The sequence below is a fragment of the Pseudomonas sp. Yb2C2 genome (genome assembly GCF_052112325.1).
Lineage (GTDB): Bacteria > Pseudomonadota > Gammaproteobacteria > Pseudomonadales > Pseudomonadaceae > Aquipseudomonas > Aquipseudomonas marginalis.
In genome coordinates this window covers 57,181-114,381 of the sequence record NZ_JAVAJK010000010.1, presented here as the reverse complement: position 1 = coordinate 114,381, position 57,201 = coordinate 57,181, and the positions used below count along the sequence as shown (strand labels likewise).

Annotated in this window: 50 protein-coding genes and 1 tRNA gene (2 of these 51 cut by a window edge); 27 read left to right on the top strand and 24 right to left on the bottom strand. The window is 63.2% G+C overall.

Annotation, left to right across the window (positions count from 1 at the left end; translation table 11 throughout):
- The 5 genes in view from Q8X51_RS15930 to Q8X51_RS15910 are tightly spaced (at most 30 nt apart) and all read left to right on the top strand, a layout consistent with a single transcriptional unit that may run on beyond the window.
- Positions 1-561, top strand: the 3' portion of a protein-coding gene (locus Q8X51_RS15930) for a metal ABC transporter ATP-binding protein (RefSeq protein ID WP_323146084.1). Its footprint begins 120 nt before the window's first position; only the last 561 of its 681 coding nucleotides appear in the window; its start codon lies off the left edge, out of view; the stop codon is at positions 559-561.
- Positions 558-1,463, top strand: coding sequence for a metal ABC transporter permease (locus tag Q8X51_RS15925; RefSeq protein ID WP_065927408.1), 906 nt, complete (start codon positions 558-560; stop codon positions 1,461-1,463). The genes Q8X51_RS15930 and Q8X51_RS15925 overlap by 4 nt, the downstream gene beginning before the upstream one ends.
- Positions 1,460-2,434 carry a metal ABC transporter solute-binding protein, Zn/Mn family gene (locus Q8X51_RS15920; protein WP_407694432.1) on the top strand — a complete coding sequence of 325 codons (975 nt, stop codon included), beginning with the start codon at positions 1,460-1,462 and terminating at the stop codon, positions 2,432-2,434. Before Q8X51_RS15925 ends, Q8X51_RS15920 begins: the two co-directional genes overlap by 4 nt.
- Before the next feature lie 30 nt (positions 2,435-2,464).
- Positions 2,465-2,788, top strand: a complete 324-nt coding sequence (locus Q8X51_RS15915) for a hypothetical protein (protein WP_407694433.1) — start codon at positions 2,465-2,467, stop codon at positions 2,786-2,788.
- 8 nt (positions 2,789-2,796) lie between these two features.
- Positions 2,797-3,621: a DUF4198 domain-containing protein gene (locus Q8X51_RS15910; RefSeq protein ID WP_407694434.1), complete on the top strand. Its 825-nt coding sequence runs from the start codon at positions 2,797-2,799 to the stop codon at positions 3,619-3,621.
- A 32-nt stretch (positions 3,622-3,653) separates the two neighbouring features.
- Here the strand turns inward: Q8X51_RS15910 and Q8X51_RS15905 are convergent, their stop codons facing one another.
- The 6 genes from Q8X51_RS15905 to Q8X51_RS15880 form a co-directional block, all read right to left on the bottom strand.
- Positions 3,654-4,589 (bottom strand): FecR family protein, encoded by a 936-nt coding sequence (locus Q8X51_RS15905; protein ID WP_065927405.1) that lies wholly within the window; start codon positions 4,587-4,589, stop codon positions 3,654-3,656.
- Positions 4,586-5,095, bottom strand: a complete 510-nt coding sequence (locus tag Q8X51_RS15900) for a sigma-70 family RNA polymerase sigma factor (protein ID WP_065927404.1) — start codon at positions 5,093-5,095, stop codon at positions 4,586-4,588. Before Q8X51_RS15900 ends, Q8X51_RS15905 begins: the two co-directional genes overlap by 4 nt.
- Before the next feature lie 228 nt (positions 5,096-5,323).
- Positions 5,324-6,871, bottom strand: a complete 1,548-nt coding sequence (locus Q8X51_RS15895) for an MFS transporter (RefSeq protein WP_065946933.1) — start codon at positions 6,869-6,871, stop codon at positions 5,324-5,326.
- Between the two features lie 14 nt (positions 6,872-6,885).
- The gene (locus Q8X51_RS15890) at positions 6,886-8,103 is read right to left on the bottom strand and encodes a cytochrome P450 (protein WP_407694435.1); all 1,218 of its coding nucleotides are present in this window, start codon (positions 8,101-8,103) and stop codon (positions 6,886-6,888) included.
- Positions 8,103-8,780, bottom strand: coding sequence for an HAD family hydrolase (locus tag Q8X51_RS15885; protein WP_065946932.1), 678 nt, complete (start codon positions 8,778-8,780; stop codon positions 8,103-8,105). The genes Q8X51_RS15890 and Q8X51_RS15885 overlap by 1 nt, the downstream gene beginning before the upstream one ends.
- Positions 8,777-9,787 carry a ScbA/BarX family gamma-butyrolactone biosynthesis protein gene (locus tag Q8X51_RS15880; RefSeq protein WP_027606696.1) on the bottom strand — a complete coding sequence of 337 codons (1,011 nt, stop codon included), beginning with the start codon at positions 9,785-9,787 and terminating at the stop codon, positions 8,777-8,779. The genes Q8X51_RS15885 and Q8X51_RS15880 overlap by 4 nt, the downstream gene beginning before the upstream one ends.
- A 400-nt stretch (positions 9,788-10,187) precedes the next feature.
- Between Q8X51_RS15880 and Q8X51_RS15875 the strand changes: the two genes are divergently transcribed.
- From Q8X51_RS15875 to Q8X51_RS15830, 10 genes are all read left to right on the top strand, one after another.
- A complete protein-coding gene (locus Q8X51_RS15875) occupies positions 10,188-12,872 on the top strand; it encodes a TonB-dependent receptor domain-containing protein (protein WP_407694436.1) in 2,685 nt (894 codons plus the stop codon).
- Between the two features lie 18 nt (positions 12,873-12,890).
- Positions 12,891-13,550 carry a class II aldolase/adducin family protein gene (locus tag Q8X51_RS15870; protein ID WP_065927401.1) on the top strand — a complete coding sequence of 220 codons (660 nt, stop codon included), beginning with the start codon at positions 12,891-12,893 and terminating at the stop codon, positions 13,548-13,550.
- A complete protein-coding gene (locus Q8X51_RS15865; protein WP_407694437.1) occupies positions 13,547-14,446 on the top strand; it encodes a transporter substrate-binding domain-containing protein in 900 nt (299 codons plus the stop codon). The genes Q8X51_RS15870 and Q8X51_RS15865 overlap by 4 nt, the downstream gene beginning before the upstream one ends.
- The gene (locus Q8X51_RS15860) at positions 14,439-15,182 is read left to right on the top strand and encodes an amino acid ABC transporter permease (RefSeq protein WP_407694438.1); all 744 of its coding nucleotides are present in this window, start codon (positions 14,439-14,441) and stop codon (positions 15,180-15,182) included. The genes Q8X51_RS15865 and Q8X51_RS15860 overlap by 8 nt, the downstream gene beginning before the upstream one ends.
- The gene (locus tag Q8X51_RS15855) at positions 15,172-15,849 is read left to right on the top strand and encodes an amino acid ABC transporter permease (protein ID WP_315872473.1); all 678 of its coding nucleotides are present in this window, start codon (positions 15,172-15,174) and stop codon (positions 15,847-15,849) included. Before Q8X51_RS15860 ends, Q8X51_RS15855 begins: the two co-directional genes overlap by 11 nt.
- Entirely contained in the window at positions 15,846-17,048 is a 1,203-nt protein-coding gene (gene metC, locus Q8X51_RS15850) for a cystathionine beta-lyase (protein ID WP_407694439.1), read from the top strand. Before Q8X51_RS15855 ends, metC begins: the two co-directional genes overlap by 4 nt.
- Positions 17,045-18,079 (top strand): ABC transporter substrate-binding protein, encoded by a 1,035-nt coding sequence (locus Q8X51_RS15845; RefSeq protein ID WP_407694440.1) that lies wholly within the window; start codon positions 17,045-17,047, stop codon positions 18,077-18,079. The genes metC and Q8X51_RS15845 overlap by 4 nt, the downstream gene beginning before the upstream one ends.
- 26 nt (positions 18,080-18,105) lie before the next feature.
- Positions 18,106-20,394: a TonB-dependent receptor gene (locus Q8X51_RS15840; RefSeq protein ID WP_065927396.1), complete on the top strand. Its 2,289-nt coding sequence runs from the start codon at positions 18,106-18,108 to the stop codon at positions 20,392-20,394.
- A gap of 2 nt (positions 20,395-20,396) precedes the next feature.
- The gene (locus Q8X51_RS15835; protein WP_065927395.1) at positions 20,397-21,599 is read left to right on the top strand and encodes a dipeptidase; all 1,203 of its coding nucleotides are present in this window, start codon (positions 20,397-20,399) and stop codon (positions 21,597-21,599) included.
- 158 nt (positions 21,600-21,757) lie between these two features.
- Positions 21,758-25,081 (top strand): SMEK domain-containing protein, encoded by a 3,324-nt coding sequence (locus tag Q8X51_RS15830; protein WP_065927394.1) that lies wholly within the window; start codon positions 21,758-21,760, stop codon positions 25,079-25,081.
- Positions 25,082-25,102: 21 nt separating this feature from the next.
- Here Q8X51_RS15830 and Q8X51_RS15825 read toward each other — a convergent pair whose 3' ends face one another.
- From Q8X51_RS15825 to Q8X51_RS15815, 3 genes are read right to left on the bottom strand one after another with little or no spacing between them, the layout of a single operon-like run.
- Positions 25,103-26,488 (bottom strand): efflux transporter outer membrane subunit, encoded by a 1,386-nt coding sequence (locus Q8X51_RS15825; protein WP_407694441.1) that lies wholly within the window; start codon positions 26,486-26,488, stop codon positions 25,103-25,105.
- Entirely contained in the window at positions 26,485-29,598 is a 3,114-nt protein-coding gene (locus Q8X51_RS15820) for an efflux RND transporter permease subunit (protein ID WP_407694442.1), read from the bottom strand. The genes Q8X51_RS15825 and Q8X51_RS15820 overlap by 4 nt, the downstream gene beginning before the upstream one ends.
- Positions 29,599-29,600: 2 nt before the next feature.
- The gene (locus tag Q8X51_RS15815) at positions 29,601-30,770 is read right to left on the bottom strand and encodes an efflux RND transporter periplasmic adaptor subunit (protein ID WP_065927391.1); all 1,170 of its coding nucleotides are present in this window, start codon (positions 30,768-30,770) and stop codon (positions 29,601-29,603) included.
- A 114-nt stretch (positions 30,771-30,884) separates the two neighbouring features.
- Here Q8X51_RS15815 and Q8X51_RS15810 point away from each other — a divergent pair, with 114 nt between their 5' ends.
- Together Q8X51_RS15810 and Q8X51_RS15805 are read left to right on the top strand one after the other, a co-directional pair.
- A complete protein-coding gene (locus tag Q8X51_RS15810; RefSeq protein WP_065927390.1) occupies positions 30,885-32,303 on the top strand; it encodes an ATP-binding protein in 1,419 nt (472 codons plus the stop codon).
- A gap of 3 nt (positions 32,304-32,306) precedes the next feature.
- Positions 32,307-33,002, top strand: a complete 696-nt coding sequence (locus Q8X51_RS15805; RefSeq protein WP_065946925.1) for a response regulator — start codon at positions 32,307-32,309, stop codon at positions 33,000-33,002.
- A 47-nt stretch (positions 33,003-33,049) separates the two neighbouring features.
- Here Q8X51_RS15805 and treS read toward each other — a convergent pair whose 3' ends face one another.
- Positions 33,050-35,113, bottom strand: a complete 2,064-nt coding sequence (gene treS, locus Q8X51_RS15800; protein WP_074846860.1) for a maltose alpha-D-glucosyltransferase — start codon at positions 35,111-35,113, stop codon at positions 33,050-33,052.
- A 105-nt stretch (positions 35,114-35,218) separates the two neighbouring features.
- A complete protein-coding gene (locus Q8X51_RS15795) occupies positions 35,219-35,980 on the bottom strand; it encodes an AraC family transcriptional regulator (protein ID WP_407694443.1) in 762 nt (253 codons plus the stop codon).
- A gap of 211 nt (positions 35,981-36,191) precedes the next feature.
- Between Q8X51_RS15795 and Q8X51_RS15790 the strand changes: the two genes are divergently transcribed.
- The 3 genes from Q8X51_RS15790 to Q8X51_RS15780 are packed head-to-tail and all read left to right on the top strand — an operon-like array spanning position 36,192 to position 39,360.
- Positions 36,192-37,118: a 4-hydroxyproline epimerase gene (locus tag Q8X51_RS15790; RefSeq protein WP_065927387.1), complete on the top strand. Its 927-nt coding sequence runs from the start codon at positions 36,192-36,194 to the stop codon at positions 37,116-37,118.
- Positions 37,119-37,158: 40 nt separating this feature from the next.
- Positions 37,159-38,097: a dihydrodipicolinate synthase family protein gene (locus Q8X51_RS15785; RefSeq protein WP_065946923.1), complete on the top strand. Its 939-nt coding sequence runs from the start codon at positions 37,159-37,161 to the stop codon at positions 38,095-38,097.
- 3 nt (positions 38,098-38,100) lie between these two features.
- Positions 38,101-39,360 (top strand): FAD-dependent oxidoreductase, encoded by a 1,260-nt coding sequence (locus tag Q8X51_RS15780; protein ID WP_407694444.1) that lies wholly within the window; start codon positions 38,101-38,103, stop codon positions 39,358-39,360.
- 236 nt (positions 39,361-39,596) lie between these two features.
- On the opposite strand, the gene Q8X51_RS15775 is transcribed toward Q8X51_RS15780, so the two are convergent.
- Both Q8X51_RS15775 and Q8X51_RS15770 read right to left on the bottom strand, forming a co-directional pair.
- Positions 39,597-40,517: an ADP-ribosylglycohydrolase family protein gene (locus Q8X51_RS15775; protein WP_407694445.1), complete on the bottom strand. Its 921-nt coding sequence runs from the start codon at positions 40,515-40,517 to the stop codon at positions 39,597-39,599.
- 48 nt (positions 40,518-40,565) lie between these two features.
- Entirely contained in the window at positions 40,566-41,573 is a 1,008-nt protein-coding gene (locus Q8X51_RS15770; protein ID WP_074846863.1) for a GlxA family transcriptional regulator, read from the bottom strand.
- Positions 41,574-41,653: 80 nt separating this feature from the next.
- Here Q8X51_RS15770 and Q8X51_RS15765 point away from each other — a divergent pair, with 80 nt between their 5' ends.
- Complete coding sequence (locus Q8X51_RS15765; RefSeq protein ID WP_141690759.1) at positions 41,654-41,884, top strand: hypothetical protein; 231 nt, start codon at positions 41,654-41,656, stop codon at positions 41,882-41,884.
- Positions 41,885-41,887: 3 nt separating this feature from the next.
- On the opposite strand, the gene Q8X51_RS15760 is transcribed toward Q8X51_RS15765, so the two are convergent.
- Both Q8X51_RS15760 and Q8X51_RS15755 read right to left on the bottom strand, forming a co-directional pair.
- Positions 41,888-42,496: a LysE family translocator gene (locus Q8X51_RS15760; RefSeq protein WP_065927383.1), complete on the bottom strand. Its 609-nt coding sequence runs from the start codon at positions 42,494-42,496 to the stop codon at positions 41,888-41,890.
- Between the two features lie 281 nt (positions 42,497-42,777).
- Positions 42,778-42,936 (bottom strand): hypothetical protein, encoded by a 159-nt coding sequence (locus Q8X51_RS15755; protein ID WP_162844265.1) that lies wholly within the window; start codon positions 42,934-42,936, stop codon positions 42,778-42,780.
- A 177-nt stretch (positions 42,937-43,113) separates the two neighbouring features.
- Between Q8X51_RS15755 and Q8X51_RS15750 the strand changes: the two genes are divergently transcribed.
- Entirely contained in the window at positions 43,114-43,398 is a 285-nt protein-coding gene (locus Q8X51_RS15750; protein ID WP_065927382.1) for a hypothetical protein, read from the top strand.
- Positions 43,399-43,986: 588 nt separating this feature from the next.
- Here the strand turns inward: Q8X51_RS15750 and Q8X51_RS15745 are convergent.
- Positions 43,987-44,060 (bottom strand) — tRNA-Cys (locus Q8X51_RS15745).
- A 212-nt stretch (positions 44,061-44,272) separates the two neighbouring features.
- Positions 44,273-46,561, bottom strand: a complete 2,289-nt coding sequence (gene pvdQ, locus Q8X51_RS15740; RefSeq protein WP_407694446.1) for a bifunctional acylase PvdQ — start codon at positions 46,559-46,561, stop codon at positions 44,273-44,275.
- Between the two features lie 236 nt (positions 46,562-46,797).
- Between pvdQ and Q8X51_RS15735 the strand changes: the two genes are divergently transcribed.
- On the top strand, positions 46,798-47,178 hold the full coding sequence (locus Q8X51_RS15735) for a fe2+ zn2+ uptake regulation protein (protein ID WP_074846870.1): 381 nt from the start codon (positions 46,798-46,800) through the stop codon (positions 47,176-47,178).
- Positions 47,179-47,186: 8 nt separating this feature from the next.
- Here the strand turns inward: Q8X51_RS15735 and Q8X51_RS15730 are convergent, their stop codons facing one another.
- The 6 genes from Q8X51_RS15730 to Q8X51_RS15705 all read right to left on the bottom strand — a co-directional run bounded on the left by Q8X51_RS15730 (position 47,187) and on the right by Q8X51_RS15705 (position 51,968).
- Complete coding sequence (locus tag Q8X51_RS15730) at positions 47,187-47,375, bottom strand: hypothetical protein (protein ID WP_330216166.1); 189 nt, start codon at positions 47,373-47,375, stop codon at positions 47,187-47,189.
- A 180-nt stretch (positions 47,376-47,555) separates the two neighbouring features.
- Positions 47,556-48,323 carry an ABC transporter permease gene (locus Q8X51_RS15725; protein ID WP_065927338.1) on the bottom strand — a complete coding sequence of 256 codons (768 nt, stop codon included), beginning with the start codon at positions 48,321-48,323 and terminating at the stop codon, positions 47,556-47,558.
- The gene (locus Q8X51_RS15720; RefSeq protein ID WP_065927337.1) at positions 48,320-49,519 is read right to left on the bottom strand and encodes an ABC transporter substrate-binding protein; all 1,200 of its coding nucleotides are present in this window, start codon (positions 49,517-49,519) and stop codon (positions 48,320-48,322) included. The genes Q8X51_RS15725 and Q8X51_RS15720 overlap by 4 nt, the downstream gene beginning before the upstream one ends.
- Positions 49,506-50,309 (bottom strand): ABC transporter ATP-binding protein, encoded by an 804-nt coding sequence (locus Q8X51_RS15715; RefSeq protein WP_407694447.1) that lies wholly within the window; start codon positions 50,307-50,309, stop codon positions 49,506-49,508. The genes Q8X51_RS15720 and Q8X51_RS15715 overlap by 14 nt, the downstream gene beginning before the upstream one ends.
- Positions 50,306-51,367 carry an acyl-CoA dehydrogenase family protein gene (locus Q8X51_RS15710; RefSeq protein ID WP_407694448.1) on the bottom strand — a complete coding sequence of 354 codons (1,062 nt, stop codon included), beginning with the start codon at positions 51,365-51,367 and terminating at the stop codon, positions 50,306-50,308. The genes Q8X51_RS15715 and Q8X51_RS15710 overlap by 4 nt, the downstream gene beginning before the upstream one ends.
- A 40-nt stretch (positions 51,368-51,407) precedes the next feature.
- Positions 51,408-51,968, bottom strand: coding sequence for a carboxymuconolactone decarboxylase family protein (locus Q8X51_RS15705; protein WP_065927334.1), 561 nt, complete (start codon positions 51,966-51,968; stop codon positions 51,408-51,410).
- 101 nt (positions 51,969-52,069) lie between these two features.
- Here Q8X51_RS15705 and Q8X51_RS15700 point away from each other — a divergent pair, with 101 nt between their 5' ends.
- On the top strand, positions 52,070-52,975 hold the full coding sequence (locus tag Q8X51_RS15700; protein ID WP_065927333.1) for an AraC family transcriptional regulator: 906 nt from the start codon (positions 52,070-52,072) through the stop codon (positions 52,973-52,975).
- Here the strand turns inward: Q8X51_RS15700 and Q8X51_RS15695 are convergent.
- The gene (locus Q8X51_RS15695) at positions 52,972-53,883 is read right to left on the bottom strand and encodes a LysR family transcriptional regulator (RefSeq protein WP_065927332.1); all 912 of its coding nucleotides are present in this window, start codon (positions 53,881-53,883) and stop codon (positions 52,972-52,974) included. The genes Q8X51_RS15700 and Q8X51_RS15695 overlap by 4 nt on opposite strands.
- A 116-nt stretch (positions 53,884-53,999) precedes the next feature.
- On the opposite strand from Q8X51_RS15695, the gene Q8X51_RS15690 reads away from it, so the two are divergent.
- From Q8X51_RS15690 to Q8X51_RS15680, 3 genes are all read left to right on the top strand, one after another.
- Positions 54,000-54,995, top strand: coding sequence for an aldo/keto reductase (locus Q8X51_RS15690; RefSeq protein WP_323146097.1), 996 nt, complete (start codon positions 54,000-54,002; stop codon positions 54,993-54,995).
- Between the two features lie 159 nt (positions 54,996-55,154).
- Positions 55,155-56,702 (top strand): M91 family zinc metallopeptidase, encoded by a 1,548-nt coding sequence (locus tag Q8X51_RS15685; RefSeq protein WP_407694449.1) that lies wholly within the window; start codon positions 55,155-55,157, stop codon positions 56,700-56,702.
- A 156-nt stretch (positions 56,703-56,858) separates the two neighbouring features.
- On the top strand, positions 56,859-57,201 hold the start of the coding sequence (locus Q8X51_RS15680) for a methyl-accepting chemotaxis protein (protein WP_065948309.1). It continues 1,652 nt past the right edge of the window; 343 of the gene's 1,995 nt are visible here — the first part of the coding sequence; the start codon lies at positions 56,859-56,861; its stop codon lies off the right edge, out of view.

Sequence of the window (57,201 nt, the reverse complement as noted above, 5' to 3'; positions counted from 1 at the left end):
GGCGGCGGCAAGACCTCACTGGTGCGTGCGCTGCTGGGGCAGATGCCGCATACGGGGGCGATCCGCTTCGAGGGTGAGGTCACCACGCCCATGGGCTATGTCCCGCAATTGCCGGACTTCGACCGCAACGTGCCGATGACGGTCAACGACCTCATGGCCATGCTCGGTCAACGCCGGCCGGCCTTTCTCGGCGCAGGCCGCGCCGCCAGGGCGGCCAACGCCCAGGCCCTGGCGCGGACCGGCATGGCGGGGATGGGTAAAAAGCCGTTTGGCAGCCTGTCCGGCGGCCAGCGCCAGCGCGTGCTGCTGGCCCAGGCAATCAGCCCGGCGCCGTGGCTGCTGATCCTCGATGAACCGACCGCCGGGATCGACGAAGCCGGTGTGCGCCTGGTGGAGGCGCTGGTGGCCGAACTGAACGGCCGTGGAGTGACGATCCTGTGGATCAACCACGACCTGGAACAGGTCAAGCGAATCGCGCAGTCCGTGACCGTTATCAACCAACGGGTGCTGTTTCACGGCCCCGCCGATCAGATCGACAACCGCCTGGAGGCCATTCGATGAATGCCTTGTACGACTTTATCCGCGACCACCTGCAGGCGCTCGCCGCGAGTCACCTGCTGCCGCAACCGTTCGAGTACGAGTTCGTGATCAACGCGCTGATGTGCTCAGTGCTGATCGGACCGTTGCTGGGTGTGCTGGGGTCGATGGTGATGATCAAGCGGATGGCGTTCTTCAGCCAATCCGTGGGCAATGCGGCGATGACCGGCGTGGCGATTGGCGTGCTGGTCGGCGAATCCTACACCTCGCCGTACTTTTCGATGTTCGGCTTCTGCCTGCTGTTTGCCCTGACCCTCAAGTACACGCAGCATCGCACCACCCTGGCCAATGACACGCTGATCGGCGTGTTCCTGTCCATCTCGCTGGCGGTGGGTGCTTCGTTGCTGCTGTTCGTGTCGGCAAAAATCAACACACACGTCATGGAAGGTGTGCTGTTCGGCTCGATCCTGGCGGTGGACCATACCGACATGAACGTGCTGCTGGGCGTGACGGTGATGTGTGCGCTGATCGGGCTGCCCCTCTACAACGGCATGCTGCTCTCCAGCCTCAATCCGAGCCTGGCCCATGCCCGTGGCGTGAAGGTGCGCAGCGTCGAGTACCTGTTCGTGGTGCTGGTCACCCTGGTCACGGTCGCCTGCCTGAAGATCATCGGCGCCGTGCTGGTGGAGGCCCTGTTGCTGATACCGGCAGCGGCGGCCCGCAACATCAGCCACTCACTGCCGGGCCTGGTCACGTGGGCCGTGGTGATTGCGAGCTTTTCCTGTGTGGTCGGCATTCTGGCGCCGATGCAGTTCCATATTCCCGTGCCCACGGGCGGCGCCATCGTGATCGTCGCAGCCTTGGTGTTTGCGTTCACCATCCTTATCCGCAGTACCGCGCCGCAGTTCAGGGGGGCCAGCGTATGACCGGGTTCAATCGATCCATGCGGCCCTGGCTGGCATTGCTGGCGGTGCTGCTGGGCGGCCTGCCGTCGGCCTTTGCGCAGGTCGGCCAGCAACAGGTACTGGTCGCCCTGCCGGCGCTGTATGCGCTGACTTCGACACTCGGCGAAGGCACCCGGATCGAAGTGGTACGTGTGCCACTGGACGCCGCCGTGCCCATGGAAAGCCAGGCCAACGCGCTGTCACGCCTGGAGCCGGCCGTGTTCCAGAACGCCGTGGCGGTGGTCACCCTGAGCAGCCTGTGGCGCGCTGACCCGCTGTATGCAACGGCTCGACGCCACAACCTGCGCCTCGTCGAGATCGATGCGTCGCGCTCATGGGACAGCCTCAAACCGGGCGTCGCCGTGACCCGCACGCCCTCGAACGATGTGCCCTGGGCCGGCAACCGCAACGGCGATGGCGGCCCGTCACCCTACGCCTGGCTCGGCCCGGTCAATGCCATGCGCATGTCGGCGCTGATCGCGGCCGACCTGGCGCGCCTGTCACCCGCCGATGCGCCGCGGATCGAGCGCAACCTCGCCGCACTCGACGGCCGCTTGCGCCAACTGAAGGCCGACTACGGTGCCCGGCTGCTGCAGGTGCCGGACCTGCGCGTGCTGTCGCTGGCCAGCGAGCCGGTCTACCTGTTCGGCGAGTTCGGCGTGTATGTGGACGGTTGGTTCGTGCGCCAGGACATCGACTGGACTGACGCCGACCTTGCCGCCCTGACCCTCTACCTGCGCGAGCGCGAGATCCGCGCGGTGGTGCACAAGTGGGCGCCCGACGCCAGGATTGCCCAGGCCATCGAGGACGGCGGCGCCCACCTGCTGATCCTGGACATCGGCAACCCCGGCCTGCTCGCCAACACGGCCAACGGCTACGAGGCGCTGCTGGGTACGAACCTGGATGCCTTGCTGGCGGCCTTCGCGACCGTTCAAGCCGCGACGCCCCAGTGATCAACGTTGACCATGGAGACTGAAAACCTTATGAAAACGCGAGATGTGCTCCACCCGATCCTGCTGGCCGGCGCACTGCTGTTCTGCCAGGCCGCCGCAGCCCATGGCCCCGTGTTCGACTGCTATATCGAGCACGACAACTGGGTGAAGTGTGAGGCGGGTTACACCGATGGCAGCTCCGCCGTGGGTCGCAAAATCCATGTCCAGGACACCCGCAACAGGGTGTTGCTCGAAGGCACCGTGGACCAGGACAACAGCTTCACATTCCAGGCCCCGGCCGGAGCCTACTCCGTGGAGTTCCTCGGTGGCGAGAACCATGGCGCCACGATCCAATCCTCCGACATTACACAGTGAAATCGACCATGACCATCAAACGACGACTGCTCCAAGCCTTTGCCGCCACGGCCTTCGGTTGCATGACCTGCGCCGCGCAGGCGCATTTCCAGATGCTCTACGTGGAGGACACGGCGCTGCCCCGCGCGGACAACCTGGAATTCGCCATCGTGTTCACCCACCCGTTCTCCGCCGGACCGACCATGGTCATGGGCGAACCCCTCGCCTTCAACCACACCAGCGCCCACGGCGCAGAAAAAATCGACCTGCGCAAATACCTGCGACCGGTGCAGTGGCAGAGTCGCGACAACCAGGCCACCGCCTACCGTGCATCGATCCCACGGGAGCTGGTGCGTTCCCTGGGTGACCATGTGTTCGTACTCGAACCCGAACCCTACCTGGAAACCGCCGAAGGCGTGTACATCCAGCAGTTCACCAAACTGATCGTGAACGTCGGCGGCGTCCCCGGCAACTGGTCGGAACCCCAGGGGCTACCGGTTGAGATCCAACCGCTGAACAAGCCCTATGCCAACTGGACCGGCGGCGTGTTCCGTGCCGTGGTGCTGGCCGACGGCAAGCCGGTGCCGTTCGCCGAGGTTGAAATCGAATACCTCAACCACTCCGTCGACATCAAAAACAACGCCTTCGGCCAGCAGGACCATGTCACGGCCCCCCAAGCCTCGTTCAAATCCCTGAGTACGTATGCGGATGCCCAGGGGGTCGTCACCCTCGGCCTGCCCCGTGCCGGCTGGTGGGGCATTGCGGCACTGAACATAGGGGCAACGAAAACCTATAAGGGCAAACCTTTGTCCCAGGACGCCGTGTTGTGGGTGCAGGCAAGGGACATGAAATAACCCCGGCAGCCATCCATGCGCCTGACCGGCCCCTAGGCCCGCGCCCCGATCAACACCAGCACCCCACCCCACTGCGTCACCCTGATCGGCAAGCTTTGCTCCAAGGCCTCCAGGGTCTGGCGCGCATCATCCAGCGGGAACCGGCCACTCACGCGCAGCTGCGCCACCGCGGCATCCAGGCGCACGATGCCCTTGCGGTAGGGCCGGATCGCTTCCACCACGCTGGCCAGTGTCTGGTTGCGCACCACCAGCCAGCCGTCGAGCCAGGCGGTTTCGGTGGCGGCCATGGGCACTTGGGTGAGGATGCGCTGGTGGTCGAACAGCGTGCTCTGGTGCATGGCCACCCGTTGCTGTGCACCGCCGTCGAAGTGCAGCACCGCATCGGCATCCAGGGTGACCAGGCGCATCGCGCCGTCCTGTTCACTCAGCATCAGGCGGCCCGTGGTGGCACTGATATGGGCGGCGCGGGTCTTGACCTGCAGCGGACGCAGCAGGTTCACCAGCATTTCGCCGGTGCGCAGTTCAAGGCTGTGCGCGTCCCCGGCCAACGTCGAGACCACCTCGCTGCGGGCATTGAGCTTGAGGGTGCTGCCATCGGCCAGTTGCCAGGTGCGACGCTCGGCGGTGCCGGTGGCGTAGGTCTGCCCCGCGTCTTCAAAACGCCAGCCCCACCCCGCGCCGGCCGCCAGTCCCAGCGCACACAGACTGGTACGCAGAAATGCGCGACGGCTGTTGGGTTGCTCCAGGCTGCGCAGCAACTGCGCGCTGGAGCGCCCGCGCCAGGGTGAGGCCTTGAGCTGATCGAGGCCGGCGAGCAGTTGCGCGTATACCTGGCGATGATGGGCCGAGGTGCCCCGCCATTCATCCAGCGCCTGCTGCTGGGCGGGGCTGAAGTCGCCGGACTGGATCTGCACCAGCCAGCCGATGGCTTCCTCGGCCACCGGGTCGTTCAAAGGCTGTTTGCTCACTCGCTCAACCCCAGGTAACAGGCGCGCAGGGCCTGGGTCATCAATTGGTGGATGCGCCCCAGGGACAGGCCCAGGCGTTCACTGATCTGCGTGTAGGTCATGCCGTCCAACTGGCTGTGCACGAACACCGCCTTGGCTTGCCCCGACAGGCCGTCCAGCAGCCGGTCGATGGCCAACAGGCTCTCGATCAGAATCAGTTGTTCCTGGGGTGATGGGTGCACGTGTTCGGGCACGTCGGCCAGGATCTGCAAGTAGGCTTTTTCCAGGTCGCGTCGGCGCCAGCTCTCGTACATCAGGCGCTGGGCGATGGTGGTCAGCAGCGCGCGCGGTTCGCGAATGGCCGTGGGGTCGGGCAGCATCCACACCTTGAGGAAGGTCTCGGCGGCGATGTCCTCGGCGCTGTGGCTGCAACCGGTGCGGTACGACAAACGCGCACACAACCAGCTGTAGTGCTGCTGGAAAATCTGGCCGATAAGGCGGGTCTTGAGCAAAGCATTCGGGTCCATAGGTCCATAATCTTCATGGACTGCACACGCCAGCGGACAAGTGGTGGTGGGCCTGTCGGTTTGAGGTAGACCTGCGTCCGGGCAGGTGAGTCCAGTTTGCCCCAGGGGGCATCACCAGATAAAAGAATAAAAAAAGCCATCGAACTGCATTTTTTGCATAACCTTCGGCGCCTTTACCGGCACGCCAAAGCACCGCCTGCGGGCATCGCAGGCGGTGCGGCGCCTGGCTCAGTGGGCGGCCAGTTGCGCCTCGCTGCGTTCCTGTTCGCGCAATGGGCGTACCAGCCAGGTGACCACCACGGTCAGCACCAGCAGGATCACCGCCAGCGCCCAGAGCACGCCATGGAAGGCACTGTCATAGCCGCCGATAAACAGGCTGTGCACCGCCCCCGCCTGCTCCGCGCCCAGGGTTTGCAGGGACCCGGTGAGATTGCCGGCGGCGACGTCGTCGATCCAGCGTTGCAGGGTCGCCGGGTCGGGCGCCAGGCGGCTCAACGTGCCGCGCAACTGGCTGTCGAGCAAAGTCGCCAGCAGCGAGCCATACAAGGCCACCGCAATCGCCTCACTGCCCAGGCGGAAGGTGTTGAGCAGGCCCGCCGCCATCCCGGCCTTCTGCTCCGGCACGGTCTTGAGCGCCAGGCCATCCACCAGCCCGGCCGACAGGCCCATGCCGATGCCCACCAGCAACAGCGGCACTGCCAGTTGCCACAGCGCCACACCGACCTGGCTGACCAGCGCCAACGCCACCACACCGACCAACAACGCAATCAGGCTGGCCTTGAGAATGCCGATCGCCGACACCCCGCGTGCCGCCCACTTGCCCGCCAGGATCGGGCAAAACAGCATCGGCACCGTCAGCAGCAACATCGCCAGGCCCGCATGGGTCGCGCTCAATTGCAGCACGCCGAACAGGTAGCTCGGCAGGTACGTGAGCAAGGTCACAAAGCCGAACGACGCCGCCACGGTGACCAGCGCCAGGCCGACAAAGGGCCCGCGCGCCAGCAGCGACAGGTCGAGCATCGGCTGCAGGTGGCGACGCTCCTGCCAGGTAAACACCGCCAACAGCACCACGGCGACCGCCACCAGGCCGAGTACACCGCGGCTGCTCCAGCCCCATTGCGAGCCCTGCACAATCGCCACCATCAGCGCCAACAATGCCAGCACAAACAGCGTCGCACCCGGCACATCGAAGCGCGCGGTGTGTTCAGCCAGCACGCCATCGCGGGTAATCAACGGGCTGCCCAGCAGCACGATCACCAGGGTCACCCCATGGGCCCAGAAAATCGCGCGCCAGCCGACGCTGTCCAGCAGCAGGCCGGACAAGGTCGGGCCCAGGCTCACGCCCAGGCCGGCAACGGTGCCGAACAGGGCAAACGCGCGCAGCCGCGCCGGGCCGCTGAAGTGGGTGGACAAAATCGCGATGCCGCAGGAAAAGATCGCCGCCGCCCCGATGCCCGCCAGCCCCCGCGCCGCATCCAGCAGCCAGGCACTCTCGGCCACGGCGGACAGCACCGAGGCCACCACGTACAGCGAAGCGCCGGCGACAAAACAGCGTTTGCGCCCGAGCCGATCCGCCAGCGCGCCCCACGCCAGGGTGAAGCAGGCAAACGCCAGGTTGAACGCATTGACCACCCATTGCAGGCTGGTCAACGGCGCCTGGATGTCGGCGCCGATGGCCGGCAACGCGAGCGCCGTACCCGAGATGGAACTGGGCACGACGAAGATCGCCAGCAGGATGATGGTCAGTAGAGCCGTATCGGCAAAGGTCGTTTTCATGGGTCCTTCCAAGGTCAGGTTGAAGTGAAGCCGTGCACCGGCAAGCGGGCAGGACGGCGCAGGATGATGCCGTCGACCCAGGGCACCTGGTCCGCCGGCACCGCCAGGCGCAGGTTCGGGAAGCGCTGCACGAGGATTTGCAACACCGTGGTGATTTCCAGGCGCGCCAGGGCGGCACCCATGCAGTTATGCATGCCGTAGCCGAACTGCAAATGCCGCGCACCCTTGCGGTCCAGGCGGATCGCCAGGGGCTCGGGGAACGCCGCCGGATCACGGTTGGCGGCAAACGCATCGGCGTAAATGATGCTGCCTGCGGGAATCAGCCCCCACGGCCCTTCCAGGTCGACGCTGGCCAGGCGCGGGAAGGTCGAGATGGTGCCCAGGGGAATCAGGCGCAGCAGTTCTTCGACCGCCTCCGGGATCAGCGCCGGATCGTCGACCAATTGCTGCCACAGCTCAGGGGCCGCCAACAGGGTGTACACCGATTTGGTCAGCACCGTGAGGATGTTCTGGTCGCCGCCGATCAATACCCCCAGGAGGATGCCCACCAGCTCCTTGTCGTTGAGCGGCGGCTCGCTGTCGGCACGGGTCGCGACGAAGCGCTGGATCAGCCCATCGGGATCGGTGGGCCGCGCACCGGTCACCAGGTCCGTCAGGTAGTTGTACACGCCCCAGAACTGGTTCAGCAGCTCCGGTACATCCGCATCCGACGCCACCTGCACGGTGTGGCTGAGGGGCCGGTAATACTCACGGTCACTCAAGGGGATGCCGAGCAACTGGCAATCCACGGTGGCGGGGATGTGGTCAAGCACCTGGGCAAACAGATCGGCACCGGGCGCCTGGCGCTGCAATACATCGAGGCGTTCATGGGTGGCGTGTTCCACCTTGTCGCGCAGCAACGCCACGCCACTGGGGCTGAAGTCCCGGGCCACCACCTTGCGCAGGCGACCATGGTCGGGGATGTCATTGTTGAGCAGCAGTTCAGGCGGCGTGATGGTCGGCAAAAAGCTCGCGCCGTCTTCTTCGTTGCACGGCGCGCGTATCGCACGGTTATCCAGCAGCAACGCCTGCACGTGTTCGTAACGGGTCAGGTGAAAGGCCAGGTGGCCGCTGGGCAGCAGAATCCTCGGCAGGCCATTGGCGGGGCTGGCGGGTTGATAGGCCGGCGGTGCATCCAACTGCGGGATGCGTGCCACGGTGACCTCGGGTCTGGCGATCACGGCGATATTCATCAGGCAGGCTCCACGGCAGGTTGCAACAGGCTGACAGCGGTGAGGCGCTGCAGCTGGGCGAGCGCCTGGTGGTTGTCGATGAAGTGCAGCACTTGCCAGCCAAGCGCGGCGGCGGCGTCGATGTTTTCCGCGACGTCGTCGATCAACAGGCTGTGCTGCGGTGCGACGCCCGAGCGCGCAGTCGCCACCTGGAAGAACGCCGGCTCCGGCTTGCGGCTGCGCTCCTGGCTGGAATCGACGATCAGGTCCACCACCTCATCCAGGCCCACCATCGCCCGCCAATGCCGCTCCCACTCCACCACGTTGTTGGTGAGGATGCCGACGCGAAAACCGGCACGCTTGAGTGCGCGCACGGCGGCCACCAGCGGCGCATTGGCCGGCACCCCGGCGAACCATTGCGCGCCGAAGGTGTGCAGGTGAGCGCGGGATAAATCGACCTGCGGGTCACGGCGACGCAGGGCCTGCGCCAGGCGCTCGCCCCACTCGCGCTCGGTGAGCAAGGCACTCTCCACCGGCGCGAGCATGGGCACGCCCAACTCATCGGCCACATCGCCCATGGCCTGTTGCAGCACGTGCGGGGCCAGGCCGGTCTTGACCTGGTATTGCTCGAACAGCGCCGGAATCGGCGGCGACAGCACGCCACCGAAATCGAACCAGATAAATTGCAGGTCGCTCATCGCACACCTCCCGCCACCAGGGCCAAGGGTTGGCTGGCGACCAGCGGCAGCAATTCCAGCTCAGCGGTGGCAATCACCGCGCCGCCCTGCTCGACCTCCAGCGCCAGGGTGATGCGACCGTGTTCGTCGCGGGCCAGGGAGGTCAGGTCCGCACGGACCTGGGTTGGCAAACCAAACTCACCGAAGCGGGTGAACACCACATGGCAGCGGGATAACAGCAACTGCTCGGGGCCCACCTGCAACTGCCGGTCCGCCGCCACCAGCGCCACTTGGCGGAAGCCTTCGAGCAACAGCATGCCGGGGATATGGTCGAGGGGGTGGTCGAAGATCGCCGGATTGTTCAGATCGACGATCAGCGGCGCCACCAGCGTCGCGGCGCCCTGCTCCAGTTCACGGCCGAGCACCACATTGTTCAGCCAGTGACGCCCTACGGCGGATGGACTCAAGGGTGGCGGCAACTGTGCCAATGGGTCGGCGTTGGCGGGAATCGCCGCCAGGCCACGGGCACGCATCTTGTTCCAGGCCGCGCCGCTCATCCAGCGAATGCTCATGCGTTCGTGGCGTGCAGCCACTTCGCCATTGATGCTCAGGGACATGTTCAGGGTCACGCCACTGCGCTCGCCGTGGCGCAGGTATTCATCCACCACGTAGACATCGATCTCGGCGGATGCCGGACGATCCCCCACCACCAATAAACTCCGGTCGGTCACGCGGGTCACACTGTCCAGGTAGATAAACTTGTCCTGGGCGCTGACGTCGAGGAACGCATGGGAGATATAAATTGACGCCTGGCGGAATACTTCCAGCAATAACAGCATGTCGTAGTGGGCGGCGCGGTGGGTATGTTCACTGAAGTAACTGTGGGTACGCGGTAGTTGGGCGCTGCAGCGAAAGTGTCCTTCCTTTACCAGTTCCGCGCCGGTCAGGAACACTTCGCTGACGGCGGCACGGTGCACCATGCTGCGCGGCACGGTGTTTTCGCAACGAATAGCCAGGGCTTCAGACATAGCAATCTCCTCCTTTGATTACCGCGAGAAGGCTAAGCTGAAACGTTTTTTCTCCACAACTGACCGAACGGCTAGGTCGTTGGACATGAACCTGTAGAACTTGCACTTCAGACATGGGTATCTGTCTCCTGATGAGCTTCTCCGTAAGCGTGCAGACCGCCGTACACGTTCATCGCGGTGAACGTTGTATGCTTTGCGCGGACAACCCGTTCTGGCTGTCAGTACCCTTGTGCAGATAGTCCCTTATATTTTCACTGCGCACTTAGACCCATTTGATCGAAGCTTATAAGCGCAACTAAATCATCTAGACACCCAACTAATCGTTCTAACTTAGTAGTGAAAATCCACACGCGAAGTTGCTCAAGGTCGTAAAGAACATCACGACCCGGAGCAGATTCACATGTTGAAAACAGGATTCACCCTGGCGCCTTTGGCGTGTGCATTGGCCATGGGCGGGCTGACGCTGCCAAGCCTGGCGTTGGCGCAAAACGACGCGGCGTCGGTACAACGGGTGATTGACTTCAATATCCCCGCAGGCCCCCTGGATGAGGTGCTGCTGAGCATCTCCCAGCAAAGCGGCCACCCTATCGCCTTCGACCCGCCGCTGGTGGAAGGCCGTGGGAGCCGCGCGATCCAGGGCCGACTGAGCCAGGAACAGGCGCTGGGCATTGCCTTGGGCGGCTCCCCGTTGGGCTTCAGCCAGACGGCCAGCGGCGCGGTATTGATCCATCGACTGGCCGACCCTGCAGCGGCGGCCAACAGCCAACCGCTGGCGCCACGCCTGAAATCCGTGGAGGTGATCGGCACCCGGCGCAGCGACGTCACCGCACTGCAAAGCGCGGCCCCCGTGGATGTGATCAGCAGCGAGCAACTGCAGCGCGCCGGCACCGATAACCTGGCCAAGGCCCTGGAAACCCTGGTGCCGTCGGTGAACTACCCGCAGGTCAACGGCACCGATGGCGTGTCGTCGCAGCGGCCGGTGTCGTTACGTGGGTTGGCCGCCGACCAGGTGCTGGTGCTGGTCAATGGCAAGCGTCGGCATGCCTCGGCGTTCGTCAACACCAAGGCCACCCTGGGGCGTGGCTCACAGGCGGTGGACTTGTCGACGATTCCCGTCAGCGCCGTCGACCATATCGAAGTGCTGCGCGATGGCGCCTCGGCCCAATACGGCTCGGATGCGATTGCCGGGGTGGTCAATATCGTGCTCAAGGAGCAGGACCACGGCGGCGCCGTGCAAAGCACCTTCGGCCAGTACACCAAGGGCGATGGCTTTCGCCGGTCGGTGGGGGGCTGGAGCGGTTTCACCTTGCCCGGCGATGGCTTCCTCACCCTCAGTGGCGAAGGCCTGCGCAGCGAACGCACCTCCACCGGCGGCACCGATGGTCGGCAGTTCTACCCCAGCGGCGACGCCCGTGAAGCGGATGCCGACCGCCATTGGCGCTACGGCTCGCCGGGCCTTGAAGACTGGAACCTGGCGCTGAACAGCGGCCTGTCCCTGAGCGACACGGTCGACCTGTACGGCTTCGCCACCTACCAGGACCGTACCGGCGAATCCCAGGCAACCTTTCGCCGCCCCATCGACCCCAACAACCTGGTGGCCGTGTACCCCAACGGTTTCCTGCCACTGCTCGACGTGCGCTCGCGGGATGCCTCGGTCACCGGCGGCGTGAAGATTCGCGATGAGCAACTTGGCAGCTTTGACCTCAGTGCCAACTACGGGCGCAACCGCATCGACTATCACCTCAGCGATTCGCTCAACGCCAGCCTCGGCGCCGCGAGCCCGACGAGCTTCAATGCCGGGGCGCTGGTCAATGAGCAAACCAACGTCGGCCTGGACCACATCAAGGAACTCAAGGTCGGCTGGGGCGCAGGCCCGCTGGTGTTCTCCAGCGGCCTGGCGTGGCGCAACGAAGCCTATGAAGTGATCGCCGGCGACCTCGCCTCCTGGACCCACGGCAGCGCCCTGCCCGCCCGTGCCGGCGGCGCCCAGGGCTTCCCCGGCACCCAGGACAGCGACGAAGGCCGCTACGCCCGCCATGTGTTCGGCGGCTACCTGGGCCTGGAGCAGCAAGTCACCGACAAACTGCAACTGGGCCTGGCCGGGCGCAGCGAGCACTACGACGACTTCGGTACCACCAGCACCGGCAAGTTCTCCGCGCGCTACGACTTCACCCCGCAATGGGGCCTGCGCTCGACCCTGAGCAGCGGCTACCGCGCGCCCACCCTGGGGCAGATCGGCACCTCGGCGACCCAGACCGAGTTCAAGGCCGGCGACCCCACCGCCTACCAGGTCGGCACCGTCAGCGTGAACACCCCGGTCGCCCGCGCCTTGGGCGCCAGTGACCTGAAGCCGGAAAAATCCACCAGCCTGTCCCTCGGCGTGGTCTGGCAGCCGCTCGAGCGTGCAAGTGTCAGCCTCGATGCGTACCACATCCGCATCAAGGACCGCATTGCCCTGTCGGAAACCCTCAGCGGCCCCCAGGTCAGCCAGATCCTCGCCAACCAAGGCTATGGCAACTACTCCGGGGTGAGTTTTTTCACCAATGCACTCGACACCAAGACCAGCGGCGTGGACCTCGCCGCCCACTATCGCCTGGACCTGGCCGACGCCAGCCAGTTGACCCTCAACGGCGCCTTCAACTACAGCAAGACCCAGGTCACCGACATCAAGGACAACCCCGGCCCGCTGGCCGGCACCGGCATCACCCTGATCAATCGCGAAGCCCTGAGCTATGTGGAAAGCGCCTCGCCCAACAGCAAGCTGATCCTCGGTGCCGACTGGCACAAGGGCGCCTGGCAGGCGAGCGTCAACACGATTCGCTACGGCACCTACACCCTCGATTCCAACCTTGGCGAAGCCCGCGACCAGACCTTTTCGGCGCAATGGGTGAGCAACGCCAGCCTGTCCTACGACATCAACCAGGCGCTCACCCTGACCCTGGGCGGCAACAATATTTTCGACAGTTACCCGGACAAGATCGCCGCGGCCAACCGCTTTGTCGGCGGGCGCGTGGCCTACCAGAGCATCTCCCCGGCCGGTGCCGAAGGCGCCTTCTACTACGTGAAAGCCGACTACCGCTTCTGACTCAACCAAGGAGTTCCCATGAGCTTTGATCCTGTGCGTTTTACCCAAGTGTTCGAACACGACTTTGCCCTGGCCAAGCAACTGCTGATCAAGCACCAGGTGTTGTCGAGCAATGAGGCGGGCAATATCAGCCTGCGTATTCCCGGCGAAGCACGGCTGGTGATCGCCTCGCTCAGCGGCGCCGACAGTGGCGTGGCGGCGATTGTCGATTTCGACCTGCAACACAGCCAGGGCAGCCTCACCGACAACCTCAAGGAAGTGGCGGCGCTGCACGTGGCGATCTACCGCGAGCGGCCCTCGGTGAATGCGGTGATTCACACGCACTCGCCGTATCTCACCGCCTTCGCGATTGCCGGCCGAGCGTTGCGCCCCCATGCCACGCAGTTGCTGGGGATTCTGGATGAAGACCAGGAGGTGCCGCTGACGGCGTGGGGGCCGCGGTATGCGCCGGAGCCGGTGGTGGCGGCGTTACGCGAACATCCGCGTGCGCCAGCGGCGTTGCTGGCCAATCACGGGCCGTTTGCGTGGTCGGAGCGGGACGTGCTGGCGGCGACGCGGTTGTTGGTGAACCTGGAAGAAGCGGCCTACCTGACCTTCCTGGCGCAGCAGCTCGGTACGCCGCAGCCCTTTCCCAGCGGCGCGGCGCAGCGGTCGCGCCTGGGCTGGAGTGCGACATGAGTGCGCTCACTCGTTGCCCTGATAAAAGTGGAAGGGGCGGTGCGACGATTCGACTTGCCTCCGGCCCTTACGACAAGTCACTTTGGCAGCGGGCGCTGTTGGTTATTTTTGCATTCGGCGCGCTCCACGCCCACGCCGCCCCCCTGCTGGAACGGGCCCAATCCCGTGGCACCCTCAACGTCTGCACCAGCGACGAATTCCCCCCCTTCAAGACCTTCGATGCCCAAGGCAAGCCCGGCGGGTTGATCCTGGACCTGATCGTCGACCTGCAACGCCAGTTGTCTGCCAAGGTCGGCCAGCCGCTCAAGCTGCAACTTGTGCAAGTCAATCCGCTCAACCGCTTGCTGTTTCTCGAACAGGGCCGTTGTGAAGTGCTGGTCACGTCCCTGCTCGACACCCCCGCACGGCGGCGCGAAGTGGATTTCGCCAGCCCCGGTTTCTACAGCTCGGCCGCCACGGTGTTTGCGCCGAAAAGCACCGCCGTGCCGGACTGGCAAAGCCTGCGCGGCAAGACCCTGTGTGCGCCCGCCACCAGTGTGTGGGTGCGCCCGTTTGAAACGCGCTACGGCGTGCAGTTCGCCTCGTTCAACGGCACGGCCGAAGTGCGCAAGGCGGTGGCCGACAGCCGTTGCCTGGGGGCGATGGGTGACGATGCGTTGTACAGCGCCCTGGCGCGCCAGCCGGAATGGGCCGATTACGAGGTCAAGCTGCCGGGCCAGGATCCGGCGCCGTGGGGCATTGCTTTGCGCAAGGGCCAGCCGGCGTTGTTGGCAGCGGTGTCGAGTATTGTCGAAGGCTGGCATGCCCAGGGCGTGATCATCGGCCTGGAACAGCGCTACGGCCTGGCGCCGAATGCCTGGGTAGCGCAGCAGCATGCGCGGGCCAGCCATGAGTGAGGCCAACCTGCGCCTGTGGCTGGAACAGCATGGCCTGTCGCTGAGCATCCTGTGGGACCCGATGGACCGCCAGCGCTTCCTGCTCGGCCTGGGCCTGACACTGTTGCTGTCGGTGGCGAGTATTGCCCTGTCCCTGGTGATCGGCGTGTGGGGCGCTGCCAGCCTGGGTTCGCGCCGCTTGCCGTGGCGCCAGTTGAGCGCGGCGTACGTCGCGTTGTTTCGCAACACGCCGCTGTTGGTGCAGCTGTTCTTTTTCTACTTCGGCGTCGGCGCCTGGCTGCCGCTGGCGGACGACACCAGCGTGCGGCTGCTCAACGGCACGCAATGGGCGATCATCGTGATCGCCCTGCACAGCGGTGCATTCCAGGCCGAGAACCTGCGCGCCGGGATCGATGCCGTGCCCCGCGCCACCCTCGACGCGGCCGCCGCCCTCGGCATGCAGGGCGCCACGGTACTGCGCCATATCGTGCTGCCGCTGGCGCTGCGCAACAGCCTGCCGGCCATGGGCAATACGGTGGTGCAAACCATCAAGTCGACCTCGATTGCCTACGCGATTGCGGTGCCGGAACTGCTCTATGCGAGCAATCGGATCTGGTCGGACAACTTCAACGTCGCCGAGATGATGCAGGTCTTGCTGCTGGTCTGGTTGCTGCTGATCGGCGCCAGCAGTTGGCTGCTGCGCCGCCTGGAAAACCACCTGCGCCTGCCAGGCCAGGAGTTGCCCGATGCTGCCTGAACCGTCCTGGCCCGCGCTGTTGTGGCAGTGGGCGCCGGCGCTGCTGCAAGGCTTCGGCCTGAATATCCTCATGGGCGTCACCGCGATGCTGGTGGCCACGCTGGCCGGTGTCGTGCTCGGCAGCCTGCAGGTCAGCGCCCGGCCGCGCCTGCGTCGTGGTGCCGGGCATCTGAGCCGCCTGCTGCGCAACCTGCCGTGGCTGGTGGTGATGTTCTACGTGGCCTACCTGTTGCCCTATGAAGTGCATTGGGCCGGGCGCTGGTGGCAATTGCCGGATTGGCTCAAGGTCGCGCTGGGCCTGGCCCTGCCCGCTGTCGGCTATGTCTCGGAGATCGTGCGCGGCGCCGTACGCGCGGTGCCGATGGGGCAATGGGAAGCCGCCCGGGCCCTGGGCATGCATCACGGCCAGGCGCTGCGCCACGTGATCATCCCGCAGACCCTGCCCAGCCTGGTGGCGCCGTGGATGAACCTGTATTGCGCGGTGACCATGTCCACCTCCCTGGCCAATCTGCTGGGGGTGGAAGAGCTGATGACCACCGTGCAATCGCACCTGTCCACCCAACTGCGCAACGACCTGCTGCTGCCCGCCTACGGCTTGGTGTTCATCGCCTTCTTTGTCTACATCTACCCCCTCTCCTGCCTGGCCAAACGGCTGGAGCGCACATGAGCACTGACCCCATGCATGACGATACCCTACTGACCCGGTTGGGACGCGACCCCGCCAGCCACGAAGGCAGCGTCAACACCCCGGTGTATCGCAGCTCGACCTTTATCTGGCCCGACACCGGCACCCTCGAAAACCACCTGCAACAGGCCGCCGACCCGCACTATCGCGGGCATATCTACGGCCGTAACGGCAACCCCACCACCGCCGCGTTCGAAGACGCCGTGGCGCAGCTGGAAGGCGGCTTTCGCGGGCTGATCATGCCCAGCGGCCTGGCGGCGATTGTCGGCGCGGTGCTGGCAGTGGCGCGGGCCGGCGACCATATCCTGGTGACCGACAATTGCTATTGGCATGCGCGCCAGGTGTTCGACCAGATCCTGCCGCGCTATGGCATTGAGGCCACGTACTTCGCGCCGATGCTCGGTGCCGACATCGCCGGCTTGCTGCGCCCGAATACGCGCCTGGTGTACGCCGAAGCACCCGGTTCCAGCACCTTCGAGGTCCAGGACATTCCCGCCCTGGCCAGTGCCGCCCATGCCCACGGCGCATTGCTGATGCTCGACAACACCTGGGCCACGCCGCTGTTCTTCAAGGCGTTCGCCCACGGCGTGGACATCTCGATTCATGCCGCCACCAAGTACCTGGTGGGTCATAGCGACGCGATGCTCGGCGTGATCGTCACCACCCAGACCCTGTATTCGACGGTGCGCGAGACCGTCCGCCAACTGGGCTATATCGCCAGCGCCGACGACGCCTACCTGGGCCTGCGTGGCCTGCGCACCCTGGGTGTACGCCTGCGCCAGCACCAGCGCGCGGCGCTCACCGTCGCGCAGTGGCTGCAACAGCGTCCCGAAGTGGCCCAGGTGCTGCACCCGGCGCTGCCGGGGGCCATCGGGCACGACCTGTTCAAGCGCGACTTCCTCGGTTCCACCGGGCTGTTCGGCGTGGTCCTCAAGCCGCATTTCGAGCCCCAAACCAACGCCTTCCTGGAAAGCCTGCAGTTGTTCGCCATGGGCGCCAGCTGGGGCGGTTTCGAGAGTCTGATTCGCCAACAGCAGCGCCACCCTTCAGCACTGATTGAACCAGGCGTGTTGCTGCGCCTGCACGTAGGCCTTGAAGCCGTCGAGGACCTGCTCGCCGACCTGCAACAAGGCCTCGAACGCCTGAGCACCACCCCCCATTCCCCAAGGAGTCTGCCATGAGCCAAGCACTGCCCACCCATTACAGCATTTGCCCGCTGCTGGTCGCGTCCAATATTGCCGTTGAACTCGGTTGGCTGGACGAGGAATACCAACGCGTCGGCGCCGACGCGATCTACCTGCGCTCACTGCCCGACAACCTCGGTTGGCTGCCGCACTTCACCCATGGCGAAGCGCGCTTGATTCGCGACGGCGGCGCAGTGCCGGCCTTGTGGGCGCGCGCCGACCAGGCCGATACGTTGCTGGTGGCCAGCACCGCCACCCAACGCGCCGGGCAGATCCTGGTGCGTGCCGAGGGGCGTATCCGCCAGGTCGCCGACCTGTTCGGCAAGCGCATCGGCGTACCGGTGAGCCGCAACAAGGCGCGGGTCGATGTGCTCAAGGCGCTGGCCGAACATGGCCTGTTCAATGCCCTGCAACTGGCCGGGCTGGAGCCGTCGCAAGTGCGCCTGATCGAGCTGGAGGATGAAGGTGATCCGCAGACCTTGCTGCCGGCGGTGCGGCCTTCGGCGTTCTGGTCGCAACTGCATGGGCAGCATGGCCAACCCGGGCATGAGGTGCAGGCCCTGGCCGAAGGCCGTGTGGACGCGGTGCATGTCGCCGCCGGGCATGTGCCGGCGCTGCTCGCCAGCGGTGAATTCACGGTAATCGAAGACCTGGAACGCTACCCGGACTGGACCCTGAAAAACCACAACGGCCCCTACGCCACCACCGTCAACCGCGCCTTTGCCGAAGAACACCCCCAGGTGGTGGTGGCGTTCCTGCGCGCCGCGATCCGCGCCGGGCGCTGGATCAACCAGCACCGCGATGCCGCCGCCGAGCTGTTCACCCGCGTGACCTTCCTGCCGGACGCCGGGTTTATCCGCCGCGCCATTGCCGAGCTGGATTTTGTGCCGAACCTGGCGCCGCAGAACCTGGCGGCCCTGGAACTGAAGAAGGACTTCCTGGTGCAACGCGGCTTCCTGCAGAACGACTTCAGCGTGCACGAGTGGGCCCAGCCCGAGTTTCTCGCCCAAGCCCACACCGGGCTTTAACGCCACACCCTTGCCAAGGACAGACAATGATTGCTCAGTACCGCAAGACCCTGCTGGCCAGCCTGTTGGTCGCCGATTCAAGTTGGGCGGCGCAGGCCGCCGATTCCACCGAACCCCGACTGAGCAAAGTCGAGGTGGTCGGTGCCCGCGTAACTGAAGCCAGCGCCGCCATTGGCGAAGACAAGATCAGCAATACCCTGAGCATCTCGCACCAGGCGTTGCTGTCGGCGCCGGCCGGCACTTCGGGGCTGAAAATGCTCGAGGCGCTGCCCGGTTTCAACGTGCAGGTCAACGATGCGCTGGGCCTGTATGAGTTCGGCAACTCGGTGTTCGTGCGTGCCTTCAACCTGCAGCAGATCGGCTTTTCCATCGACGGTGTGCCCCTGGGACGTACCGATCAGTTCGGCGGCAGCCCGATCTATCGCTACGTCGACAATGAAAACACCGAGCGGGTCACCGCCTCCACCGGCGCGGGCGACGTGTCGCAATCGGGCTATGCGTCCCTGGGCCCGTATGTGGATTACCAGACCAGCAATCCCACCCTCGAGCCGGGCGCCAGCCTGTCCTACACCCTCGGCAGCGACAGCCTGCGGCGCAGTTTCGTCAAGCTGCAAAGCGGCGAGTACCAGGGCCTGTCGGCGTATTTCAGCCGCTCGAAAATCGACGGCGACCTATGGCGCGGCCCCGGCACCATCGACCGTGAACACCTGGAAGCCAAGGTGCGCTATCGCTTCGGTGAACGTGACGAGGTGTGGCTGCGCGCCGTGCACAACGCGTTCTACGACTACGACTCGCCCTACGTGAGCAGCGCCCAGTACGACGGCAGCGCCAATGACCCGTTCGGTCGCTCGGGCCGTTACTTCGCCTACCTCGGCAGCCTGCCCGACTTACCCGAGAGCGTGCCCGGCGTGCGCTACAGCAACACCAACTACAACCAGTTCTACAAACAGGCGGTGAACCAGCGCCGCGACACCTTGTACAGCCTGGGCGGCCAGTTCGAGATCCGCCCGGACCTGCTCAACTACACCACCCTCTACTACGAGGCCAAGAAAGGCTTTGGCGTGTCCCCGGAGGCCTACGCCACCTCCCTGGCGCTGCACAATGCCGAAAACACGGTGGATGGCCTGTTTGCCCCACGGGGCGTGCAATACGGTTTGTCGTCCCTCAGCGGCCACCGCTTCGGCGGGCGCACCGGGCTGCAATGGGACATCGGCCAGCACCAGATCGACACCGGGGTGTGGGCCGAGACCGATGTGTTCAACCGCCAGCAGGCGCGCTACAACCTCACCGACGGCAGCCCGGCCGGCGAGCCGCTGTTCAATGAGCCGGTGCACCTGCAAGGGGATTTCAGCTCTACGCGCAATTCGTTGCAGTACCACCTCAAGGACACCTGGACCCTGCTCGACGACCGCCTGCGCCTGCAGTTCGGCTTCAAGAGCCTGCACCTCAAGTACCGCATCGAGGGCTATCGCAACGCCGGCGACTACATCAACGACCGCCAGCCGCGCCTGGCCACCCAGTGGAACGACGCCTTCCTGCCCCAGGCCGGGCTGGTCTACAACCTCACCGATGACACCCAGGTATTTGCTTCCTATTCGGAAAACATGGCCCTGCCCCGTGGCGCCGACGACATCTTCCGCGCGGCCAGCCCCAGCGCGCCGCCACCGGAGGCGGAGCGGGCGAAGAACTACGAGGTGGGCTATCGCATCAACCGCCCGACCTTCAACGCGGCCTGGGCGCTGTACCGCACCGACTTCGATAACCGCCTGCAAGCCTTCGCCTCAGCCGTGCCCGGCAGCAGCCAGGTGGAAACGTACTACCAGAACGTCGGCAAGGTGCAGGCCTACGGCACCGAGCTGAGCGGGCAATGGAAACCCCCGGTCCTGGCCGACAAGGTGGTGCTCAACGGCAACCTGACCTACAACACCTCCACGTTCCGGAACGACGCCGGCGGCCTTTCGATCAAAGGCAACGAGGTGCCCGACAGCCCGCGCTGGCTGGCCCAGGCCGGGGTTACCTATGAGCTGGCGCCATGGGCACTGCTGAACTTTTCGGCACGCTATATCGGCGAGCGCTACAGCAACTTCACCAACAGTGAATCGGTGCCCGGCTACACCCTGTACAACGCCTACCTGGATCTGGGGGGCGAGCGCCTGCACTACGGCCCACTGAAGAATGTGAAGGTGCGCTTCAATGTCGACAACCTGTTCGACAAGGATTACCTCGGCTACATCCTCACCAGCACCAGCGGCCCCGCCGTGTTCCGCCCGGGTTCGCCGCGCACCTTCCAAAGCACCTTGAGCATGGAGTTCTGAACATGAACAAGCGCCTGCTGCTGCTCGCCTTGCTGCCACTGTTGGCCCACGCCGACACCGCCGTCAGCCCCGCCACCCTGGCCCTGCACCAACGCCTGCTGGTACTGGACAGCCACCTGGACACGCCGCTGACCCTGACCCGTCCCGGCTGGAACATCCTCGAGCGCCACGACTACCGCCAGGACGGCAGCCAGGTCGACCTGCCGCGCATGCGCGAAGGCGGCCTGGATGGGGGTTTCTTCGCCGTCTACACCCCCCAGGGCCCACGCACCGAGGAAGGCCGCGCCTACGCCAGCGCCTATGGCCTGGCCACCCTCACCCGCATCCGCGATGTGATCGACCGCAACCCCGACAGCTTCGCCCTGGCCCTGACCGCCGCCGACGCCCGGCGTATTGCGGCCCAAGGCAAGCGCGTGGTGTTTATCAGCATGGAAAACGCCGATCCACTCAGCTCCGATCCCGAGTTGCTCAACACCTACTACCGCCAAGGCCTGCGCATGCTCGGCCTGGTGCATTTCATGAACAACGACCTGGCCGACTCGGCCACCGCGCTGCCGGAATGGAAAGGCCTGAGCCCCAAGGGCCGCGACCTGGTGCAACGGGCCAACCGCCTGGGCATCCTGCTCGACGTGTCCCACGCCAGCGACGCGGTGTTCGACCAGATGCTGGCGTTGTCCAGCGCCCCGCTCATCGCCTCCCACTCCAGCAGCCGCGCGGTCAACCCGCACCCGCGCAACCTCGACGACAACCGCGTGCGCCAACTGGCGGCCAAGGGCGGGGTGATCCAGGTCAACGCCTACAGCGACTACCTGATCCCCCTCACGCCCAACCCGGATCGCAACAAAGCCATGGCCGCGCTCGGCGCACGCTTCCACAACCTCGCCGCCCTCAGCCCGGAACAGGTCAAGGCGCTCTATCAGGAACGCGACACCCTCAACCAACGCTTCGCCCAACCCAAGGCCAGCCTCGACGTGTTCATGAAGCACCTGTTGCACCTGCTGGAAGTGGCCGGCCCGGACCACGTCGGCATCGGTGCCGACTGGGACGGCGGCGGTGGCGTGAGCGGGCTGGACGATGTGAGCCAGTTGCCGGTGATTACCCAGCGGTTGCTGGATGCCGGGTATAGCGAGCACCAGGTGGCGAATATCTGGAGTGGGAATTTGTTGCGGGTGTTGCAGGCGGCGCAGGATCAGAAGCGACCATAGTTCAACGCGCGGGTATCCAACCTCTTGGAAAAAGCCGCCTAGGGCGGCTTTTTCCAGCCCCCTTCGTCCTACGACTTGAGAGCAACGTGTGATAACGGTAGATTCGCCTCGCTTACAGAGTCGAAACACACCCTATTTTTCAAGGATGAAGGCGTTCTATGGATCACCAGAAGTTGCTGCTTGAGGTCAGAGAGGAATTTGTCTGGCTGGTGAGAAGTGTCGAGTCCAGCGCCGCAATGAGCCTGTTCGACATCCATCGGATCGCAGAGAAAATAGTGCTTCCGCTGTTCCAGACCATCATGGGCTGGCCTGACCTGCGTAATCTGAATGAAGAGGAAGAGGGCTTCCCGGCCATTGATCTGGGGGACGACGTCGAACACATCGGTATCCAGGTCACCGGTACCACCGACCTTGAAAAGGTAAAGGGCACGCTGGAGACGTTCCTGAAACACGATCTGGACGACACCTACAAACGGGTCATCGTCTATGTTTTGACCGACAAGCAGCGCAGCTACAAACAGGCCTCCATTGATAAAGTGACGGGCAGCCGATTGACCTTCAACGGCAAGAAGGATGTGCTCGACTACAAGGACCTGCTCAAGAAAGTCGCCAAGCTTGAGCCCGCCAAAGTCCGGGCCGTGTTGGAACTGCTCAAAAGCTATCGGCTGTCCGAAGACCCCGCACAGCGGCCGACATGGCTGATCAGAACGGAAACTTCACTGGCAGAAAGTGCCCCGTTTACACCTCGCTGGCTGTTTTTTGCGGAACGCAAGATTCCGCTGCTGGGGCGTAGTGCTGACTTAGATGCGCTGGGTGTCTTTATGGCGGACCCAGCGCTATTCAGGTGGTGGACGCTATGTGGTCCCGCCGGTATTGGCAAGACGCGCCTGGCCCATGAGTTGGAGCTCAAATATCGGGACGTCTGGTATTGCGGATTTACCGACGCAAAGAATCTCCCGAAGGTTGAGCAACTGCAACAGTTGCAACGCCCCACCCTGTTGATTTTCGACTATGCGGCGCGAGACGCTAAGGCTCTCAAGTCACTATTGAACAATTGCTGCGCTCTGAGCGAAAGCCGGACGACGAAACTGCGTGTTTTGCTGCTGGAGCGCGAGGCCAACGGTAGTGCTGACTGGTGGAACGAGCTGGTCGGTGGTGAAAGTCTCAACGCGACTTTAATCAGAAACCATTGTTATCGAGCGCCGCTTGAATTAAATGCGCTGAACACACATACCACTGCGCTGTTACGCACATGGTTGCAGGCAGGCGCACCGGAGGTAGTGGAATCCCTGCCGCCACCCTCCTCGCCATTCTGGTCACAAGTCAAGCAGGTCAGCGAGGGCCGACCTTTGCTGATTGCACTGATTGCAGGGGCTTTCAGCCGAGCGCCCCATGAAACTCAAGTCCCCGCCCTGCGGGAGCTGCTGCTACCGGTACTGGACCGCGAGGCGCGTCATTGGGAAACCAAGTGCGCCGATCAACAACAATTTCCAGGACTGGTCCAACTAATCGCACTGGCAACACTGACTCGCGGACTGGACATTCTTCAAGAGAATCATCAAATAGTGGTTCAGCTCGATGGGGAAGAAAAAAAGTACCTCCTTATCAAGGACGACTCATCCCAGAAGTTTCGCTTGCCGACCGTTGGAGAACTGAGGTCCGACGAGCAGCTATTCGAACAGTTGAACAGCCAACAACTACAGCTGTGGAAAGATTTGGCTACCCTGATTTCCAGCGACCAATTGGCGCCTACGATCAAACGGGCCTTGGAAGAATGCCCTCCCAGAGGCGTCCTGCAACCGGACCTTATCGGTGAATTCTTTATCGATGAACTGTGGCGCACTCAAATGCCTTTCGCCCAGGCCTCCAGGCGACCCAGCGGGTTGCCGGTGCTGACCGATCCTTCACTTGAAGCCATCCTGACATCGGCGTGGTCCATCAACCCTCACAACCTGCTTCAAACCCTTGATGCGTTGAAAAAAACCACCACTAATATCCCTGGTTATTTGCGTTTGTTATCGATGCTTACCTCGGTCGCCTGCAAGTCTCCAGCCCCAAACAAATCGGCACCGTACATGCTGGCGCGCTTGCTTTACAACGCAATGATCAAGCTCGGCACTGAAAAATCTGCGCCTCAACATACCCAGCAGGCATACGCGTTGCTAGCGACGTTGGCACAACGTTTTCCGACGGATCAGGAGGTGGGTTACAGACTGCACAAAGCGCATACACATTTGATCACTGACCCGTCATCCAAAGAGATCAATGATGAGCTAGCGCGGTCAGTCAACGTTGAGGCCGCGCAGTTCCTCAACGAATTCAAACAGTACCCAAATGACAGATTTGAGCTGTTCTGGGTCGACACCATCGACATCGTCACACGAGGGGCAATGGAGGAGCGTGATCCGGATAGGTTGGCTGAGGTGCTGGAGTCTACCCGGCTTGTTCAGGAGCATTTTGGTATGTCTCCCGACGTCAATGCCTTATTGGCAATGCTCTACTTAAAAATCGCGAATGACCTGTCAACGGCTGATGAAGACAACCGTGCGATCAAGTGTGAAATCATACCGCTCGCCGTGCGTTTTCTGCCTGCCCTCACCGCGCAGATCAAGAAAGGCATTGATCTTCCTGGGTTGAATCAGGCCGATCACGTGCGCATGACGCGGGCGATGGTGGATATCATGTTTGCCTTCACCAAACTCGCCATGCCACTGCCGGTATTGGAGCTAAAGCCGGTTTTAGAGCGTTCCCTGGCTAAAGTCATTGCCCCTGGCCCTGCCCTCACCATGAGCAGGGAAATGACTTTCTATGTTCAAGCGGCGTATCTGTCGCAAAAAAAAGTACCTGCCGCCATAGCGCTTGCATCCGTACTCAGGGCCGACGTCAACGCACCGTATTCAATTGAAGCTCTGCAATCGAGCCTGGTGGTGTGGGGCCAAGCATTGGAACTGTGTGTGGAAAACGGGGACCCGACTAGTTTTCTCGTCATCTGTGACAAGCTGTTTTCGATCTACCCGCTGCTCAGCGATGCTGGAAATATCATCGAGTACTTTACGCGTGCCCTGCTGTCGCTGCGTGAAGGCATGCATGGGCTGTCTGTCGCAGAAGCATGCCTGGCCCGGTTTTCCGAACATTTAACGGCACGGACCACGGGAGCAAGCCGGTGCGCTTGCCTTTTTAAGGCCACCTATCTTGCAGCCGTTGGCATAGGGCTCAAGGACTCACAACAGCTCCTGGACAACCTTGAACAACTGTTCCTACTCATCAGACACCGCCTTGAATTCCCGGAACTGAATGAATGTTTGAATACCGCCTTGGTCCGTTACTGGTTCTCCAAAGGCTGCCCAATTCAAATGGAGGTGTTTGATAACTGTGAGCTCATTGTGGGTGCCGACGACACCCTTCTGATACGCGTCACTGACACAGAACACGTTGTCGTGAATGAAACAACGCTCTCGCTAGTCGAACAGGCAGAGGAATAATTGGGCTCCCCGTTTTCACCGCTACTGCCACCCTCCCCCCATCACCTTATACAAACTCACCCGATTACTCTGCTCCGCCAGGCGCAGGGTGATCAGGTCCTGTTGGGCGCTGTACAGCGAGCGTTGGGAATCCAGGGCTTCGAGGTAGCTTTGCGAGCCGGCGCGGTAGAGCGCGTCGGACAGGTCGTAGCTCTTCTGGCTCGCCTCGGTCAGCGCTTGCTGGGCGGTGAGGCGCTGGTCCAGGGTGCTGCGCACGGCCAGGGCGTCGGCGACTTCCTTGAATGCGGTTTGCAGGGTTTGCTGGTAGGTCTGCACCTGGATCTCTTTCTCGACCTTGGCCGCATCCAGGGTCGCGCGGTTGCTGCCGGCATCGAAGATCGGCACGCTGATGCTCGGGGCGAAGGTCCACGCGCCGCTGCCGGCCTTGAACAGGCTGGACAGTGACGCACTGGCGGAGCCCGCATTCGCGGTGAGGCTGATGCTGGGGAAAAACGCCGCGCGGGCCGCGCCAATGTCGATGTTCGCGGACTTGAGGCTGTGCTCCGCCGCCAGTACGTCGGGGCGCCGCTGCAACAGGCTCGACGGCAGCTCGGCCGGCACCTGCACCAACGCCGCTGCCGATCGCAGGTGGGCGTCGGGCAGCAAGGCGTCGGGGATGTCGCTGCCGACCAGCAGGCGCAGGGCGTTGCGGTCCTGGAGGATCTGGCTCTGATACTCGGCCACATCGACCCGCGCCGATTCGACGGTGGTTTGCGCCTGGGCCACGGCCAACGCCGTGGAGCCACCCAGGGTGTGGCTGCGCTGGGTCAGTTCGTAGGTGGATTGCTGGCTGGCCAGGGTCTCTTCGGCCAGTTGCAGGTGTTCGTTGTCGGCGGCCAGGGTCAGCCAGGCGGTGGCCACTTCGGCCACCAGGCTGATTTGCGTGCTGCGCCGGGTTTCGGTCAGCGCCAGGTAGTCTTCCAGCGCTTCGTCCTGCAGGTTCTGCACGCGGCCGAACACGTCGACCTCATAGCTGCTCAGGCCCAATTGCGCGCTGTAGTCGTGGCTGGTCACGGCCGTGCCGCCGCTGGACAGCGAGCCCGGCGTGCGGCTGTGGGTACCGTTGACGCTGGCGTCGAGGGTCGGGAACGCCGCTGCGCGCTGGATGCGGTATTGCGCCTGGGCCTTCTCGATATTCAGGCTGGCCAGGCGCAGGTCGCGGTTATTGGCCAGGGCCAGGGTTTGCAGGTGTGCCAGGCGGCGGTCGGTAAAGAACTGCTGCCACTGGATGTCGGCCGGCACCTCACCCTGCACATCCGCTTGCCATTCGCCAGGCACCGGTGCCTCGGGTTGCTGGTAGTGTGGCGCCAGGTTGATGCAGCCACTCAAGACCACTGCGGCCACTAACGGGAAGAGAAAGCGGGTCATGCGTCACCTTTTTCGACAATGGGCGTCGTGCCGGCTCGGCTAAAGCGGCGGCGAATCAACACAAAAAACAGCGGTACAAAGAAGATCCCCAGCACCGTGGCGCTGAACATGCCGCCCAGCACACCGGTGCCGATGGCCCGGCGCCCGGCGGAACCTGCGCCACTGCTCACGGCCAGGGGCAGCACGCCGAACATGAAGGCCAGGGACGTCATCAGGATCGGCCGCAGACGCTGGCGCACGGCGATCAGCGTCGCCTCGCGCAGGCTGTTGCCTTGCTCCTGCAGGTGCTTGGCAAACTCGACGATCAGGATCGCGTTCTTCGCTGCCAGCCCTACGGTGGTCAGCAGGCCGACCTGGAAGTACACGTCATTGCTCAATCCCGTAAAGCGTGTGGCCCACACCGCGCCGACGATACCCAGGGGCACTACCAGGATCACCGAGAACGGCACCGACCAGCTCTCGTACAGCGCGGCCAGGCACAGGAACACAAACAGGATGGACACCGCATACAGCAACGGCGCCTGGGACCCGGAAAGACGCAACTGGTACGACTGGCCGGTCCACTCGTAGCCGATGCCATCGGGCAGTTGCCGGGCAATCGCCTCCACCGCGTCCATCGCCGCGCCGGAGCTCACACCGGGCGCCGGGTCGCCGACCACTTCCAGCGAGGATGTGCCGTTGTAGCGCTCCAGCAACGGCGAGCCATAGCTCCAGGCACTGCTGGCAAATGACGAAAACGGCACCATTTCATCGTTGCTGTTGCGCACGAACCAGTGGTCCAGATCGGCCGCTTGCATCCGCGTGCTGGCTTCACCCTGCACGTAGACCTTCTTCACGCGGCCCTGGTTGAGGAAGTCATTCACATAGGTGCCGCCCAACGCCGTGGACAAGGTGCTGTTGATGTCGCTGGTGCTCAGGCTCAGGGCCCCGGCCTTGCGGTCATCGATGCTGATTTTGAGTTGCGGTGCATCGTCCAGGCCATTGCTGCGCACGCCCAGCAGGCGCGGGTCTTGCCTGGCCAGCGCGATGAACTGCTCGCGCGCCGCCACCAATGCGTCGTGGCCAAGACCGGCGAGGTCCTTGAGCTGCAAATCAAACCCCGAGCTCTGGCCCAGGCCACGCACGGCGGGCGGTTGCATCACGAATACATCGGCATCGCCAATGCTTGCCAGGGCCAAGGTGGCACGTTGGGCAATCGTGGCGGCATCGTCCGAGCGCTCACTCCAGTCCTTCAAGCGAATAAACGCCCGTGCGGTGTTCTGGCTGTTGCCGCCCATGCCCAGGCCGCTGATGCTGATCATCGCCTCGACTTCCGGCTGCTTGAGCATGTACGCCTCGAACTGCTGCAACACCGCCTGGGTGCGGCTGTCGGTAGCGCCCACCGGCAGCTGGATTTGCGCCATGAGAATGCCCTGGTCCTCATCCGGCAAAAACGAAGTAGGCAAGCTGGCATAACCCGCCGCCATGGCTGCGGCGATCAGCACATACACCACCAGGCTGCGCCATGAGCGTTGCAGGACAGCGCCGACCAACGCTTCATAGGCGCTGGAACAGCGTTCGAAGAAACGGTTGAACCAACCGAAGAAGCCCCGTTGAACCGCGTGCCCTGGCTTGAGCAGCGTGGCGCACAGTGCCGGCGTGAGGGTCATCGCCACCACCACCGACAGCACCATGGCCGAGACGATGGTCACCGAAAACTGCCGATAGATGATCCCGGTGGAACCGCCAAAAAACGCCATGGGAATAAACACCGCGCTCAGCACCAGGGCGATGCCGACCAGTGCACTGGTGATTTCATTCATCGATTGACGCGTGGCCGCCAGGGCCGACAAGCCCTGCTCGGCCATCACCCGTTCGACGTTTTCCACCACCACAATCGCATCGTCGACCAGCAAGCCAATGGCCAAAACCATGGCAAACATGGTCAGGGTATTGATCGAGTAACCGAACAACGCCAACACGCCAAACGTGCCCAGCAACACCACCGGCACAGTGATCGCCGGGATCAGCGTGGCCCGCAGGTTTTGCAGGAACAGGAACATGATCAGCACCACCAGCACGATGGCCTCGCCCAGGGACTTGACCACTTCCTCGATGGACAGGCTCACAAAGGGCGTGGTGTCGTAGGCGATCACGTTCTTCAATTGCATTTCGGTGGGGTAAAACGGCGCCAGTTCCTTGAGCTTGGCCTTGACTGCCTCGCCCACCTCCAGCGCATTGGCGCCCGCCGCCAGTTGCACCCCCATGGCGGCAGCCGGCTTGCCGTTGAGGGCCGAGTTGATGTCATAGCTCTCGCTGCCCAACTCCACGGTCGCCACGTCGCCGAGCAGCACGACCGCGCCGTCGCTGCCAGACTTGACCACCACATTGCGGAACTCCTCGGCCGTCTGCAGTTTGCTGCGCGCGCTGATGGTGGCATTGAGTTGCTGGCCCTTAACCGCCGGCAATGCGCCGAGTTGGCCGGCTGAGACCTCGGTGTTCTGCGCCTCCAGCGCAGTGCTCACATCCGACGGTATCAGCGCGTATTTTTCCAGCAGCGCCGGGTCCAGCCAGATGCGCATGGCGTAGCCCGAACCGAGGGTCTGCACGTCGCCCACGCCGTCGATACGGCTGATGGAGTCGAGCAAGGTGCTGGAGATGTAGTCACCGATCTGGGTGCCGGTGACGCTGGGATTATCCGAGGCCAGGGCGGCAATCATCAGGAAGTCCGAGCCGCCCTTGGTCACGGTCAGGCCTTCGCTCTGCACCGACTGCGGCAAGCGCGACTCGGCCTGTTGCAGCTTGTTCTGCACCTGCATCTGCGCTACATCCGGGTCGGTGCCGGCGCCAAAGGTCAGGCTGATACTGGCGCTGCCCGCCGAACTGCTGGAGGCCGACATATAGGTCAGGTTGTCCAGGCCTTTCATCTGTTGCTCGATGACCTGGGTCACCGAGTCTTCGACGGTCTTGGCCGACGCGCCGGTGTAGGTGGCGGAAATACGCACGGTGGGCGGCGCGATGTCCGGGTACTGCTCCAGCGGCAACTGGCTGATGGATAACGCGCCGCCGAGCATGATCACGATGGCGATGACCCAGGCGAAAATCGGTCGATCGATAAAGAAACGCGCCATGTTCAACCCTCCTGCGCCAGGGCGCCGGCATCGGCGGCCTGGGTCTGGACCACGGCGCCGATGCGGACTTTCTGGCCACCTTCGACGATCACCTGGTCACCGGCCTGCAAACCCGCCGTCACCCACCACTGGTTGCCCACGGCGCGGTCAACGCTGAGCACGCGTTGCTCGACCTTGCCGTCAACCACCAGCAACACCGAGGTCACGCCGCTGGCGCTGCGACTTACGGCTTTTTGCGGGATCAGGATCGCCTGGTCATCCCGGGCCTGCTCCAACACGCCACGCACGTACATGCCGGGCAGCAGCACATGCTCGGGGTTGTCGAACACCGCACGCAAGGTCACGGTGCCGGTGCCCTGGTTGACGCTGACCCCGCTGAACTTGAGGCGGCCGTCGTGGTTGTAGGTGCTGCCGTCATCCAGTTTGAGGCTGATGCGGGCCTCGCCGTCGCCGTTGGCCTGCAACACGCCACGGGCCAGGTCGCGCTTGAGGGCGAGCAATTCAGTGGTGGACTGGGTCACATCCACATAGATCGGGTCGAGTTGCTGCACGGTAGTGAGTGCGGTGTCCTGGTTGGCCACCACCAGTGCGCCTGGGGTGACCGTGGACGTCTCGATACGCCCGGCCACCGGCGAGCTGATGCGGGTGTAGGCCAGGTTGATGCGGGCAGTGTCGAGGTCGGCCTGGGCCACCTGGACGTCAGCGGCGGCGGTCAGCAGGGTGGCCTGGGAATCTTCGTTGGTTTGCTGGCTGATGGCGTCGATCTTCACCAACCGGGCGTTACGCGCGGCGGTGGTCTGTGCCGACTTCAAGGTGGCGCGCGCCTTGGCCAGGCTCGCCTGGGCCTCAGCCAATGCCGCCTTGTAGGGTGCCGCATCCAGTTGGTACAGCGCCTGCCCGGCCTTGACCTCGGCGCCTTCGACAAACAGGCGCTGCTGCACGATACCGCCGACCTGCGGGCGAATCTCGGCGACCATAAACGCCTGGGTGCGCCCGGCCAGCTCAGTGGTCATGACCTGGCGCTTGGGCTGCACAGTGATCACCGAGACCACGGGGGTGGCGACTGCCGGCGCAGGGTCGCCGGCCGAGCAGCCGCCAAGCAGCACCAGAATGACGAACGACAGGAGAACCGCGGCGGTTACCAGGTATTTGGCGAAAAGTTTGGTCGACATAGTTGCCTCTGCAAGACGGGGTGGTGCAAGCCTTACCGTCATGCTGCTCGGCAAATGTGCAGGAAAATTGAAGATTGCCCGCCTGGGTTGAATCTTTCCTCCATGGAGCCCTAAATGGGCGGGTCCACTCTTTTACGGCCCTTGTTCATGAAGTTGAGTATCTCCACCAAACTGTTTGTCGCCGTATCGGCCGGTGTGCTGCTGGTCATACTCAGCATGGGCCTGGCCACCGGCTGGAGTTTTGGCCGCGGGTTTCTTGGCTATATCAATGAACAGGCGCTGGAGCGCATGGCCACGGTGGTGCCGCGCCTGGCCAGTGCTTATGCGCGCGAAGGCAATTGGGCGTTCATGCGCAACCGCCCGGATCGCTGGTTCGACATCATGCGCCCAGACCCCGACGAAGAACGGGTCACCCATGACCTGCGTACACCGCTGGCCTCGGACTTGACGGGTGCGCTGTTTCGCATCGCCCTGCTCGACAAGGACCGCAAGCGCGTCACCGGCTACACCGCGATTGGTGAGGATGCGCTGGTGAGCCCCATTGTGGTCGCGGGCGAAACCGTGGGCTGGCTGGCCGTGACCCCGTTCCAGAGCGTGACCGAGGCCGGTGGCGAACGCTTCCAGCAATACCAGCTGCGCACCAGCCTGGTGATGGGCGTGTTCTCGTTGCTGCTGGCGATGCTGATTGCCTGGTGGATCGCCCGCACGCTGCTGGAGCCGGTCAAGCGCGTGGCCGCCGCCACCCACCGCCTGGCCAGCGGCGACTACAGCAGCCGCGTGGCCGTGGCCTCCCACGACGAAGTCGGCCAACTGGCCCGCGACTTCAACCAGTTGGCCTATACCCTGGAGCGCAACGAAAAAATGCGCCGGGAGTTCATGGCTGATGTCTCCCACGAACTGCGCACACCGCTGTCGGTGCTGCGGGGCGAGCTGGAGGCGATCGAGGACGGTGTGCGCAGCCTGGATCAAAGCTCAATGAAGTCGCTGCAAGGCGAAGTCAGCATGCTCAGCAAGCTGGTGGATGACCTGTATGAACTGTCGCTGGCGGACGTGGGCGCCCTGACCTACCGCAAGGCCCCGTGCCTGCTGAACGACGTGCTCGAAAACAGCCTGGCGATCTACCGGGAGCGTTTCACCGCCCGCCAGTTGCAGCTCGACCTGAAGCTGCCGCGCGAGCCCGTGGAGCTGCTGGCGGATGCCAGTCGGCTGCAGCAATTGTTTTCCAACCTGCTGGAAAATTCGCTGCGCTACACCGACGTCAATGGCAGGTTGCGCATCAGTGTGGGGGGCGACCGCGACACGGTGCGTATCGACTTTCTCGACTCCGGGCCGGGCGTGTCCGCAAGCCAGTTGCCACGCTTGTTCGAGCGGTTCTACCGTGGCGAGTCATCGCGCAACCGCGAGCATGGCGGCGCCGGCCTGGGCCTGGCAATCTGCCGCAGCATCGCCAACGCCCACGATGGCAGCCTGGTTGCCGACCACTCGCCCTACGGCGGCCTGTGGCTGACCCTGCGCCTGCCCCGGAGCCTGTGAACCATGCACGATGAACCGCCGATCCTGATCGTCGAAGACGAACCCAAGCTCGCCGCCCTGATGCGCGACTACCTGGAGGCCGCCGGCTATACCACCCGGTGCCTGGACAATGGCCTGCACGTGGTGCCCGCCGTGCGCGCCCACGAGCCCAGGTTGATCCTGCTCGACCTGATGCTGCCCGGCCGTGACGGCATGCAGCTGTGCCAGGACCTGCGTGGTTTCAGCGCGGTGCCGATCATCATGATCACCGCCCGTGTCGAAGAAGTGGACCGCCTGCTCGGCCTGGAAGTGGGCGCCGACGACTACATCTGCAAACCCTTCAGCCCCCGTGAAGTGGTGGCCCGGGTCAAGGCCATCCTGCGCCGCAGCCCGCAGCTGCTCGGCACCGGCGCGCCGCGCCTGCTGATCGACGAAGCCCGCTACCAGGCCTCGCTGGACGGCATCGCGCTGGACCTCACGCCCCTGGAACTGCGCCTGCTCAACACCTTTGCCCGCGCCGCCGGCCGCGTGTTTTCCCGCGACCAGTTGCTGGATCACCTCTACTCCGACCACCGCGTGGTCACCGACCGCACGGTGGACAGCCATATCCGCAACCTGCGGCGCAAGCTGGAACAGGTATGCCCGGGGGAAACGCCGATTGAGTCGTTGTATGGGGTGGGGTATCGGTTTCAGTTGGCTGAAAAGCAGCCACAGGCCTGACAACACCCCTTCCCACATTGGGTTCTTCGGTGCTTGGAAGATTGAGGTTACATCGGCGTGCTGCTGATAACCCGCAGCGCCAACCCCTCGTACGCATCCAGGGTAATGGTGAACTCGCCCTCCGCCGTCAGGTCGCCCTCCACCCGTTCGTTGATGATGTCCACCACCATCCCCGCCGCGATATCCGGCAGGTTCAGGGTTTCGGTGATCGGCGTGGCGCCGAAGTTCAGCGCGGTGATTTGCGTGCCTCTGCCGGCCGGCAATTCGTGGACCATGATCAACAGGCCGGGGTTCTGCACGTCGGGCACCAGTATCTGGCGGCTGGCGGCGATGTCGTAGGCGCGGCGCACGGCGAGGATCTTTTGCAGTTGCGAGGCGAACGAGTCCGGGTCCTGCAACTGGCTGTTGAGGCTGCCGTAGAGGCTTTTCGAGCGCGGCATCTGGCCGGCCGACAATTCTGCGTCCGGGTTCAGGTCGACCAGGTCGTAGGCGCCGCGATGAATCCAGCGGGTATCGCCATCCTGCATCAAGTGCGCGACTTCCTCGGCGGCCAACGGCAGCGCGCCTACCAGGTCCCAGCCGGACAAGGCGAACACCCCGGGCTGCATGGCGTTGTACATCACCAGCAGTAAATGGATCTGGCGAATCTGTTGAATGTCGGCAGCACTGATCGCCTCCAGGTCGCGAATGCCCAGCGCGGCCGTGATGATGCTGGCGGTGGTGCAGGACACGCCATTGGTCACGAACTTGAGGTTATACGGCGCATGCTCGCCGGCCAGGCGTTCGTACATCTGCTCGCGGATGTGCTCGCGCAGGATATTGCCGGGGAATGTCTGGCCCTGGTAAAGGAAGGTGTCGTGGGCATGCAGGGTCCAGAAGTGCACCAGCTCCAGGGTCAGCTCATCGTGGTTCTGTAAGGCATGGATCAGCGAGCCGGGGTCGATGCCCTGGCGGTGCATTTCGCGCAGCATCAGGCGCAGGAATTCGGCATCGCCCATCAACAGCGCGTGCTGGTACGCCGGGCGGGTGATGAAGTCATAGGACAGGTCGGCGCCGCCATGGGACATCGACGCAATGTCATCCACCGTGAGGTTCAACTCCTGGAAGCTGAAACCACCGGCCTTGCGAATCGCCCCGCCCAGCAGTTGGTTGCCGGTGATCGACAGCGGATGGCTCTCGGACCAGGCCGTGCCATCGAGGGTGCGTTCCACGCCGAGGAAACCATTGGCGTCCAGGCGCAGGATCTTCGCGCCCATCACGTCGATGGCGTGCAAGGCGTCGCCGATGATCATCTGCTGCGCGGCGAAGGTCGGGTCGAGCCAGTTCAGCGACGGCTGGCCTTCCTTGAAGTAATGCAGGTACACCCAGCGACGCGGCTTGCCATCCACGCCGATGACCACCGGCGTGGTGCTCCAGTCGGTTTCCTTGACGCCGGGCTCGAAGAAGATCACCCGCTGTAACTGGCCGACGATATAGTGCTTGTCGCGCAGGGCGTCCACCTGGGCCGGGCTGAGGTTCTGCGCATCACGACCCTCGGTCACGTCGGGCAGCAGCGGCCAGTCTTCCTCGCGGATCTCCACCATATGGTAAAGGCCGGGGTAATCCTCGTAGGCCATCTCCGCCAGGCGAAAGTCCGCGCCCTTGCCGGTGTGGGACGGAATCACGTCGTCGATGATCACCGCATTGTGCGCCGCTGCCATGCGCGTCAACGCCTGCAACTGCGCCTCGGTGCCCAGCTGCGGGTCGATCTCGAAGCTGATGCGGTCGAAATTGCCGTCGATGGTCGGCGTGTGCCGGGTGCCGGTCAGGCCACCGGATTTCTTCAGCGGGCCGTTATGGATGCCCTGGATGCCGATCTTCGACAGCGCATGCCACAGCGTCTCATCCCCCAGCGCCTCCAGCACCGTACCGCCCTCGCGCGTCACAATCGACGCCGGGTAGGCGGTAAACCACACCGACGACAAGGCCGAGGCATCACGGGGCCGGGTCTGCGCATACGGCTGTTGCCACAACCGGCCCTGGCCCGAATAGAGCTTCGCGCGCTGGCGTGCCGCGTGCAGCATCGATTGTTCCACCAGCCAGTTCACATGGTTGTTTTCAGCCGCGGTCATAAGCTTGGTACCTGTCGTGGTTAAACATTACTCGTGAACATATGAGGGCTCGGTGGGCCATTCGTTGCATTGCAATGTGGCGTGCCTGAAGGGGGGCTCGGGCGCTCAGCAGGTTTCCCGGTACTGCCTCGGCGTAAACCCCGTCGATGCCTTGAACTGTCGGGTGAACGCGCTGTGGTCGGTATAGCCGCACTGCAGCGCGACCTCGGTAATCGGCATGTCGCTGTGCAGCAACCGATGGGCGTGTTCCAAGCGTACTTTCTGGATCATCTGCCGGGGTGTCAGGTGGAACACGCGCTTGCAGTAGCGCTCCAGTTGCGCCACGGAAATCCCGGCGATGCGCGTCAGTTCGCCGAGGGTGACACGGCGGTTGAAGTGCGTGCGGATATGCTCGTCCACAGCGGCCAGGCGTTGGTAGGCCGGGTGGGTTTGGCTGGCCGATTGCAGGTCGACCGAGATCCCGGCCAGGCCGATGATGCGGCCTTCGTGGTTGTACAGCGGCCATTTGTGGGTGAGGCACCAGCCGGGTTCGCGGCTGCCGTACAGGTGCAGTTCAAGTTGGTCTTCCAGCACAAAACCTTGCTGCAGCACGCGCCGGTCCTGCTCGGTGTAGCCCGGTCCCAATGGTGCGGGAAAGACCTCGGCGCTGGTCTTGCCCAGCAATGGTTGCAGCTGCTTGAGGCCGCAGCGCTGCACCAGGGTGCGGTTGGCGAGGACGTAACGGGCCTCCAGGTCCTTGATGAAGATGGCGGCATTGGGGATCACGTCGAGCATTGGCAGCAGCTGCGCCACACCGGCCAGTAGCTGCTCGATGCTGTGGGGAGGGCTGGCCCCTTGGCAAAGGCTCGCAAACGCGCGTTGAAGCATGAGTGTCTCTCCCCGGCTGTCACCTTGATGGCAAGCAGATTGCCCCATGCCTGGGGTGCTGTCGAGCAGGGCGAACTGTGCTGATTTCGTCATCGATGTCGGCAAAAAACATCAATCGCCGCCCAGCCTGCGCGTTCACGATAGGGCCACTGCATGCCTATCCCTACACTCACAAGAAGGCAGCCCACAGCTCTTATTGATGGAGCGCGTTATGAAGCGACTGCATGTGATCGACTCCCACACCGGCGGCGAACCCACGCGCCTGGTGATGACCGGCTTCCCCGCGCTCAAGGGCGCGAGCATCGCCGACCAGTTGGAAAACCTGCGCACGGAGCACGACCCATGGCGCCGCGCCTGCTTGCTGGAACCCCGTGGCAATGACGTACTGGTGGGGGCGCTGTACTGCGCGCCCGTCACCCCGGGCGCCACCTGCGGGGTGATCTTCTTCAACAACGCCGGTTACCTGGGCATGTGCGGCCACGGCACCATCGGCCTGGTGGCGTCCCTGCAGCACTTGGGGCTTATCCAGCCGGGCGTGCACACCCTCGACACCCCGGTGGGGACGGTGGCCGCGACCTTGCACGACGACGGTGCCGTGACCCTGCGCAACGTGCCTGCCTATCGCTATCGCCAGCAGGTGACGGTGGATGTACCGGGCCATGGCGCAGTCCAGGGCGATATTGCCTGGGGCGGCAACTGGTTCTTCCTGGTCTGCGAGCATGGCATGGCGTTGGAGATGAGCAACGTCGACGCTCTCACCGACTACACCTGGGCGATGCTCAAGGCCCTCGAGGCCCAGGGCATCCACGGCGCAGACGGCGCCCTGATCGACCATATCGAACTGTTCGCCGACGACGCCCACGCCGACAGCCGCAACTTCGTCATGTGCCCTGGCAAAGCCTACGACCGCTCGCCCTGCGGCACCGGCACCAGCGCCAAGCTGGCGTGCCTGGCCGCCGATGGGAAACTCGCCCCCGGTGATACCTGGGTACAAGCCAGCATCACCGGCAGCCGCTTCGAAGGCCGATATGAATGGGACGGCACACGTGTCATCCCCTTCGTCACCGGCCGCGCCTACATGACCGCCGACAGCACCTTGCTGATCGACGAGCAAGACCCGTTTGCCTGGGGCATCTGAGCCCAACCCCTTTGATTGAACGCTGCAAGGAGCCAGGACAATGAGCGACAACATCTTCACCGGTTGCGTCCCCGCGCTGATGACCCCATGCACCGCCGCGCGCAAGCCGGACTTCGACGCGCTGGTCGCCAAGGGCCGCGAGTTGATCGATATCGGCATGAGCGCCGTGGTGTATTGCGGGTCCATGGGCGACTGGCCGTTGCTCACCGAAGCCGAGCGCCAGGAAGGCGTGGCGCGCCTGGTGGCGGCCGGCGTGCCGACCATTGTCGGTACCGGCGCGGTGAACAGCCGCGAGGCGGTGGCCCACGCCGCCCACGCGGCCAAGGTCGGCGCCCAGGGCTTGATGGTGATTCCGCGCGTGCTGTCCCGAGGTGCGTCCGCCACGGCGCAAAAGGCGCATTTCTCGGCGATCCTCAAGGCCGCGCCCAACCTGCCGGCGGTGATCTACAACAGCCCCTACTACGGCTTCGCCACTCGCGCGGAGTTGTTCTTCGAACTGCGTCGCGAACACCCGAACCTGATCGGCTTCAAGGAGTTCGGTGGCGCTGCCGACCTGCGCTATGCCGCCGAGCACATCACCTCCCAGGACGACAGCGTGACACTGATGGTCGGCGTCGATACCCAGGTGGTGCACGGTTTCGTCAACTGCAACGCCACGGGCGCGATCACCGGCGTCGGCAATGCCTTGCCCCGCGAAGTGCTGCACCTGGTGGCCCTGAGCAAGCAAGCCGCCAAGGGCGATGCCAAGGCCCGGCGCCTGGCGCGGGAACTGGAAGCGGCGTTGGCGGTGTTGTCGTCCTTCGACGAAGGCTGCGACCTGGTGCTGTATTACAAGCACCTGATGGTACTCAACGGCGACCAGGGCTACGCCCTGCACTTCAACGAGACCGACGTGCTCAGCGATGCCCAGCGGCGTTACGCCGAAACCCAGTACGCGCTGTTTCGCCAGTGGTATGCCAACTGGTCGAGAGAGGCGTAGCTGATGCACGACCCTGACCCTGCGGATATCGCCGTAATCGGAGCCGGCATCATTGGCGTTGCCTGCGCCCTGCAGCTGGCGCGCCAGGGGCGGAAAGTGCGGGTGATCGACCAGCAGGCGCCCGGCATGGGCGCCTCCTACGGCAACGCCGGGCACCTGGCGACCGAGCAAGTGTTCCCGATCGCCGACCTGTCGATCCTCAAGCGCTTGCCCGCCATGCTCATGGACCCCATGGGCCCGCTGCGCCTGGACTGGAAATACCTGCCACGCGCCCTGCCCTGGTTCATCCGCCTGCTGCTGAACCTGCGCCCGGCGAGTTACCAGGGTACGGTGACGGGTCTGTGCGCGCTCAATGAAGCGAGCCTTGGCGCCTGGCAACGGTTGCTGGCCAGTATTCAGCGCCCGGAGCTGTTGCGCGAAGATGGCTCGCTGCTGGTGTTCGAACGTTCAGACTCCCGCGCGGCCATCGATGGCTTGCAACGGCGCGTGCAGGCGCAAAACGTGCCGGTGGATTTCTGGTCGGCGGATGCCATTCGAGGGATTGCCCCGCAATTGGGCGCCCAGATCCAGGGCGGCCTGTTTTTCCCGCGAACAGGGCACTTCCTCGACCCTTACCGATTGGTCTGCGAATTGGTGGAGGCGGCCAAGGCCAGTGGCGTGCAGTTCCTCCAACACCAGGTGCTGGATGCGCGGGTTGAAGGCGATGGCGTCACCGTGAGCACCGATCAAGGCACCTTTGCCGCCCGCCAGGTGCTGATCGCCTGTGGCGCCCACTCGGCCAGACTCACCGCCGCCCTGACCGGCAAAAAAGTCCCGCTGGATACCGAACGCGGCTATCACCTGATGCTGCCCCATGAACATCAGCGCCTGCCGTTTGCCGTCACGTCCCTGGAGCGCAAGTTCATCATGACACCCATGACAGGCGGCCTGCGCCTGGCCGGCACCGTGGAATTCGCCGGCCTCGACCGCCCGCCGAACATGGCGCGGGCGTGGCAGTTGCATCGGTTGAGCCAGGGGTTGTTTCGTGAGGATTTGAGTGCAGAGGACGCGACCCCGTGGATGGGCTTCAGACCGTCGCTGCCGGATTCGCTGCCGATTATTGATCGGGTGTGTGACGGGAAGGTGCTGCTTGCGTTCGGGCATCAGCATCTGGGGCTGACCCAGGCGGCGGTGACGGCGGAGATGGTGGGGCAATTGGCGTCGGGGGCGCCTGCGTTTTCGGGGTTGCCGGCGCTAGGGCCGTATCGACTGGGGCGGTTTTGAGAAGAACCGCCACGTCCAAGCACAGCAACTTGCACAAGCTATTTCATGTGGTGAGCGGGCTTGCCCCGCGTGGGGGGCGAAGCGCCCCTGATCAAGACGAATGCCGAGTCTCAGGCACTCCTCTGCGCCTGGTTTTGGGGCTGCTGCGCAGCCCAACGCGGGACAAGCCCGCTCACCATAATTGAGCTCGACAACTCCCACATTTGATCTTCATGGTTTTGCAGACGGTGCTCGCTTCACTGCACGAGATTACCGGTCGAAGCAGCCAACATGGCATCCGCCGTGCCTTGGATTTCTTCGCGCATCCACAGCTTTTCCAACCAGCCGCCAGGAATTGCTTGGGCGCCATAATACGCACCGGCCAGCTGACCAACGATGGCTGCGGTAGTGTCTGCGTCATCGCCCAGATTGGCCGCCATCAGCACTGCCGCCGCAAAGCTGTCGGTATGGTGGAAGCACCAGAGTGCGGCCTCAAGGGACGCCACGGCGTAGCCGGTGCCGGCGATGTCATCACGCGACTTCTCCAGGTAATTGCCCTGCGCAAGTGCGGCGACTTTGGCGGTCGCGAGGTCCATCTGCGCCAACTGCAATACCTGATCCTTTGAAACACCCTCAAGCGCATTGCTGATTGCCTGGGCCAGCACCAGGCAGCACTCGATTGCTTCCAGAGCAGCGTGGGTGGTGCGCGAGCTTTCGGCGGCGTAATGGCGGATACGTTGAAGGTCCGGAAAGTAAAACAACACCACCGGTGCAAGGCGCATCATCGAACCATTTCCGGCGGAATACGGATCCGTAGAACCTGAAAAGGGGTTTGCGCTGTCTTGATAGGCCGTTAGCGCTTTACTCACGGTCAGGCCAATATCGAAACAGTCGCCGGTGGAGCTCAAATAGCCCCATTTCCACCAATTCAGATAGCGACCCATCTGATCCGCCGCGTCAAACCCCTCTTTGCGCAACAGACTTTCGGCGAGGCACAGCGCCATTGAAGTATCGTCAGTCCACTGGCCGGGCTTGAGGTTGAACGGCCCTCCTCCCACCATATCGGTGAGCGGAGTAAATGTGCCACGGGGCATGAACTCGACCGTGGTACCGACTGCATCGCCACAGGCCAAGCCCAGCAAACTGCCGCGATAACGATCCAAACGTGTAAGAGACATGGGTCCTCCTTGAAAAATCATGTCGGAGTGCACGGAGCGGCAGTCACTTTACTTGACCAACCGCTTCTCCTTGGAGGGGCGATATCCGAAATACGAGCTGTAGCATTTGCTGAAATGGCTCGGCGAGACAAACCCGCACGCCACCAGCACTTCCACCTGTGACAGTTCGGTGTGCTGCAACAGCCGGCGTGCTTCGGTGACGCGCAGTTCCATGTAGTAGCGCTGCGGCGTGGTGCCCAGTTGTTCCTTGAACAGGCGCTCCAGTTGGCGGCGCGAGCGGCCGGCGTAGACGGCGAGTTGGTCGAGTTCCAGCGGTTCTTCGAGGTTGGCATCCATCAGCTTGACCACTTCGCGCAGGGGCGCGCTGACGCTGACGTTTTCAGTGGGTTTGATCCGCCGATAACGCGATTCCTCGAAGGCCAGGATGTCTTCGATACCTTCGACCAGGGCTTTGTCGTGCAAGCTTTTGATCCAGTCCAGGGCCATGTGGAAGGCGCCGGAGGGGCTCGACGCGGTAAGGCGGTCGCGGTCGATCACGTAGGGCTCGCTGGTAACGTGGGTGGCCTTGGACACTTCCGCCAGGGCCGGGCGGTGTTCGGGGTGGATGGCGCAGCGGTAGCCCTGCAACAGGCCGGCACGGCCGAGGAACCATGCGCCGTTCCACAACCCCGCGAGGCTCACGCCCTGCTCGGCGGCACTACGCAGCAGTTGGATCAGTTGGTCGTCAGCCTTGAGTTCGGTGCGAAAGCCGCCGCAGATCACCAGCAGATCCAGGCCTTGCAGCGCGGGCGCATCGAGACGCGCATCCGGCCGGATCACCAGGCCCAGGTCACTGATGACTTCCCCGTCGTCACAACCGAAGGTGCGCGTGGCGAACAGATCAGGTCGCAGCAGGTTGGCGGTGACCACGGTGTCGAGGGTCTGGGTGAATGCCGGCAGGGAAAAATGTTCGAGCAGCAGGAAGCCGACGCGAGTGACCGATGCCGGCTGGGAGGTTTCGTTGAGGTAGCGCAGGTTCTTGCCTTTCATGCCACCGCTGAACTGGCGTCTTTCCATCGAGGATTGGCCCACTTTTATTGTTGATGCAATGGGCGCCATCTTAGGGGGAAAAACGCTGGCTGTCTCAGGCACTGATCTTGAAAAAACCACGGGCGCCAAAAGCCCGTGGCAGAACCCTCGCCGACGCATCTGATACGGTTTTTTCTTTGCTATCTGCGCCTGTATTGAAACGCCGCCTGGGCGGACAATGGCCCCCATCCCCACCCCCTTCCTTCGGAGGCCTTATGACCAAGATGGCGATTTTCCTGTTCGGTTTTTTGGTGCTGACCATCGGCATCGGCCTGCTGGCGACCATCTCGCCGGTTTAGCACCTAGCCGGCAAACAACATCGGGTACAGCGACAGCACCAGCAACCCGGCCATTGACCAATTGAACAGCCTCAACCAGCGCGGCTCGCGCAGCACATTACGCAAGCCGCTGCCACACCCGACCCACACGCACACGCTGGGTAGGTTGACCACGGCAAAGACCAGCGCAATCACCAGCACGTTGGTGACATAGCCCTCAGCCGGCGTATAGGTGGTGATGGCCCCGAGCGCCATTATCCACGCCTTGGGGTTCACCCACTGAAACGCCGCCGCGCCCAAGAACGTCATGGGTTTGCCGTGTTCATCATTGCTATCGGACATGCCGCCCGCCGTGGCGATCTTCCAGGCCAGGTACAGCAAGTACACCGCGCCCACATAGCGCAACACCGTGTAGGCCCACGGGAATACCTTGAACACTTCGCCCAGGCCCAGGCCGACCGAAATCACCAGCAGCATGAAGCCGATACTGATCCCCAGCGCATGGGGCATCGAGCGACGAAACCCGAAGTTCACCCCCGAGGCAAGCAACATGGTGTTATTCGGCCCTGGGGTGATCGAGGACACGAAGGCGAACAGCACAAAGGCTGACAGCAGGCTGGTAGACATGGACATGGTGCGGCATCCGAGCAGTGTGGTAGGCCTGCGACAGTAGTGGGTTATGCCGCCCGGCGCCCCGTACAGCCAGGCACGGATCGAGGCATACACTTCAGGTTCAGATGGCTCCGGCGTTTTCACAAAGCTTTCACAGACGCGGCCTTATGGTGAACCCAGCTCCTAATGAACATCCCTTTTAGCCCGTGCTCCCCATCGCGGGCTTTTCTTTGCCTGGGATTTATCCGGGGCAAAAAAAGAGGTGAGCCATAATTCATGGCCCACCTCTGGTTGACTAACGGTTAACGCGGACCACCGCCTGGGCCACCGCCTTGACCATGACCACCACCGCCGTGATCACCACCCCCGCCACCGCCCGGCGGCATGAATATCCAGCAGCCCGACAAGGTCGACAACAGCGCGACAACAACAGCCGCCTTGGTTAGGTAATTCAACTTCATGACAACGCTCTCTGCTTTACAAGGTTGGGTGTACGTCAAGTAAGACCTCGGTAAATGAAGTCCGTCATGAGTTTCGTGTAACGTCTTGGTAGGGTTTGTGTTGGGGTGGATACACGTCATTCGTTGATGCGAGTAAGGCCAACTTCGCTACCTGATCAGCACCAAAGGGAGAAGTAGATGAAAGAGTTGATACAGGGCCTCGATGGACCCAGAACTGCCCAGCAGGAATTGTTTTATGACCTGGAAGATGCAACTGCAGTCATTGGCTGGTCCGTGGTTGAACTGACAGCCCTGGCAAACAGCAGCAGGACGCCGAGTGAGGCGTTGGCGCTAATGAAGATCGGCACGTTGCTGGCAACTCAGCGGGATAAAATCGCCAGGTACGCGGGTGAAGTGAAGGCGCAGCGCATCAGCAGGTCAGAGACTGGCGCTGAAGATAGAGTTCAGTACGCTCAAGAATGAGGGCCTCGACTCGGAAATCGTAGCCAGCCCTCGATCTTTACGTCAGCGAATAGTGCGAGCCAGCGGGAGCCGACTCGATCAGGTCATTCGACAGCAGCGTCAGGTTGAGCGTTTCTCGTCGAGATCATGTAGTTTTTTAACACCCTTCCCCGTCTTCCGCTCGTATTGATGATGAAAAAACCAAACGACCAAAAGTAGCATCGCCAGACCAAAAATGAATAGCAGCAGCTCTATTGCGGGACCTTCGTGTGAAAACATTTTCGTTCCTCATCCTGAAGTAGCGTGACTTGAAAACAGCCACAACCGAAATTATTCGTAACAATACGAACATTTTCAGGGTAGTCGCCAACACGCGCCATGACAACCTTAAAAGCCTCCTGACCCTTGATCTAGACACGTCACTCGTCGAAAAAACCTTCGAGCGTGGGAGGGACACGGCACAACGCTGTACACAACGGGAAGGGAATGGCGCCTGCACAGGCGGATGCGGAGGAAGGTAGATCGGCCTGCTCGAGAGGTTGGCACCCTGGCCTTTTCTTCCGCCCAATAAAAAACCCCGTAGACGTTAATCTACGGGGTTTTCAAGAGTGGAGGCCGAGGTCGGAATCGAACCGGCGTAGGCGGATTTGCAATCCGCTGCATAACCATTTTGCTACTCGGCCTCAAACGATCAATGCCCTTGCCACTGGCATTCACCGTATAAAAACTTGAGTGGGCCATAGAGCCCTGCCTCTACTCTAACTCATTGAATACATTGAAGTTTTTAATGCTTCGTTGCGCTCGATGGGCGCCATTATGTACTCATTTGCTTTTGCCTGCAACCCCTTGATTTCAAAAATATTTCGCATTGGCATCAAGGGGTTGCGCGCCTGCCCTACTCCTTGATGAGCTGCTGCTGGTACTGCGGGTCGGCCTTGATCTGGGCGTCGGTGAACGGCAGTGGGCGGAGTTTTTTCTGCGCGAAGGCTTGGGTCTGGTCCTTGGCGTAGGGGGATGCCGGGTTGCTGGACAGGGAAAACGCGAGCACGCCCTGGGCGTGAGGCCCCTGGTCGTCGAAGGTGACGATCTGCAGGTAGCTGCTGCCGCTGACCACTTCGCGCTTGCCGTCGGCCCGGGGCACGGTTTGCATGGCGTTGTAGATCCCCAGCGCTTGCGGGCCGCCGTGGATCGGGGTTTGGCCGCTGACCTGGATATCGCCCCATTTGCTGTCGGCGTTGAGGCCGAGTTGGGCCACGGCTGCGCTGGAGGCCAGCATGGCTTCGCGCAGGGCCTTGGCCACGGGGGCGCGCTCGATGGCCAGGCCCCGTGGGGTGGTCAGGGGTTGGGCCGGGTCGAACGCGACGCGCCAGGCATCGGGGAGTTGCTGCAGGTCTTCAACCAAATTGATGAAGTGCACCAGGCCCAGGCCGCTGTCGAGGTTGGCGCGTCGGTCCCAGTCGTTGAGGCTGGTGCACAGCGACTTCAGCGCAGTCGCGTCGGTGCCGAGGTGTTTGGCGCAGAATTCCAGCAGGTCGGGCATGACCTGGCCGGCCAGGTACACCTCGTTATCCATGACCATGTTTTGCAGGTCGGCGACGCTGATCGGTTGCGCCTCCAGGGATTGCAAGCGTTGCAGGGCGAAGCGTGCGCGCGGGCCGAGGCCGATGTGGTCCTGGCTGATCACCGGGGAGAAGCCGGTCAACGGTGCCTTGGGGTTGGCCAGCCACGCCGAATCGTTAGAGTGCTGCACGTAGTCGCTACGCTCCAGCTGCGGCAACTGGTCGGCGGGGAAGATGCCGGCCTGGGCGGCACGCGGGTCGACGTCCCAGGCACAGGCACTGCGGGCACCGTCGAGCATGATCATCTGCAGGCCGGCACGCGGGTCGCTGCATTGCGCCAGTTTGGCCGCGCTGACGTTGGGCACCACCGACAGGTTCATGTACAGGCTCTGGCCCTGGTCATCGGCGGCCAGGGTATTGACCCACGGGATGCCTTGCAGGGTGTGCACCGAGGTTTGCAGGTCCTTGAGGCTCGTGGCACGGTTCATGGCGTACCACTGTTGCAGGACGCGGTCGTTGCCCAGGTTGGCATCGCGCAGGCTGAAGGCGTGGTGAGTGTCCCAATCCAGCTTGCCGGGCCATTGCACCACGGGGCCGAACTGCGAGCTGTAGACCGAGTGGGTTACCGGCGTCACGCTGCCGTCCGCTTGCCTGGCCTGGACCGTCACCGAGGTTTTTTCCAGGGGGATGGATTTTCCATCCAGCATATAGCGCGTGGAATCCTTGGGATCCAACGTCAGGCGATACAGGGTGAAGTGCTTGGACGTGTCCACCGTATGGGTCCACGCCACATGCTGGTTGAAACCGATATTGATCACCGGCAGGCCGGGCAGCGCGGCGCCCATCACATCCAGCTGGCCGGGGATGGTCAGGTGCATTTCATAAAAGCGCATGCCGCCCACCCACGGGAAATGCGGGTTGGCCAGCAACATGCCACGGCCATTGAACGAGCGGTCGCGGCCCACCGCCACGGCATTGCTGCCGCGATCCAGGCTGAAGCGCTGTTGATTGGCGGCGGCCAATTCGAATGCCTTGGCGCTGGGTGGCACACTCGCGGTGGCCTGGGGCGGCGCGGCGCCGACCAGGGCTTCGGCGAACTGGCCGACACCGCCCTCCACCAACAACCTGCGGGTCAATTTCACCAGGTCTTCAACCACCAGCGGCCGCACCCAGGCCGCCTGGCACTGGGCGGGTGCGCCCTGCTCTTTCAGGTAACGGTTGTAGCCGGCCACGTAGCCTTGCATGCGCTGTTGGATCTGCGGGCTTTGCGCCTTCCAGAAAGCCGCCACCGCACCCGGTGTATTCAGCCAGGTGAAAAACACGTCGCTGGCCAGGTTGTTGCGCTCTTCCAGGGTCGACTGCTCGGGGCCGAAGTACCGGGCCCGCTCGCCGTTTACGGTAACCACTTCATTGGCCAGCAGGCACAGGTTGTCCTGGGCATAGGCATAACCGATCCCCAAGCCCAGGCCACGCTCGTCATTGGCGCGAATATGCGGCACGCCGAAACTGGTGCGGCGGATATCCGCCGACGCCTGCGTTGTCGATTCCCGTGCTGTTGCAGCCAGGCTCGCCCCCAGCAACAGCCCCGTCACGCACACCTTGGCCAACCCGTTGGAAATAATCACACAGACTCCGCAGTCAAATTGAACACCCTCACAGGGGTAACCACCCCACCGTAAAGACGCAAAAAACCGGGAGAAATTTAACCCTGGAGCGGGTTTATCCGAGGCGCTGCAGATGTGACAAAGCCGATACCGACAAATTTTCTACATCACACCCTTCATGATTTTGCACGCTCGTTCGTCTTATTGACTAAGAGCGCCATCATTTTCCTGATCAGGCTCTGATAAGGAGTTTTTGCATGTACAACCCGCAAGTGCCCACGGACGGACATTCACCCGCAGCCGACAGCCAATTTGGCAACGGCGCCCAAGCGTTCGGCAAAACCCCCGAACAGCAAGGCAACCAGCGTATTCGCCACCTGCTCAAGTGTTTCGGCCTGCGCACCAGCCTGATCCGGCTGAAGGTCATCGACGCCCTGCTCACCGCCGCCAACAACCAGCGCACCCTGGGGGTACGTGGCGTGCACAGCCATTTGCTGGAGCTGGGGATCCCGTTGTCGTTCCTGAGTGTGCGCGAGGTGCTCAAGCGCCTGTGCAGCGAAGGCGTGATCACCCTTAACGCGGATAAAAGCTACAGCCTTCATGAAGAGGCTGCCAAGGTACTCGACGCTCGAAGCTGAGGCGGACCTTAAAGCTTGACCTTGCGGCGCATGATGCCGTTGATCACCACCACGATGACCGCGACGGCGATGGCGATGGTCTGGAATGTCTTCTCACTGATAAACCCGATGTTCTGCAGGTAGGACAGGCCAAACATCGTCGCCAGTACCGCCAGGGCGATCAGGATCGAGTATTTCAAGCGTTGCTTTTGGGTCATGACGGGTTCCTGAACCGGAAGAATGTATTCACTGTGTATCGCCGAACACGCCAGGCACATACCCGGCGACGGGATGCACGGGGTCGACAGGGTCTTATGTTACAGGTGATGAAAAGCTTTGGCTCCTCCGGTGTGCCGCTCACCCCGACGGCGGTGGGCCGCCGGGCTCAGGCCATGCCTTCACTGGCTCCCCCCATGCACCCACCGCTGATGCAACCCGCGTGCAAGCGCATCCAGGGCAAACCCCAGCAGCCCGATCAGCAACACCATCGCCATCAGTTCCGAATAGGCCAGGCGATCACGGGTATCCAGGATGTAGTAGCCAAGCCCCGCGCTGACCCCGAGCATTTCGCACGGCACCAGCACGATCCACAGGATCCCAATGGCCAGCCGCACGCCAGTCAGCACGTGCCCCACCACGCCGGGGATGATCACCCGGCGCAAGGTTTCCCAGCGCGTGGCGCTCAGGCTGCTGCTCAACTGCAGCCAGCGCGGGTCGAGCTGGCGCACGCCGGCGGCGGTGTTGAGCATGATCGGCCACACCGCGGCAAACGCCAGCAGGAAGTAGATCGGTTGGTCCCCTACCCCCATCAGCATCACCACGATGGGCATCCAGGACAGCGGCGAGATCATCCGCAGAAACTGGAAGGCCGGCGTGGTCGCCGCTTCCAGGTTGCGCGAACTGCCCACCAGCAGCCCCAGCGGCACCCCCACCAGCAAGGCCAGGAACAGCCCGACGAAGATGCGCTTGAGGCTCACGACAATATGCAGATACAGCTCACCGCGCCCCAGCAATTCCCACAGGCTGCTGAAGGTGGCGGCCAGCGAAAAGCGCGCCGCCAGGCCGCCCCCATCGCCCCACACCTTCACCCCCAGCCACCACAGCAACAACAGGCCGGCCAGGCCACTCAACCCGAGCAACCAGCCCGGGACTCTGCGGTTGTTCAAACGCCAATCTCCTCGGTCCGCTCAAAGCCCTCGGGCAAGCCGAAGGTGCCCATGCCGCCCACCGCTTCGATGGCGTTGCGCACAAAGCGGTCATCCACCAGATCCTTGGCGACAAAGGCCGGGTCCAGATCGGCGAGGAATTTCTTGTCCCCCTCGATCAGCGTGTCCTTCAAACGTCGCACCAATTCCTCGGTGTAGCTGGGGAATGGATAGGGCTGGAAGTCGATGCGGTGCTCGTCCCAGTCGGCATGCCGGATCGCGCCATCGGCCAGGTAGGCCGCGCGGTCGGCAGCGGCTGGCGCCAGGACTTTGCTCAACACCGGCTCGGCATGTGGCGTGTAGCGGTTCGGGCCGTCCTTGGACAGCAGTTTCACCGCCTCTGCGCGGTTATCACGGGTCCACACCTGGGCCTTGACGATCGCATTCACGACTTTCTGCGACCACTCCGGGCGATTGTTCAGGTCGTGTTCGTGCATGAACACCACGCAGCACGCGTGATTGCGCCACACGTCGCCGGTAAACCGCTGCACACGCCCGACCTTGAGGTTCTCCGCCAGGGCGTTGAACGGCTCGGCGACGATATAGCCGTCGATGCGCTGGCTGGCCAGGGCCGGCGGCATGTCCGAAGGCGGCAGCACGATCAGGTTGACCTCATTGGCGCCGATCGCACTGCCGGCGGCACGCGCCACCGGGGTCAGGCCGTTGTCGCGGAACAGTTGCTGCACCACCACGTTATGGATCGAATACCAGAACGGGATCGCCACCGACTTGCCGCCCAGTTGCTTCACCTCGGTAATGCCTGGTGCCACGGTGAGCCCCGAACCGCCCACATGGTTCCACGCCACCACCTTGGCCGGCACCTGGCTGCCATAGCGTGCCCACACGGTCATCGGCGACAGCAAGTGAATCACGTTGACTTGCCCGGAGATAAACGCCTCGATCACCTGCGCCCAACTGCGCAGCAATACCGGGCGCTCGGCCTTGATGCCTTCGGCTTCGAACAGGCCGTTGTTATGCGCCACCAGCAAGGGCGTCGCGTCGGTGATCGGCAGGTAGCCGATGCGCACCGGCGCATCCGGCTCGCTGGCGGCGCGGGCCTGCAGGCTGCCCAGCAGCGGCAAGGCGCCGGCGGCACTGAGGACTGCGGAAAGTTTGAGAAAGTCACGGCGCGAGTGGGTCAGGTCATCCAGGCACATGGCTGGGCTCCAGCAGGTCAAGGGGTTGGGGTTGAGGGCGGCTCGCCTGCCGTAGGGTTTTAAGAATCTCGATGCGCAGCGCGCCGATGGCTTCCACCTGTTCTTCCCGTGGTTGCGGCAGGTCGATGCGCCATTCGCCCAGCGTCCGCGCCGGGCGGTTGCCCAGCAGCAGGATGCGGTCGGACAACAGCAGCGCTTCGTCGATGTCATGGGTGATCAACACCGCCGCCGAACCCTGCTCACGGTTGACCTTGAGCAACAGGTGCTGCATATCGGCACGGGTCACTTCATCCAGCGCACCGAAGGGCTCATCCAGCAACAGCACCTGGGGCTGGCGTGCCAGGCAACGGGCCAACGCAGTGCGCTGGGCCATGCCGCCGGACAGCTGCGCCGGAAATTGCTGGCGGGCGTGCTCCAGGCCAACCGCCGCGATGGCTTGGTCGACGCGCCGGCGGCGCTCATCAGCGCCCAGGTGCGGCTGGCGGGCGAAATCCAGGCCGAACGCGACGTTCTTTTCCAGGCTCAACCAGGGCAGCAGGCTGGGGTCCTGGAACGCTACGGCCACACGTGGATGGGGGCCGCTCAACGGCTCGCCCAACACCTGCACCTTGCCATCCTGGGGCGCCTGCAAGCCGGCAAGCACCCGCAACAGGCTGGACTTGCCGACCCCGCTGGGCCCCAGGATCGACACCACTTCACCGCGCTGCAATTGCAGGTCGAAGCCTTGCAGCACCGGGCCGCCGGCGTACCCCAGGCCAATGCCCCGGGCACTCAATACCACCGGGCTCACAGGTTGGCCTGGCGTTGCAACTCGGTGCGCAATTGCACCAGGCTGGGCGTAACGATCGGCACAAACGCCGACTCCCGCCAGCGCCGCGCAAACCCACTGCCATGGGCCGTGAGGTAGGCCTTGCCGCCGCTGGCCTGCAGTTCCAGCTGCACCGCGCTGGCGGCGGTTTCGGCCAGGCCGATGCGCAACTTGAACAGCGCCACCGGCTCAGCGGCGAAGCGCCCGGCGAGCAGGCCATTCTGCAGCCCGGTCACCAGGTGATCCAAGGTCCCGCGCAACCCTTCGAGTTCTTCGCGCAACACCGTGCGGGCCGCGCCCAGGTGATGGGCGACTTCCGCCAGCGAGCGCCGGGCCAGGCCGATCGACATACCGCACTGCAAACCCAGGAACGCCGGGCGCACGGCCGGCAGGAACTTGCGTGCATCCTCATGCAGCAACCACTCGCGACTCAGCTCGACACCTTCAAGGCCCAGGGCTGCGGTGTTGCTCGATTGCAGGCCGAGCAGCTCCAGGTCGCCGGAACGTTGCAGGCCCGCCACCGAATCCGGAATCGCCAGGATAAACGGCGCGCCACCACCGGCATGCTCCACCGCCGCTGCCGCGACAAAGCCGTTCTTGCGCAAGTTGGTCACCCAGTGCAGGCGACCGTTGAGGGTCCAGCCATGGTCGTTCGGCTCGGCGCTGATCTGCAGCGTCTCGATGCCCGACAGGAACTTCATTGCATTCGACAAACCGGTGGCCCCCGCCAACCTGCCGCTGAGCAGGTCCGGCAGCAATTGCTCGCGCAGCCGCTCATTCGGGCTCTGCAGCAAATACTCGATAAACGAGCGCTGGCCCCAGCACACAAACGCCGCCGCCAACGAATGGCTGGCGACATTGGCGATGGCCTCGACGGCGCCGGCCACATCACCGCCCAGGCCGCCGAAGGCTTTTGGCACACCGATACGCAGTATGTTGGCCTCTGCCAGCCGTGGCAGCACTTCCTGGGGATCGCAACTGCCCACATCCAGGGCCTGCGCTTGAACATCGAGCCAACGGCTCAAGATCGGGTCAAGCATTCATGTTTCTCCTTGTCAAAGCAGCAGGGCCACCTGCCCTTCAGCTGGCCGGTTTTTCCCAACGGTATTGCGCCAGCTCCGGGTTCAGCGGGGTACGGGCAAACACGTTAGCGAAGTTGCACAGGGTTGCCAGGCTCACCCCCAAAATAACTTCCAGGGCCTGGCCTTCGGTGTAACCGGCGGCGCGGAACGCCTCGAAACCGGCATCGCTGACATCGCCACGGGTGGCAATGACTTCCCGGGTAAAGGCAGCGAGTGTCTCATAACGGGCATTGGGCAATTCGCCGCGCTGGCGCAGGGCGTCGATCACCTCTTCCGGCAGCTTGGCCTTGTTGCGCGCCACGGCGGTGTGGCCGGCGACGCAGAAATCGCAGCCGTGGGTAGTGGCGGCAATCAACTGCACCACTTCGCGATCGGCCAGGCTCAGCTCGGCCTTGGCGTTCAGGCCCGAGACGGTGATGTAGGTTTCCAGCGCCGCCGGGGCATTGGCCAACACGGCCAGCAGATTGGGGATGAAACCCGAGGCTTTCAGCGCATTTTCCAGCAGCGGCTTGGCGGCGGGTGGCGCGGTTTGCGGGGTGAGTAGCGGTACACGGGACATGGAGCGGTCTCCTGAGGGGTCGTGTATCCAGTCTGTTGGTTATAAGAAATCCTCTCAATAGGCTAAAGTAGCGATTACTTGCTCTTGAGTCTTTCCATTAGATGAATTCTTCCAGTGCCCTTGTCGATTGGTTATTAGACAGCCTCGAACTCAACACCAGCCTGTTCCATGTCGGGCGCTATTGCGGCGATTGGCATGCCAGCACCCACGGCCTGGCGCGAGCGAGTTTCCACCTGATCGTGCAGGGCGAGTGCTGGCTGCATATCGCCGGCGAACCCACGCCCGTCGAGTTGAACAACGGCGACGCGGTGTTCCTGCTCCGTGACCTTGAGTATCGGTTGTCCGGAGAAGCCACGGCGGCCGGCGCGCGGGAATGTCCGCGACGCCCGATGCTGCCCCTGGACAGCAGCGCCAGTGACGGCGTGGGGCTGGTGTGCGGGTTCTTTCACTTCCAGTCGGGCTTGTCGGCGATGATCGTCGATACCCTGCCCGCGTGGATCGTCCTGCGGGCCGGCGACCCCTCGCTGACGGCCGCCCGCAACCTGTTCGAGCTGATCCTGCAGGAGTGCCAGCGCGACCCGGCGCCTTCCGCGGCCTTGCTCGAGCGCCTGTGCCACCTGTTGTTCCTGTATGTACTGCGCCAGCAAGTGCTCGATAACAACCAACTCGGTGGCCTGGCCGCGCTGGGTCGCCAGCCGGCATTCGCGAACCTGCTGGAACACCTGATTGCTCGCCCGGCAGACGCCTGGACCCTGGAAAGCATGGCGGCCTGCACCGGCTTGTCGCGCTCGGCTTTTTTCAAGCGCTTCACTGAATTGTGCGGGCAGTCGCCCGGCCAGGTGCTGCTGATGATGCGCATGCGCCACGCCTGCCAATTGTTCAAGCAGGACCAGACGGTCGCGGATGTCGCAGTGGCGGTGGGTTATCAGTCTGTGGCAGCGTTTACCCGAGCCTTCCACAAAGTGACCGGGCAGCAACCCGGCGCTTATCGCAAGGCCCAGGCCTAGCGTTGCAAACCGGTGCCCGGCCGACCACACAGCTCAACCAGCCAATCCACAAACACCCTCACCCGCTGTGACAACTGGCGATGGGGCGGATACAGCGCCGTCAGCGCCATTTTCGGCACCGGCAACTGCGCCAGCACGGGCACCAGGCGGCCCTCGGCCAGTTGCCGCATCGCATGATAGTGCGGCGCCTGAATCAGGCCATAGCCGGCTTCGCACGCAGCGAAATAACCATCGGAGCTGTTGACCGCCACGCGCTTGGGCAACTGGATCGAGTGCACGGCGTTGTCGACCAGGAACTCCAGGCCGAACCGCTTGCCACTGGCCGTGGAGACATACTCGACCATCTGGTGATTGGCCAGGTCGTCGAGGCCCGCCGGTATGCCCATGCGCTCCAGGTACACAGGACTCGCCAGGGTCAACTGGTCCATCATTGCCAAAGGCCTGGCCACCAGCGACTCATCCAGGGCCGGACCGCCGCGCAGCACGCAATCCACACCTTCGCGGATCAGGTCCACCGGGCGGTCGTTCAGGCCGATGTCCAATTCGATCTGCGGATAGCGCGCGGTGAACGCCGGCAACGCGGGAATCACAATCAAGCGCCCGATCCCCGAGGGCATATCCACGCTCAAGGTGCCGCGTGGGTTCTGGCGGCGGGTGGAGAACACCGCCTCGGTTTCCTCCAGATCGGTGAGCAGCTGTACGCAACGCTGGTAATACGCAGCGCCGTCCAGGGTCGGGCTGACCTGGCGCGTGGTGCGTTGCAGCAACTGCACGCCCAGGTGCGCTTCCAGTTGCTTGATCAGGATGGTCACCGACGCGCGCGGCAGTTGCAGGCTGTCGGCGGCCTTGGCAAATCCACCCAACTCGACAATCCGGGTAAACACACGCATGGCGTTAAAACGATCCAAGGGCCGACTCCAGGAGGATTATTTAGAAATTACCAATAGTGATAGTGCTTTTAGCCGGTTTATCCAGGTTTTGTCGAGGGTAACAATGGCGTCCTACCTCATCAGGAGCTGCACCCATGCACACTCGTCAACTCGGTAAGAACGGTCCCCACGTCAGTGCCATCGGCCTCGGCTGCATGGGCATGAGTGACTTCTATACCTCGGGCAGCGACACCCCGGAAGCCATCGCCACCCTTCATCGTGCCGTGGAATTGGGCGTCACCTTGCTCGACACCGCCGACATGTACGGCCCCCATACCAATGAAGAATTGATTGGCAAAGCCATTGCCGGCAAGCGCGACCAGGTGTTCCTGGCCAGTAAGTTCGGCTTTGTGCGTGACCCGTCGAACCCAGAAGTGCGCGGCGTGAATGGCCGGCCCGAGTATATTCGACAGGCCATCGACGGTACCTTGAAGCGCCTCGGCGTGGAGACCCTCGACCTCTATTACCAACACCGTATCGACCCCGAGGTGGCCGTCGAAGAAAGCGTCGGCGCCATGGCCGAACTGGTCGCGCAAGGCAAGGTGCGTTACCTGGGGCTGAGCGAAGTCAGCGCCGCCACCTTGGAGCGTGCGCACAAGGTGCATCCGATCAGCGCCCTGCAAAGCGAATACTCCCTGTGGAGCCGTGACCAGGAAGACAACGGCTGCCTGGCAGCCTGCGCACGCCTGGGTGTCGCGTTTGTACCTTACAGCCCGCTGGGGCGTGGCTTTCTCACCGGAGCCCTGAAAAGCCCGGATGATTTCGCCGAAGACGATTACCGCCGTTCCAGCCCGCGCTTCCAGGGCGAGAACTTTGCACACAACCTGCGACTGGTAGAGCGGGTCCAGGCCCTCGCTGCCGAAAAAGGCGCGACCGCCGGGCAACTGGCATTGGCCTGGGTACTTGCACAGGGTGATTACCTGATCCCTATTCCGGGCACCAAGCAGCGCAAGTATCTGGAAGAAAACGTCGCCGCCCTGGACATCACGCTCAGCCCGGCCGAGCTGACGGCACTCACGTCTGTGTTCCCGGCGGGCGCTGCGGCGGGGCCGCGCTACCCCGAGACGTCCATGGGACTGGTGCACCAATAGCGGCTCAAATCCGGGCGCAGCGGTCGAGGCTGCGCCCACGAAATATCCTGCACCACGACCGGCTCCCGCATCGGGAACGTTTCGGCGCATGCCTCCACGTAATGGAAAGGCCTGATAGGCAATCAGGAATATCTAACAACACTCGTGAAGGACTCACTTATGCTCTCTGCAACCACCTCACCAACCTTTCCCACTGCTCAGTCCGCCCTTCCTGCGACTCGCAACATGCCTGAAGCTTCGCCCTATGACCCACCTGCCGACCTGACGCCAGGCATCTACAATGAACGTTCGCATACCCTGCATATCGACGGCGATATCAAGTTCGGCCGGTTAATCGTATGGGACGCATCAGATCCCAAAAACCCGAAGATCAAGTTGAATCTGCTGATGCTGGAAACCGGTGACGGCGCGGATTGCGTGCATGTACGCAACTGGCCGGGCAACCGGCTGCAGGTGTGTATCAACGGCAAGTCATATGTTTTCGACAATCAAATCAAACAAGACCCGCAACAGGGCCTTTGGATCGAGACCAAAGGCGGCAATGACACGGTGATCATCGACGATGACGTCAAGCTACGGGTGGACATTGAAGGCGGCGATGGCCATGACTACATCCAGGCCGGAGGCGGCAGGAGCAGATTGTACGGCGGCAATGGTAACGATGTGCTGCGACTGGGCAGCGGTCTGGGCTTTGCAGCCGGCAACGACGGTGACGACACGATCATCGGCGGAAGCGGCAATGCCGTGATGTACGGTAATAACGGCAAGGATCGTCTCTATGCCGGATATGGCCCCTCGACCAAACAGAGCTACCTGGATGGGGGTGATGGAAATGACCAACTCTACGCCGGCAGCGGGCACACCGTTGCCCATGGCGGCAACGGCAATGATGATCTTATCGGCCATGACCGCACGACCTTCTACACCGGCAAAGGCTGCGACCGTATCTGGAATAACCGGCGCAAGGATCTGATTTACGCCAATGCCCATGACCGATTCGACCGCAGCAAAGGGTCGACTTTCACCGAGGTCAAACCCAGCAACGCCGGCAAGCAAGCATTTACCGTGGCCGAAGGAACGCTGGGATTCAACCAGCAAGTGAGCGATGACCTCGAGTTTCTACGCAGTTCGCCGCTTGGCCAGCAGGCCCTGGCCAAAATGGATGAGCTGGCAGCAATCAATGGCGCAACGGTCGAGATCAGGCAGGTGACCTTAGGCGACACCAGCTACGATTTTGGCAGCGTTGAGCCGGACAACCAGACATCCGAGGAAGAGGAAAACATCGATGAGACACAATACGGCACCCTCAAGAACGGCGTTCCCGGCGCCCGCGCCAGGAATGCTTCGATCGCCTATGACCCCTACGCAGTCCTTGAGAGTACTGACCACACCAACGTCGTAGCGCCCGTCACCACCCTATTCCATGAAAACGGCCATGCGTTCAATGGCGCCAACGGCACATTCCTCGAGGGTGAAGACCAGGAGCAGTTGCAATCCGGAGCGTGGGTGCCGGTTCGAAATTACGAACGCCAGGTCATTGGCATTCCCAGCAACGCAACACCCGCAGACCTCGACAACGACCCGTCTACGCCGCCGAGCACGGTCAATCCGCGACCTTTCATGGAGAACGCCTTGAACCAGGAGATGGGTAAACCGCTAAGAAAAACACACAAATTCGAGCACAGTGATCAGGGCGACGGCATCTGATGAGCCGGGCGTAGCGAGCCGGCGGCCGGCCTCGCTACGTGCCCGTCCAACAAACTTTGCACCATGGTACCTAAAGACGTGCCAATCCCCGCCGATAGCCCTACGAAGCTCCAAAACAGCCGCGTCGATAATAAACGCTTCGTAAGGACGACCCCCATGCCCCCACTGCGTTCCATCCAAGCCCGCTATACCCTGTTCCTGGTGCTGTTCGTCCTGGTGTTGTTCGTGTTGACGGTCGTCGGCATCGGCCAACTGGTCGCGCCCACGCTGCGCCATACCGAGGAACAGGTGGTGCTCAACCGCATCAGTGAGGTGGCCGAGCAGATCCAGGGCGAACTCAACAAGGTTCAGTCCCAGCAACGCACCATCACCCAGACCATTCCCCTGCTCGACAGCGATGCCATCGACAAGGTCCTGCCGGGCCTGGTCGACCAATATGGTGAGCTGAAGGTCTTCGGCGGCGGTATCTGGCCGCTGCCCAACCAGCGCACGCCGGGGC

Coding starts and splice junctions, on each gene's coding strand:
- Q8X51_RS15925 (WP_065927408.1), top strand. CDS start 558: ATGAATGCCTTGTACGACTTTATCCGCGACCACCTGCAGGCGCTCGCC.
- Q8X51_RS15920 (WP_407694432.1), top strand. CDS start 1,460: ATGACCGGGTTCAATCGATCCATGCGGCCCTGGCTGGCATTGCTGGCG.
- Q8X51_RS15915 (WP_407694433.1), top strand. CDS start 2,465: ATGAAAACGCGAGATGTGCTCCACCCGATCCTGCTGGCCGGCGCACTG.
- Q8X51_RS15910 (WP_407694434.1), top strand. CDS start 2,797: ATGACCATCAAACGACGACTGCTCCAAGCCTTTGCCGCCACGGCCTTC.
- Q8X51_RS15900 (WP_065927404.1), bottom strand. CDS start 5,095: ATGGACCCGAATGCTTTGCTCAAGACCCGCCTTATCGGCCAGATTTTC.
- Q8X51_RS15895 (WP_065946933.1), bottom strand. CDS start 6,871: ATGAAAACGACCTTTGCCGATACGGCTCTACTGACCATCATCCTGCTG.
- Q8X51_RS15890 (WP_407694435.1), bottom strand. CDS start 8,103: ATGAATATCGCCGTGATCGCCAGACCCGAGGTCACCGTGGCACGCATC.
- Q8X51_RS15885 (WP_065946932.1), bottom strand. CDS start 8,780: ATGAGCGACCTGCAATTTATCTGGTTCGATTTCGGTGGCGTGCTGTCG.
- Q8X51_RS15880 (WP_027606696.1), bottom strand. CDS start 9,787: ATGTCTGAAGCCCTGGCTATTCGTTGCGAAAACACCGTGCCGCGCAGC.
- Q8X51_RS15875 (WP_407694436.1), top strand. CDS start 10,188: ATGTTGAAAACAGGATTCACCCTGGCGCCTTTGGCGTGTGCATTGGCC.
- Q8X51_RS15870 (WP_065927401.1), top strand. CDS start 12,891: ATGAGCTTTGATCCTGTGCGTTTTACCCAAGTGTTCGAACACGACTTT.
- Q8X51_RS15865 (WP_407694437.1), top strand. CDS start 13,547: ATGAGTGCGCTCACTCGTTGCCCTGATAAAAGTGGAAGGGGCGGTGCG.
- Q8X51_RS15860 (WP_407694438.1), top strand. CDS start 14,439: ATGAGTGAGGCCAACCTGCGCCTGTGGCTGGAACAGCATGGCCTGTCG.
- Q8X51_RS15855 (WP_315872473.1), top strand. CDS start 15,172: ATGCTGCCTGAACCGTCCTGGCCCGCGCTGTTGTGGCAGTGGGCGCCG.
- metC (WP_407694439.1), top strand. CDS start 15,846: ATGAGCACTGACCCCATGCATGACGATACCCTACTGACCCGGTTGGGA.
- Q8X51_RS15845 (WP_407694440.1), top strand. CDS start 17,045: ATGAGCCAAGCACTGCCCACCCATTACAGCATTTGCCCGCTGCTGGTC.
- Q8X51_RS15840 (WP_065927396.1), top strand. CDS start 18,106: ATGATTGCTCAGTACCGCAAGACCCTGCTGGCCAGCCTGTTGGTCGCC.
- Q8X51_RS15835 (WP_065927395.1), top strand. CDS start 20,397: ATGAACAAGCGCCTGCTGCTGCTCGCCTTGCTGCCACTGTTGGCCCAC.
- Q8X51_RS15830 (WP_065927394.1), top strand. CDS start 21,758: ATGGATCACCAGAAGTTGCTGCTTGAGGTCAGAGAGGAATTTGTCTGG.
- Q8X51_RS15825 (WP_407694441.1), bottom strand. CDS start 26,488: ATGACCCGCTTTCTCTTCCCGTTAGTGGCCGCAGTGGTCTTGAGTGGC.
- Q8X51_RS15820 (WP_407694442.1), bottom strand. CDS start 29,598: ATGGCGCGTTTCTTTATCGATCGACCGATTTTCGCCTGGGTCATCGCC.
- Q8X51_RS15815 (WP_065927391.1), bottom strand. CDS start 30,770: ATGTCGACCAAACTTTTCGCCAAATACCTGGTAACCGCCGCGGTTCTC.
- Q8X51_RS15810 (WP_065927390.1), top strand. CDS start 30,885: ATGGGCGGGTCCACTCTTTTACGGCCCTTGTTCATGAAGTTGAGTATC.
- Q8X51_RS15805 (WP_065946925.1), top strand. CDS start 32,307: ATGCACGATGAACCGCCGATCCTGATCGTCGAAGACGAACCCAAGCTC.
- treS (WP_074846860.1), bottom strand. CDS start 35,113: ATGACCGCGGCTGAAAACAACCATGTGAACTGGCTGGTGGAACAATCG.
- Q8X51_RS15795 (WP_407694443.1), bottom strand. CDS start 35,980: ATGCTTCAACGCGCGTTTGCGAGCCTTTGCCAAGGGGCCAGCCCTCCC.
- Q8X51_RS15790 (WP_065927387.1), top strand. CDS start 36,192: ATGAAGCGACTGCATGTGATCGACTCCCACACCGGCGGCGAACCCACG.
- Q8X51_RS15785 (WP_065946923.1), top strand. CDS start 37,159: ATGAGCGACAACATCTTCACCGGTTGCGTCCCCGCGCTGATGACCCCA.
- Q8X51_RS15780 (WP_407694444.1), top strand. CDS start 38,101: ATGCACGACCCTGACCCTGCGGATATCGCCGTAATCGGAGCCGGCATC.
- Q8X51_RS15775 (WP_407694445.1), bottom strand. CDS start 40,517: ATGTCTCTTACACGTTTGGATCGTTATCGCGGCAGTTTGCTGGGCTTG.
- Q8X51_RS15770 (WP_074846863.1), bottom strand. CDS start 41,573: ATGGAAAGACGCCAGTTCAGCGGTGGCATGAAAGGCAAGAACCTGCGC.
- Q8X51_RS15760 (WP_065927383.1), bottom strand. CDS start 42,496: ATGTCCATGTCTACCAGCCTGCTGTCAGCCTTTGTGCTGTTCGCCTTC.
- Q8X51_RS15755 (WP_162844265.1), bottom strand. CDS start 42,936: ATGAAGTTGAATTACCTAACCAAGGCGGCTGTTGTTGTCGCGCTGTTG.
- Q8X51_RS15750 (WP_065927382.1), top strand. CDS start 43,114: ATGAAAGAGTTGATACAGGGCCTCGATGGACCCAGAACTGCCCAGCAG.
- Q8X51_RS15735 (WP_074846870.1), top strand. CDS start 46,798: ATGTACAACCCGCAAGTGCCCACGGACGGACATTCACCCGCAGCCGAC.
- Q8X51_RS15730 (WP_330216166.1), bottom strand. CDS start 47,375: ATGACCCAAAAGCAACGCTTGAAATACTCGATCCTGATCGCCCTGGCG.
- Q8X51_RS15720 (WP_065927337.1), bottom strand. CDS start 49,519: ATGTGCCTGGATGACCTGACCCACTCGCGCCGTGACTTTCTCAAACTT.
- Q8X51_RS15710 (WP_407694448.1), bottom strand. CDS start 51,367: ATGCTTGACCCGATCTTGAGCCGTTGGCTCGATGTTCAAGCGCAGGCC.
- Q8X51_RS15705 (WP_065927334.1), bottom strand. CDS start 51,968: ATGTCCCGTGTACCGCTACTCACCCCGCAAACCGCGCCACCCGCCGCC.
- Q8X51_RS15700 (WP_065927333.1), top strand. CDS start 52,070: ATGAATTCTTCCAGTGCCCTTGTCGATTGGTTATTAGACAGCCTCGAA.
- Q8X51_RS15690 (WP_323146097.1), top strand. CDS start 54,000: ATGCACACTCGTCAACTCGGTAAGAACGGTCCCCACGTCAGTGCCATC.
- Q8X51_RS15685 (WP_407694449.1), top strand. CDS start 55,155: ATGCTCTCTGCAACCACCTCACCAACCTTTCCCACTGCTCAGTCCGCC.